The sequence below is a fragment of the Trichocoleus sp. FACHB-90 genome, assembly GCF_014695505.1.
GTDB lineage: Bacteria > Cyanobacteriota > Cyanobacteriia > Cyanobacteriales > FACHB-T130 > Funiculus > Funiculus sociatus.
This window is the reverse complement of sequence record NZ_JACJOK010000029.1, coordinates 1-57671: the sequence shown is the minus strand read 5'-3', so window position 1 is coordinate 57671 and position 57671 is coordinate 1. Positions and strand designations below refer to the sequence as shown.

The 57671-nt window shown below is 43.1% G+C and carries 35 protein-coding genes and 2 pseudogenes (1 of these 37 running past the window's edge); 21 read left to right on the top strand and 16 right to left on the bottom strand.

The genetic code is table 11. The features are described 5' to 3' along the window. Positions 1-1717, bottom strand: partial view of a non-ribosomal peptide synthetase gene (locus tag H6F74_RS08990; RefSeq protein ID WP_190439396.1) — the 5' portion only. 1547 nt of this gene lie to the left of the window's left edge; only the first 1717 of its 3264 coding nucleotides appear in the window; its start codon is at positions 1715-1717; its stop codon lies beyond the left edge, outside the window. A 114-nt stretch (positions 1718-1831) separates the two neighbouring features. Here H6F74_RS08990 and H6F74_RS08985 point away from each other — a divergent pair, with 114 nt between their 5' ends. Continuing rightward, positions 1832-3025, top strand: coding sequence for an MFS transporter (locus H6F74_RS08985; protein WP_190439392.1), 1194 nt, complete (start codon positions 1832-1834; stop codon positions 3023-3025). Between the two features lie 140 nt (positions 3026-3165). On the opposite strand, the gene H6F74_RS08980 is transcribed toward H6F74_RS08985, so the two are convergent. Together H6F74_RS08980 and H6F74_RS08975 are read right to left on the bottom strand one after the other, a co-directional pair. Continuing rightward, on the bottom strand, positions 3166-4656 hold the full coding sequence (locus tag H6F74_RS08980; RefSeq protein WP_190439389.1) for a CoA-acylating methylmalonate-semialdehyde dehydrogenase: 1491 nt from the start codon (positions 4654-4656) through the stop codon (positions 3166-3168). A 108-nt stretch (positions 4657-4764) separates the two neighbouring features. Beyond that, positions 4765-5676 (bottom strand): phosphodiester glycosidase family protein, encoded by a 912-nt coding sequence (locus H6F74_RS08975; RefSeq protein WP_190439384.1) that lies wholly within the window; start codon positions 5674-5676, stop codon positions 4765-4767. 245 nt (positions 5677-5921) lie between these two features. Between H6F74_RS08975 and H6F74_RS08970 the strand changes: the two genes are divergently transcribed. After that, positions 5922-6734 carry a pentapeptide repeat-containing protein gene (locus tag H6F74_RS08970; protein WP_190439380.1) on the top strand — a complete coding sequence of 271 codons (813 nt, stop codon included), beginning with the start codon at positions 5922-5924 and terminating at the stop codon, positions 6732-6734. Positions 6735-6909: 175 nt separating this feature from the next. On the opposite strand, the gene H6F74_RS08965 is transcribed toward H6F74_RS08970, so the two are convergent. The 5 genes from H6F74_RS08965 to H6F74_RS08945 form a co-directional block, all read right to left on the bottom strand. Next, positions 6910-7680, bottom strand: a complete 771-nt coding sequence (locus H6F74_RS08965; protein ID WP_347269491.1) for a thioesterase II family protein — start codon at positions 7678-7680, stop codon at positions 6910-6912. Between the two features lie 145 nt (positions 7681-7825). Continuing rightward, positions 7826-9127, bottom strand: coding sequence for a glycosyltransferase (locus H6F74_RS08960; protein ID WP_190439379.1), 1302 nt, complete (start codon positions 9125-9127; stop codon positions 7826-7828). Between the two features lie 121 nt (positions 9128-9248). Further along, the gene (locus H6F74_RS08955; RefSeq protein WP_190439377.1) at positions 9249-9947 is read right to left on the bottom strand and encodes a DevA family ABC transporter ATP-binding protein; all 699 of its coding nucleotides are present in this window, start codon (positions 9945-9947) and stop codon (positions 9249-9251) included. Between the two features lie 30 nt (positions 9948-9977). Next, entirely contained in the window at positions 9978-11129 is a 1152-nt protein-coding gene (gene devC / locus H6F74_RS08950) for an ABC transporter permease DevC (protein ID WP_190439375.1), read from the bottom strand. Between the two features lie 60 nt (positions 11130-11189). Beyond that, positions 11190-12398 carry an ABC exporter membrane fusion protein gene (locus tag H6F74_RS08945; protein ID WP_190439373.1) on the bottom strand — a complete coding sequence of 403 codons (1209 nt, stop codon included), beginning with the start codon at positions 12396-12398 and terminating at the stop codon, positions 11190-11192. Between the two features lie 1579 nt (positions 12399-13977). On the opposite strand from H6F74_RS08945, the gene H6F74_RS08940 reads away from it, so the two are divergent. The 11 genes and pseudogenes from H6F74_RS08940 (at position 13978) to H6F74_RS08890 (ending at position 31231) form a co-directional block, all read left to right on the top strand. Then, complete coding sequence (locus H6F74_RS08940; protein WP_199301018.1) at positions 13978-15816, top strand: fatty acyl-AMP ligase; 1839 nt, start codon at positions 13978-13980, stop codon at positions 15814-15816. 135 nt (positions 15817-15951) lie between these two features. Beyond that, positions 15952-16764: a DNA-binding response regulator gene (locus H6F74_RS08935; RefSeq protein WP_190439371.1), complete on the top strand. Its 813-nt coding sequence runs from the start codon at positions 15952-15954 to the stop codon at positions 16762-16764. Between the two features lie 459 nt (positions 16765-17223). After that, positions 17224-17538, top strand: a complete 315-nt coding sequence (locus H6F74_RS08930) for an acyl carrier protein (protein ID WP_199301017.1) — start codon at positions 17224-17226, stop codon at positions 17536-17538. 99 nt (positions 17539-17637) lie between these two features. Beyond that, positions 17638-19014 (top strand): hypothetical protein, encoded by a 1377-nt coding sequence (locus H6F74_RS08925; RefSeq protein ID WP_190439369.1) that lies wholly within the window; start codon positions 17638-17640, stop codon positions 19012-19014. A 103-nt stretch (positions 19015-19117) separates the two neighbouring features. Next, complete coding sequence (locus H6F74_RS08920; protein WP_190439365.1) at positions 19118-25078, top strand: type I polyketide synthase; 5961 nt, start codon at positions 19118-19120, stop codon at positions 25076-25078. Positions 25079-25185: 107 nt separating this feature from the next. Next, positions 25186-27480, top strand: coding sequence for an SBBP repeat-containing protein (locus H6F74_RS30920; protein WP_190439353.1), 2295 nt, complete (start codon positions 25186-25188; stop codon positions 27478-27480). A gap of 189 nt (positions 27481-27669) precedes the next feature. Next, positions 27670-28923, top strand: a complete 1254-nt coding sequence (locus H6F74_RS08910) for a glycosyltransferase (protein WP_190439338.1) — start codon at positions 27670-27672, stop codon at positions 28921-28923. A gap of 53 nt (positions 28924-28976) precedes the next feature. Further along, positions 28977-29957, top strand: coding sequence for a class I SAM-dependent methyltransferase (locus H6F74_RS08905; RefSeq protein ID WP_190439335.1), 981 nt, complete (start codon positions 28977-28979; stop codon positions 29955-29957). Between the two features lie 119 nt (positions 29958-30076). Then, positions 30077-30234: pseudogene (locus H6F74_RS29905) on the top strand (beta-ketoacyl-[acyl-carrier-protein] synthase II); the annotation flags it as partial. A gap of 136 nt (positions 30235-30370) precedes the next feature. Continuing rightward, positions 30371-30871 carry a 3-hydroxyacyl-ACP dehydratase FabZ gene (fabZ, locus tag H6F74_RS08895; protein WP_190439332.1) on the top strand — a complete coding sequence of 167 codons (501 nt, stop codon included), beginning with the start codon at positions 30371-30373 and terminating at the stop codon, positions 30869-30871. Between the two features lie 84 nt (positions 30872-30955). Further along, positions 30956-31231: a hypothetical protein gene (locus H6F74_RS08890; protein ID WP_190439329.1), complete on the top strand. Its 276-nt coding sequence runs from the start codon at positions 30956-30958 to the stop codon at positions 31229-31231. A gap of 97 nt (positions 31232-31328) precedes the next feature. On the opposite strand, the gene H6F74_RS30915 is transcribed toward H6F74_RS08890, so the two are convergent. After that, complete coding sequence (locus tag H6F74_RS30915; RefSeq protein WP_190439327.1) at positions 31329-33341, bottom strand: SBBP repeat-containing protein; 2013 nt, start codon at positions 33339-33341, stop codon at positions 31329-31331. A gap of 1177 nt (positions 33342-34518) precedes the next feature. Here H6F74_RS30915 and H6F74_RS08880 point away from each other — a divergent pair. The 3 genes from H6F74_RS08880 to H6F74_RS08870 all read left to right on the top strand — a co-directional run bounded on the left by H6F74_RS08880 (position 34519) and on the right by H6F74_RS08870 (position 43259). Continuing rightward, positions 34519-35796 (top strand): class I SAM-dependent methyltransferase, encoded by a 1278-nt coding sequence (locus tag H6F74_RS08880; RefSeq protein WP_190439325.1) that lies wholly within the window; start codon positions 34519-34521, stop codon positions 35794-35796. A 73-nt stretch (positions 35797-35869) separates the two neighbouring features. Further along, the gene (locus H6F74_RS08875; protein WP_190439309.1) at positions 35870-43084 is read left to right on the top strand and encodes an ATP-binding protein; all 7215 of its coding nucleotides are present in this window, start codon (positions 35870-35872) and stop codon (positions 43082-43084) included. A 4-nt stretch (positions 43085-43088) separates the two neighbouring features. Next, a complete protein-coding gene (locus H6F74_RS08870; RefSeq protein ID WP_190439306.1) occupies positions 43089-43259 on the top strand; it encodes a hypothetical protein in 171 nt (56 codons plus the stop codon). On the opposite strand, the gene H6F74_RS08865 is transcribed toward H6F74_RS08870, so the two are convergent. Both H6F74_RS08865 and H6F74_RS08860 read right to left on the bottom strand, forming a co-directional pair. Next, complete coding sequence (locus tag H6F74_RS08865; protein WP_190439304.1) at positions 43249-45171, bottom strand: AAA-like domain-containing protein; 1923 nt, start codon at positions 45169-45171, stop codon at positions 43249-43251. The two genes, H6F74_RS08870 and H6F74_RS08865, sit on opposite strands and share 11 nt — an antisense overlap. Further along, on the bottom strand, positions 45158-46528 hold the full coding sequence (locus tag H6F74_RS08860; protein WP_190439300.1) for an AAA-like domain-containing protein: 1371 nt from the start codon (positions 46526-46528) through the stop codon (positions 45158-45160). Before H6F74_RS08860 ends, H6F74_RS08865 begins: the two co-directional genes overlap by 14 nt. A 33-nt stretch (positions 46529-46561) precedes the next feature. On the opposite strand from H6F74_RS08860, the gene H6F74_RS30455 reads away from it, so the two are divergent. The 5 genes from H6F74_RS30455 (at position 46562) to H6F74_RS08840 (ending at position 52250) form a co-directional block, all read left to right on the top strand. Further along, entirely contained in the window at positions 46562-46693 is a 132-nt protein-coding gene (locus tag H6F74_RS30455) for a hypothetical protein (protein WP_277875783.1), read from the top strand. Between the two features lie 397 nt (positions 46694-47090). Continuing rightward, positions 47091-47543 carry a hypothetical protein gene (locus tag H6F74_RS08855; protein ID WP_199301014.1) on the top strand — a complete coding sequence of 151 codons (453 nt, stop codon included), beginning with the start codon at positions 47091-47093 and terminating at the stop codon, positions 47541-47543. Positions 47544-47718: 175 nt separating this feature from the next. Then, entirely contained in the window at positions 47719-48156 is a 438-nt protein-coding gene (locus H6F74_RS08850; RefSeq protein ID WP_190439297.1) for a hypothetical protein, read from the top strand. Between the two features lie 99 nt (positions 48157-48255). Then, positions 48256-49971 carry a M23 family metallopeptidase gene (locus tag H6F74_RS08845; protein ID WP_190439295.1) on the top strand — a complete coding sequence of 572 codons (1716 nt, stop codon included), beginning with the start codon at positions 48256-48258 and terminating at the stop codon, positions 49969-49971. A 287-nt stretch (positions 49972-50258) separates the two neighbouring features. Continuing rightward, on the top strand, positions 50259-52250 hold the full coding sequence (locus H6F74_RS08840; protein WP_190439290.1) for an iron uptake porin: 1992 nt from the start codon (positions 50259-50261) through the stop codon (positions 52248-52250). Positions 52251-52337: 87 nt separating this feature from the next. Here H6F74_RS08840 and H6F74_RS08835 read toward each other — a convergent pair whose 3' ends face one another. From H6F74_RS08835 to H6F74_RS29610, 5 genes and pseudogenes are all read right to left on the bottom strand, one after another. Beyond that, entirely contained in the window at positions 52338-53306 is a 969-nt protein-coding gene (locus H6F74_RS08835) for an ABC transporter permease (protein WP_190439287.1), read from the bottom strand. Positions 53307-53347: 41 nt separating this feature from the next. Next, positions 53348-54424, bottom strand: coding sequence for an ABC transporter permease (locus H6F74_RS08830; RefSeq protein WP_347269490.1), 1077 nt, complete (start codon positions 54422-54424; stop codon positions 53348-53350). A 19-nt stretch (positions 54425-54443) separates the two neighbouring features. Continuing rightward, positions 54444-55976 carry an ABC transporter ATP-binding protein gene (locus H6F74_RS08825; protein ID WP_242021940.1) on the bottom strand — a complete coding sequence of 511 codons (1533 nt, stop codon included), beginning with the start codon at positions 55974-55976 and terminating at the stop codon, positions 54444-54446. Positions 55977-56078: 102 nt separating this feature from the next. Further along, the gene (locus H6F74_RS08820; RefSeq protein WP_242021938.1) at positions 56079-57122 is read right to left on the bottom strand and encodes a BMP family protein; all 1044 of its coding nucleotides are present in this window, start codon (positions 57120-57122) and stop codon (positions 56079-56081) included. A gap of 329 nt (positions 57123-57451) precedes the next feature. Continuing rightward, a pseudogene (locus H6F74_RS29610) lies at positions 57452-57671 on the bottom strand (transposase); the annotation flags it as partial.

Here is a 57671-nt window from a genome sequence, read left to right as displayed (position 1 = left end):
AATTTAAGCGATCACGCGGATAATTAGAATCTAAAGGTACATAAGCTCCCCCGGCTTTCAGGATACCCAGCAACCCCACAATCATATCTATAGAACGCTCAACACAGATACCAACTAAAACTTCCGAACCAACCCCCATTTTTTGTAAGTGGTGTGCTAGCTGGTTGCTGCGTATATTTAGCTCTTGGTAGGTGAGTTGCGTGTCTTCAAAGATTACTGCTATAGCATCATGATTCTGCTCTACTTGATTTTTAAACAACTGATGTATACATTTACTATGAGGATAATCTGACGTAGTTTCATTACACTCAATTAATAATTTATGCAGCTCATTTTGGCTCAATAGCGGCAAATTTGAAATTCTTTGTTCTGGATTAGAAACAATGCCTTCCAGCAACATTTTAAAATGTCCTAGCATTCGGGTAATGGTGGCTTCATCAAATAAATCTGTGTTGTACACTACTACGCCTCTAATCCCCTCCGAATCCTCCCATTTCCCGCCCCATAAACTCCGGAAATCCTCCGAACACTTCCACAGGTGCAACTCCAAATCAAAGCGAGTTGTTTTAAAGTCAATATCCATAAAGCTAGGTATTAAACCAGGCAAGTCTAGCGCCGACATTGGTGCATTCTCGAAACCAAATACTACTTGAAAGAGCGGATGACGATTTAAGTTTCGCTCTGGATGCAGTTCCTCAACTAGCTTCTCAAAAGGCAAATCTTGGTGACTGTATGCGCCTAGCGTTACCTGCCGTACTCTGTTTAAAACTTCTCGGAAAGTTGGGTTTCCAGATAAATCGGTGCGTAGCACTAAACTATTGACAAAAAAGCCAATCAATCCTTCAATTTCGCTACGGTTGCGGTTAGCAATTGGCGAACCCACGGCAATATCTTCTTGATGAGTGTAGCGGTAGAGCAACGTTTGAAATGTTGCCAGTAAAGTCATAAATAAGGTGACACCTTCTTGCTGCGAAAGCGTCTGGAGAGCATCGCTTAGCTTTTTCGATAACTCTAAAGTTTGTGTGGCTCCGCGATAGGTTGCAAAAGCTGGCTTCGGTCGGTCAACGGGCAAATTTAGCACGGGAATGCCGTTTAATTGTTGCCGCCAATAAGCTAACTGGGTTTCTAACACTTCTCCTTGCAACCATTCGCGTTGCCATTCGGCAAAGTCGGGGTACTGAAGAGGTAGTTCTGGCAAGGATGTAGAGACGTATGTAACGTTTGTAAAAGCTGTGTATAGCGTCCCCAATTCCCGAATTAGTACGCCGATAGACCAATCATCACAAATAATGTGGTGCATATTTAGTAATAAAATATGCTCTGTCTCAGAAAGCTGAAACAGCATTATTCGCAGCAATGGGCCAGAGGACAAATCGAAAGGACGCTCGAATTCTGCTGCTAACAACTGCTGTCCTTGGAGTTCGCGATCGCATTCTGGGAACTGCCGCAGGTCTACTACGGACAAAGGTATGCTTAAGTTGGGCGCGATCGCTTGCACGGGTTGCCCGTCTAACACCTTAAATGTAGTGCGTAAAGCTTCGTGGCGGCGCACGATTTCCCTAAATGTCTGCTCTAATGCTGCTAAATTCAGTGAACCTGTTAAACGTATTACTGTCGGTACATTATAGATGGCATTGCCAGATATTAACTGGTCAAGGAACCACAACCGCTGTTGGGCAAAAGATGTAGGAAAGACGAAGACTTCTTGTTCAGACATATCGATTTTTTCTGGTAAATTGTAGGACAAGCGGGAGAGCATATCGCAGGTGAGATGCCTCCGCTACAAATGAAAAACATTTTACAACTCGTTTAGAACTACTATATAACTCTTATGAATCGAAAATATTGGATTACTGCTTTAATTGCTTTTATTAACTCACTCAGTTTAACAATTTTACTCCCGATAATTTATCTTTATGGCAAGGAATTCGGACTAAACGATTTTCAAACTAGCTTCTTATTCTCGATTTACTCTTTAGCGCAATTTTTTGCCACTCCTGTAATTGGTAAACTTTCCGATCGCTTTGGACGAAAGCCGTTACTAATTATCAGTTTAGCGGGGACAGTAATCGCCAATTTTATCGCGGGAAACGCTACAACAGCAATCGTTCTATTTTTAGCTCGATTTCTGGATGGAATTACAGGGGGTAATAATTCCGTAGCCCAGGCGATTATTTCTGATATAACTACCCCAGAAAATCGCGCTAAAGGTTTTGGAATTTTGGGGGCAGCTTTTGGTTTAGGTTTTATATTGGGGCCAGCGATTAGTTTACTAGCGCAGGAAATTTCTTTAGGAGCTTCTTTTTTTGTTTCGAGCGCGATCGCGTTCGTGGCTTTGCTAATTACTATCTTTTTTCTACCTGAAACCATCCAAACTAAGGCTGAGAGAGGACACAACATTTTTGACTTGGGCTTGGGCAATTTAATTAAAGGTCTTGCTACTCCCAAAATCGGGATTCTTTTAATTATAAATTTCTTTATTGGCACCACTTTCACAATTTTTACCTATGCTTTTCAGCCCTACTTCATTAATGTACTGGGTCAAAACAGTAAGTCTTTGACGCTGATGTTTCTATTGTTTGGGGTACTAGGTGTCATTATGCAAACATTGGGGATATCGATTTTAACTAGAAGATTTGAGCTAGTTAATATCTTATTTTTAGCTTTATTTGTTCGCAGTTTATCGTTTAGTTTAATGCCAATCGTGCCAAGTATTATTTATTTTGTGTCAGTAACTATACTTTTTTCCATTCTCAATTCTTTAGTTCAGCCGATAATTAATACTTTAATTTCCTTAAATTCTAAGCCAGAGGAGCAAGGAACGGCAATGGGTCTTAATTCCTCTTATTTAAGCATTTCCAACGCCTTTGGCCCTGTAATTGCTGGAATGGTGATTAATCAATCTAATCCAACTACCTATGGTTATCCATTATATTTAGCTGGAACGCTAACATTTTTTGTATTTTTATTAGCAGTATTTACTCGCAAAAGATACGCACCCAAAGTGAAGCCATCAACAGTGTAGCAATTCAAGGGTTGGATTTATAGATCTGTAGGGACATGGCAATGCCATGTCCCTAGCAACAACGTCAGAACTGCGATATATTCCACCCAACTGAGAAACGCTATAGCTTAACTGGAAACTTTACAAATGAGCGCTGAACTTTAAAACTGGCGCGACCAATCTTTAGGCCAGCGTTCAACAACAACTTTAGTTTGCGTGAAAAATTCTACCGCGTGTCTACCTTGACCGTGTAAGTCACCGTAGAAGCTATCTTTCCAACCACTAAAAGGAAAAAATGCCATCGGTGCTGCTACACCAATATTAATGCCAATATTACCTGCTTCGGCTTCATAACGAAACTTCCGCGCTGCTGCACCACTGTTGGTAAATAAACAAGCCATATTTCCCCATTGACCACTGTTAACTAACGCGATCGCATCCTCAATTGTATCCAAGTGCATCAACCCTAATACTGGGCCAAAAACTTCTGTACGCGCCAGTTCACTATTCGGGTTAACATTTTGCAGAATCGTTGGTCGAATAAAATTACCCTGTTCATAACCAGAAATTTTCGGGTTGCGTCCGTCTACTAATACAGTCGCACCTTCATTTGCTCCCTGTTGAATTAACCCTTCAATTCGGTCGCGACTTTGAGACGTAATTACTGGCCCCATTTGCACTTTTTCATCCAAACCATAGCCTACCATTCTGGTTTGTGCAGAGTTAGCGATCGCTTCTGTAAAAGTGTGACGCGCTTCTCCCACCGTCACTGCTAAAGAAGCTGCTAAACAACGTTGTCCCGCACACCCAAACGCGCTATCTGCGGTGATGCGGGTAGTCATTTCCATGTCTGCATCTGGCAAAACAATAATCGGATTTTTCGCCCCTCCCTGACATTGCACCCGCTTACCAAATGCAGCAGCACGACTGTAAACATACTGTGCTACTGGTGAGGAACCAACAAAGCTAATGGCGCGAATAGTTCGATGTTCCAAAATTGCATCCACGGCTTCTTTTGCACCATTTACCAGGTTAATTACACCTTTAGGTAAACCTGTCTTTTCTAACAATTCAAACACCTTTTGCATTGTTAACGGCACCCTTTCTGAGGGTTTGACAATGCAGGTATTGCCGCAAGCGATCGCGTAAGGCAGAAACCAAAATGGAATCATCCCCGGAAAATTAAAAGGTGCAATTATTGCTACAACTCCCACAGGTTGACGAATCATTATTTCATCAATTCCACGGGCAATATCTTCCAAATTGTAACCCTGCATCAGCATGGGAATTCCACAGGCAACTTCTACATTTTCTATCGCCCGTTGCATTTCCCCGCGTGACTCTGCTAAGGTTTTCCCGCATTCCAAAGTAATTGTCCGGGCTAACTCGTCAAGGTGTTCTTCTAATAAAAATTTGAGTTTGAATAAGTATTGCACTCTTTCGGTGGGTGGAGTGCGCCGCCAACTATGATAAGCGGTTGCTGCTGCTGTTGCTGCTGCGTTTACATCACTCTGGGGCGACAAAGGAACCTTCGTCAGCACTTCGGCGGTAGCAGGGTTCACCACATTCAAAAATTCGGTGGCGTGGGAAGCACACCACTCCCCATTAATATAGTTGGGTAAGGGATTGGGTGCGATCGCGGCGGATTCCATAGAAATTTAAGTAAGCGACACTATAAAAACTAATTCTAATTTTCCTCTTTAAAGGACGCGATCGCTTAGATAAAGCATATATATCTCATTGCATCACTGCTTTACCCTCTACCTCTGCAAGGGTAAAGCATAAAATCCTAAGTGATTAGCAATAGGACGCTCGCGCATAGGTAGTTTAGTATGAATCGGAGCATTTAATAAACTTGCTCCCGAAGGAGTTGCCATCACCAGAGTTGTTGAACCGCCACCATCCAGGTTGAGTGCAGCATATGCCCCTAACTCCATAACAATCTTTGTCAGTTCAGCTATTGTCACCCCTTCGCTATAAAGCGGCTGCTTGCCATCTACAGCAATTAGCCAGAGTTTGTCACCTTTTCTATTAGTAGCCACTACAACACGCGGGTATGGCTTATTATTATTGCCATTAAAATTTTTGCTTACACTATTACCCCGTGCAACCAGAACCTCATTCCCCGCAACCGCAGCAAACGTATCTTTAGGGCAAGATCCACTGTCAAAGATTTGGGCAATATTGCTTGACAAAAAGCACACCACAGGCCATTTTGACTCAAATTTAGAATAAATACGTCCATTTGCGATCGCTTGTCCCACTACGTTGACGCGATCGCCACTGTGGGGATAATAATCCCAAGGAGTTTGTTCGCGAAAAAGATAGAAGAAGCTACCATTTATCGCCAATTGCAGTTTAAATTCATTAAGAAATTCTGATGTAGTCCGCGCATTAAGTTCTGTATCGTCTGGTGTTGCCATTCCCGGAGTAACTAACACTTTGACTCCTGGTGTTGTCAAGTCAACAGTGACAATATGGATCATCAGCGGCCTTGGTGTTGAACGGACATCGCGCCTGTAAAATATACCTTGAAACAATGCTTGCCCTTTATTCATCTGGGGCGGGCGTAAAAAATGCAGCCTACCGTAGAGTATCAATGGTAATATCAATAACCCAGTTCCAGCAAATAGCAAAAATCGATTTAGATAAATCTGGCGTTGAGCAGGCATCCCTTTATCCAGAAACGATAATAAAAACCTTATTATAGCAAGCTAATTAGTTTTCACTCTTAAAAATTGTGCTTAAAAATCATTAGTATACCAATTTTTAAGTAAACAAAGCTTTTCTTTTTACTCTTCCTTCCCGCCCTTTGCGCCTTCGGGGTTCATAAGCCTTTCTAAATATAAATAGTATTAATATATAATCTTATATTGAAGAATTCCATATTTATTTCAAACGTTTTTATATACTGAGTATGACCAATCAAAACCCTGCTAATACCAATAAAAATTTACAAAACCGCTCTTTCAAAGGACAAAATCTCAACAATGCAGACTTCAGCGGGTGCGATATTCGCGGTTGTGATTTTAGTAATGCTCTATTACAGGGAGCCAATTTTGAGCGAGTTATAGCTGGTCAATCTCCTAAAAAATTAATCATTTTAATTATAGTTGCAGTAGTAGTAACGACCTGTGTGACGGATGCGATCGCTCGAATGATATTTGGCGTTCTCGGTCGGACTACACAAGAACCTGGTTGGGCTTATATATTAGCTTTATATATTAGCTTAGGTATTCCTACCGCCGCTTCAGGAACGAGAGCGATCGCAGGACGCATCGCAACGACAATCTCAGCAACAGCGTCAGGAGCTTTGCTGGGTTTCTTCTATGCCGGAACTACCACAGGCAATAATCCGCAAATAGCGATTTTCGGTGCAGTGATAGGAGGCGTAGCGATGGCTTATGCTAGTTTCAAAATTAGAAGTTCATTAGTAGCGATCGCGGTTATAATTGCCGAAGCAGTAGCAGGATATGGGTTTGCATTCTTACTGGGAGCAAATGCGATCGCGTCTTTAAGTACACATAATCTTATTTTGGGAGTCATTTGGAGCCTTCTATCACTAATTTCGATTCTGTTAGTAATGAATTCCCTAACTTTAGCTATTAAAAAAATTAAAAGTGCTTCAGAGACATCTTTCAGAGGTGCTGACTTAACAAATGCTAAATTTGATGGTGCCAGACTTTTAAACACAGATTTTTCTGGTGCAATAGGTTATCCAAATAACTAGGTACACATAATTCAACTATAGCAATCCTAATTCATTCATTTAAAAAAAATGTAGGTTGGGTTGAGGTATCGAAACCCAACGCTAATATTCGGTTTGTTGGGTTTTGCTATCGCACAGACCCAACCTACTTGATCTGGCACTTGACAACTCAAATAGGATTACTCTATAAAAGATTTCACACAAACCCTAGTACCATAACTTGCTCTATTTTTTTAGCAACCATTTCTAGAAGTAACTGCCGACTACTGTTAATAAAAAAGTGGTCGCCGGGAAGCATTTCTAGGGAAAATAAAGAACTTGTTTGCACACTCCAGCTTTCAATCATTTCTGGTGTCTCTCCTGAATCTTCTATTCCACCAAAGGCAGAGATAGAACAATCAAGGGGAGGTTCAGTTAGGTAAGTATATGTTCCACAGATTGAAAAATCTGCTCGCAAGATGGGCATTAACAGTTGCATCAATTCATAATGTTCTAGCACCTGTTTGGGTGTACCATTCAATTGACGTAGCTCTGACAAAAATTCAGGCTCTGGTAGCGTATGAATTAAAGGATTTCGATCGGGTATCTGAGGCGCACGGCGACCCGAAATGAAGAGATGATTTGGGGTTGACGCTTGCTCGGAGCGGAGTTTACGAGCCAGTTCAAACCCGATCAGCGCACCCATACTGTGACCGAAAAAAGCGAAGGGAATATCCAAATAGGGATGGATAATTTCTGTTAGTGTCTCGACCAGAGGTGAGATATGAGTAAAGGGTGCTTCCTTAAGCCGATCTTCTCGACCAGGGAGTTGAATAGTACAAACTTCTATGTACGATGGTAAACTGTTCGACCATGTGCGAAAAATGGAAGCACCGCCTCCCGCATACGGGAAACAGAATAAGCGAAAGTATGCTTCTGGATTCGGATTAGGACATCTAACCCAAGAATTAAAGGTTGGTGTAGTCACAATTGGCGGTGTTACAGATACGTCTCCAAGCCATTAGAACGGAGCGATCGCTTTATAGTCGCTGCGACTTAACTGCGGCTATCGCTGGACTGCTGAGCAGGGTTCTGTTGTAAAAACTTGCAAAAATACTATTTGTCGTGGTATTTCAATTTATAGCATCACTACAGATAGTGCTTGAAAAATTTTTGGCAATAGAGTTTTGAAAGCCCTCAACTGCCCGCGCCACACCGTCTTCTGACCGAATCTGCTGGCTCAAGGCAGCCACGCGAGCCTGCATGGTCTTGTCGCTGGTAGCGGTATGGATAGCGTCTGCTAACCGCTCTACAGTCAGCTGTTTTTTCGGAATCGGTGGCGGTCCTACCCCTAAATCAGCAACCCGCTGCCCCCAAAAGAAGGTTTCACCAAAGGAGGGGACGATGATTGAGGGTAAACCAGCACGCAGACCAGCAAACGTTGTACCCGAACCGCCATGATGAACCATAGCCGCCATTTGCGGTAAGAGCCAGTCATGGGGAGCCGAGTCCGATGTGACACACAACACCTGCTCTGACAATTCAGGATTGCTCAGACCCCCCCACCCCGTATCCAAGATTGCCCGCACTCCCGTAAGAGCTATTGCTTCCAGCACCAACTTTGCCAGCGCTTCCGGGTTACGGTCAATTATACTGCCGAAGGTGACATACACCGGGGGTGAACCAGCAGCTAGGAAATCAACGAGATCGGCTGAGGGCTGCCAGTCCGGTGGGCGATCTAGAAACCAGTAGCCGGTGACGTACACCCAATCGGGCCAGTCCGGCGGCTTGGGAAGCACGGCAGGGCTGTAGCAGTAGAAAGTGGGCGACTTATAGAACCAACTAGGGACTGTGAGCGGCATGGGGGGCAAATTCAAGGTTTTTTGCCGCCACTGGTTAACCGAAGACCGAATGGATTGCCAGACAAGTTGCTGAAACAAGATGTAGGTTAGCCAGTTGTAGGTGCCGCCCAAACGCAGCCCGGTCGGGGCCCAAGGGATGGGGAAAGCACGAGTCTGGGTTGCTGGATTAGTCCATGCGCTGTAAAACGGCACGCCCAATTTTTCCGCGATATGGTAGCCCGCGATCGCCAGCGGCATACTGATAATCGCTTCCGCTCCCTGACAGGCACGCCAAGAGTCAGCTAGTAAGTCTTCCATGATCGGGCCGATGAAGTTACCGATAAAGTTGCGTGTGAAGCGAATGGTGTTGCGACCGGATTCTGAAAAAATGACTTGCCCCTCTTCTGTTGCAAACAATTCCTTGAGATTGCCAGCCAAGGGGGCGAAGTCTAGCCCCTGGCTACGCACAAAATTCTCAAAGATGGCATGGGTGGCCAAACAAACTTTATGACCTGCCGCTTGCAACCCCAGCCCTAGAGCTACGTAAGGTTGTACATCACCACGCGAACCAATTGTCAAAATCGTGATGTGCATATTTCCTCCTAGTTATTAGCACGGTTGGGATACTGGGACAATTACGGTTGCTCCTTAAATAAGATTGAGTTAGTCAACACATCTAAAACACCTCCGTCATAATTACTGAGTTTTTATAAAACTAGTGAGCCGTGCTGTTGATCGTAACGAGTTGACCATCTTCCATATGAACAATACGGTCAGCAATATCAAGAATGCGATTATCGTGAGTCACCATGAGAACAGCACACCCCTGTTCCTTAACCAATTGCTGCATGAGTGTCACTACGTCTCGACCCGATTTACTATCCAAAGCGGCAGTAGGTTCATCAGCTAGAACCAGCTTGGGATGACACACTAAAGCGCGTGCGATCGCTACCCGCTGTTTTTGTCCTCCTGATAGATTTTCTGGATAGTAATTAATCCGGTTCCCCAACCCAACAGCCTCAAGTGCAGCTGCTGATTTTCTACGTGCTTCGAGAATAGGAACATTTTCATGTAATTTAATAGACATTTGTACATTTTGTTGAGCTGTTAATGAGCGCAGCAAATTGTGAGATTGGAAAATATAACCAATATGGCGACGGATTTTGATGAGTTGTGCATCACTGGCTCCCCGAATCTCTTGGTCAAGAACTTTAAGGCTTCCTTCATCAACAGAGCGCAACCCCCCAATTAAAGTCAATAAGGTTGTTTTTCCCGAACCAGATGGCCCCGATAAAATAACTATTTCTCCGGTTTTGACTTCTAAATTGATATTAGACAAAACTCGTTTGCGTAATGCTCCATTACCAAAATAATGATTGAGATACTTAATAGAGACAATAGATTTTTGATCCATTAGCTTTCTAGAGTTTGTATGCGTAAATCTTTAAAAAATATCTGCTGGATCGGTACTACGCAGTCTCCGGACAGCAATAAAACCAGAAATAGCACACATCACTATTGTCAATAGCAATACTATTAAAGCTCGGTCATAGGTCATTGCAATAGGTAAAAATGTAGCATTTTTAGTTAAATCATACAGCCCTAGTGAAAGAGCAAATCCAGGGATATAACCTAAAACTGCAAGAATAATTGCTTCTTGGAAAACAACTAATTCTAAATATAAGTTTTTATATCCCATCGCCTTTAAAGTCGCGTATTCTGAAAGGTGATCGGAAACATCTGTATAAAGAATTTGATAAACTATAACTGTACCAACAATGAATCCCATTCCTACACCTAGAGTAAAGATAAAACCAATTGGTGTACTTGTTTTCCAGTAGCTTTTCTCAAAATCTATAAAACCTTGATGGGTTAAAACTCTAACATCTTTAGGTAAAGTAGCTTCTATCTGCTTAAGGATTTTTTGAGCATCAGCATCAGGTTTAAGCTGAATAAGTCCAATATCGATTTCTCCTAATTTACGATCTCTAAATAGATCCAAAAAATTTAAATCATTGACGATTACATTTCCATCAGCTCCAAAAGAAGGCCCTAGTGTAAATAAACCAACAACGTTGACTCTTCTCCCGCCTAATTCGGTAGTAATGAGTTTACCCTGCTCAAATTCTGGAGCAATAGATCCATACTCTTGACGAGAAGCTCGATCAAACAAAATATTTTCACTAAGTTTAAGCTTATCTATATTCTGGGCGACTTCCGGCAATTTAAAAACAGAATCTCCAGGTCGAAAGCCATAGACATATATGGCTCGAAAGGTTCCATCTTCAGGATTTCTCCAATCTCGAAAGCCAACATATATAGGGCTAATAGATTCAACGCCATCAAAGCTCAAAACTTGATATAAACGTCGCCAAGAAAAAGTTCTCGTATAACCCAGAGACTTAGAACGAGTGCTGAGTAAAACCAAGTCGCCTTGCAAACTCTGATGTAGTCGTGTAGCGCTATCATAGAGAGCAGCTTGAAATCCTAATTGCATAAACATGAGAATAACTGCAAAAGCAATGCCTGCTAAAGCAACCAGTAGACGAAGTTTCTCTCTACTTAGTTGCAGCCATGCTAAAGGTATATCAAACATTATTGCTCTAGTTTATTAACGAGAAAAATTTATTAAAAATTTTACTATTTTTAGGGGCATTTACATATCAATTACTACATTAACCTGTAAATTAGTTAAAGCTGAAACTCTTTGGCTATCCACTGGGTTTAGACTAATTTTTACCTCAACAATTCTCCGATTTACGTCGGCTGTGGGGTCGGTACTTAAGACATCTTGTGGATTAACCTGTAGCCCGATTTGAGTGACTGTTCCGGATAAATTGCCTGGAAAGGCATGGCTAGTAATAGTAGCTTTTTGCCCAACTTTTACTTTGCTAACATCTAATTCATAAACCTCTGCAATTACATTCATCTGATCTGTTTGTCCCAAAGCAACAATGCCTTTATTGCCAGCTGTCTCTCCGGGTCTGGTATTGATTTTTAAAATTTTCCCCTCTATAGGCGCTCGAATATAGGCTAGCTCTGAATCTGCTTTAGCTTTCTTCACATTGGCAAGCGCTCTATCAATTTCAGCTTGAGCAGCTTGCACATCTGTAGGACGAATCTCAGCCATTTGATTCAGAGTTGCTTGGGCTGCTTTTATTTGCTGTTGAAAAGTTGCTTGAATCCGGTTTTGATTAACTTTGGCTTCATTTAGCTGCTCTTGTGTCGTTTTCATGAGCAGCTGCTTGCTATCTAATTGTGAAGCTGTAACTGCACCACTTTGGAACAATTTATCATAACGTTGGTACTCGATTCGAGCGTTGTTAAACTGAGCCAAAAGCCGCGCGATCGCTTGGTCTTGAGCGCCTTGTTGTCCAGCCAATTCAGCTTCTAAGCCTTCAATAGTCGCTTTTTGAGCTTCCAATTCTCCTGTTTTGGCTCCAGCCTTTACTTTAGCAAGATTGGCTTGAGCGACTTTGACATCTTCTAAAGCGAGTTTTACAGATGTTTGGAGATTTTCTAGGCTATCCAAAATAGCGATTGCTTGTCCTGTTGTAACTTTATCGCCTTCCTTGACTAAAAGTTTGGCAACTCGACTTGCTCCCAATCCATTAAGAGCAGTAGGCGCAGACAAGTAAACTACTTCCCCTTCTGGTCTTAAATGTCCTAAAGCAGAAACGGCTTTATTTGTGGGAGCGATCGCTACAGGATTTGATAAGGAGGCGGACTCACTGCGCTGGAATCTCAATACATATTGTAAAGCAGCTCCGCTAAGGGCTAAAGCTGTGACAACTGTAGCAATGATAGTCCATCGTCCTGAAGGCTTCAAAAAGGGTTTATTTTTTGAAATAGAATCAGGCTTCATAGTTTATTGACTGCTTCTCCATTGCTCCAATTTCTCAACCCCGGCGCAAAACTCATCTTAAACCGCCAGAAGCTTATTGTCTTAATTGGAATGAGTCAATTCAGGAAATATCCGATGTGTGGTTATCGTTCATAAAGACAGACCTCTAGACGAACAAGAGAACATTGCACAAAACTCAAGGTAAAGGTATCTATATTTTGTGGAAAAGTGCATCCCGCTTTTGTCACCCACACCCTCCAGAGTGAGGAGACACCTATCGTCCGCTGGGGCGGACTTAAGACATAGCCTGATAGTCACGGTGAGAGTTTGTTCGCCCTTGACTTTATTTGTCAGGCGTTTATAAATGCCATATTCAGCTTCATTGACTCATGAGATTTTGCGATTCAAAGATTAATTGATGCAACTCACTCGTTCAATGAGGCTTTTATCCAGCCAAGTAACATACACTACTATGACTTACCGCCTGATTTTACCAGGCTAGTCTTTACAAGATGGAGATTGGACGAATGACCGATATAGTGGCGCTCCAGGTAAGTGAGTTAGCCGCGCAATTGCTTATTCTTGGGGAATTTTGGGGATTTATAGTTCATCATCCCGCTCTATACTAAAATGCCAATTTATTTTTTTCAAGTAGTTTTTGCTACTTTTTTTAGATGAAATTTATAAAAAAGCCGAAAACTTACTTGCCAAATCAATGAAAATATATCAAAAGGATGATGTAAATAATCATTTTTGCTAAAAAGCCCGAACGTTATGCTCTCCTCGAAGCTGGTTTTTAGCTTTTTTCTTTCCCCAGATAGTTAGTTACAAACTTTACTGTTAAACACTTCTATCCTTTCTCTAATACTCTGATGTATCCATAACAACATACTTATTTAACATTGAGTATGCCTTTGGGCTGATTCAGTAGAAACACGTAGTCATTTATGTTGTTTTGATGAAGTTGCGGAAAACGACTAGACATATTTATGAAAAGTATGCTAGGTTTCCGTTAGAAAATCGCCAAAACATCCATTTTCAACAAAGTGTTCCGAGCCTGGGAGAGGGCAAATAAACTTTTCTCTTACCGCCAAAACTTTCAAGTCTACATGAGAAGTTTTTGATTGTAAAAATATCTGAGACCCCTAGTAAAGTGAGGCTTCCAGACTTATAAATAGGCAAAACACACAAAGTGTCTGCCTTCCATATTGGGTATCAAGGGTTACAGATTTGATAAAATTTACAGTATTTTTCTCAAGAAAGTCTATCTAGAAAATGTTTTTTTGAGAATCGTTCAAAGGTCGAAAGCTTTTTAATTTCCACTATTATCTGTCTGTACAGGTAACAGATACAACGTGGAAACATCTAGCTTCAGCGAAGTAAAGAGCTGAATGAATTAGTTTTTATGGAAGCTTGAATAAAGTATATTTATTGAAGAAATAAATATTTACTTAATTTTTGGGATAATCTGACAGAAGAGTAAACAAAGTTACTGTTTTTTCAATAGTAAGTTAGATTAAATCCAGTTAATTGTCCTTAAAGGAAATGAACTGATATCCATAGAGAAGCAGGTATTTGAAGATATTCTCAGGAGTACGGAATGACTACTTGTTTAGATTATTCGGCAGACATCGGGCATGAATTTTCGACTTTGGTAGACCTGCTGGACTACAGAGCGAAAAATCAGCCAGACTCTACAGCTTATACCTTTTTGCAGGACGGAGAAACAGAAGCTGTTAGGCTGACATACAAAGAATTGGATCGACAAGCGCGAGCGATCGCATCTCAACTTCAGAGCCTGGATGCCCCAGGTTCTCGTGCTTTGCTGCTTTATCCACCAGGTTTAGAGTTTATTGCTGCCTTCTTTGGGTGTTTATATGCCTCTGTTGTAGCTGTCCCCGCATATCCACCAAGGCGCAATCAGAATCTGTCCAGATTGCAAGCGATCGCATCTTCTTGCCAAGCAACAATAGCCCTCACAACCACATCCTTGTCTGGCAGCATAGAAGATCGCTTTACCGAAGATGCAGAATTCGGCAGATTGCACTGGCTAGCCACAGATAACATCAACAGCGACCAAGCCCAGACATGGCAGAAACCAGGCTTGAGCCAGAGTACCCTAGCTTTTATCCAATACACATCAGGCTCTACCGGTACGCCCAAAGGAGTCATGATCACTCACGGCAACCTGTGGCACAATTCCGCCTTGATCCATCAGAGTTTCGCTGATACGCCCAACTCTCAGGGCGTAACCTGGCTGCCGTCCTACCACGATATGGGATTGATTGGGGGAGTGCTGCAACCGCTATATGTTGGCGCTCCGATGGTTTTGATGCCAGCAGTAGCGTTTATGCAAAGACCCTTCCGCTGGCTAGAAGCTATTTCCCGCTACAAAGCGACTACTAGCGGCGGGCCTAATTTTGCTTATGACCTTTGTATTCGTAAAATTACCCCAGAACAACGAGCAACTCTTGACCTGAGTAGCTGGGAAGTAGCTTTCACCGGAGCTGAACCCGTCCGCGCCGAAACCCTAGAGCAGTTTGCCAGCACCTTCGCTGATTGTGGTTTCCGCAAAGAAGCATTTCACCCCTGCTACGGAATGGCGGAAACAACCCTGATTGTTTCGGGAGGTTTGAAAAAAGCTCCACCAATTATTCGTCAGGTTGATGGCGCAGCCCTTGAGCGAAACCGCGTAGTGGCATCTGTTGGCAAGTCGGAAAGCACCCGGACAATTGTCGGTTGCGGTCAGACTTGGTTAGACCAGAAAATTCTGATTGTCGATCCTGAGTCTTTAACCCCGTGTCCAGATACCCAAATCGGAGAGATTTGGGTATCCGGGCCGAGTGTAGCTGACGGCTATTGGAACCGACCAGAGGAAACAGAAAAAACTTTCCACGGCTATTTAGCAGATACGAAAGAAGGGCCATTTCTGCGTACAGGGGACTTGGGATTTTTGCAGGATGGCGAATTGTTTGTCACCGGGCGGATTAAAGATGTGATTATCATCCGGGGGCAAAACCATTATCCCCAGGATATTGAACTGACAGTAGAAAAAAGTCATCCAGCACTGCGGCCTGGTTGTGGGGCAGCGTTTGCGGTGGAATTAAAAGGCGAACGACTGGTAATCGTTCAGGAAGTCGAGCGGACTTACCTGCGGAAGCTGGATGTGAATGAGGTAGTCGGGGCTATTCGTCAGGCTGTGGCGGCGGAACACGCTCTACAGATTTATGCAACAGTGCTGGTGAAAACTGGCAGTATCCCCAAGACTTCGAGTGGTAAAATTCAACGCCATGCTTGTCGGTCTGGGTTTCTCAGTGGAAGTTTGAATGTCATCGAGGATTGGAGTGAGAATCCTCAGGGCAAATCTAAGTTTCTCAATCTACAGGCTGAGGTCGAATCTGTGTTACAGAAATTATCCACAAGCAAACAGCTAAGCTGACACGCCTTAGTCAGTCGTCATCTTAAGAGCTGTCAAGTTGAAACGAAGTTCTGTTCTAGCAACTTTCCAACCTTCCAACGGCAACTGACAACAGAGTAGCTATTTTCCTCACTTTCTTTGTGGATAAGGGTGTGCATGGGAGCAGATGTGGTGAAAAAAATTCTGGTAATTGAACAGCAAACACATACCCGGAACCTTTTTCTCAAAGGTCTTAAAGCTAAAGGTTTCTACACTATCAGTGCTGACAACGGTCGAGTTGGGATTCATCTGGCACAGGAGGACTTACCCGATGTGATAATTTCCGGCATTATGATGTCGGAACTCGATGGTTACGATGTCCTGACGGCGGTGCGCTCTAACCCGGTGACAGCGATTATCCCCTTCATTTTTGTCACTGCCAAGCTGACTCGGAACGATCTCCGCAAAGCTATGGAACTAGGAGCGGATGACTATCTCACCAAACCCTGTACTTTAGAAGAATTACACAAAGCGATCGCTGCCCAATTGGAAAAACAGACCGTTCTTCGCCAGTTGTACTCCCAACCATCTCCGCCAGTCCCAGCAGCATCATCCACAGAAACTGCAACTATAACAATAACAACTGCTGCGGACTTAACTTTTCCCTCCAACCCTCCCTTGAGTGAGGTATTTCGTTTCATCGAGGCTAATTATCATCGCGCGATCGCTCTCGGCGATGTCGCTCAAGCAGTTGGTTACTCCCCAGCTTACTTAACTAACCTGACCCGACGACAGACCGGACAAACCGTGCAACGCTGGATAATCCAGCGCCGGATGGCAGCAGCCCGTTCCTTACTTCTAGAGACTGACCAGGCAGTAGAGCATATTGCTCCTAAAGTGGGCTATCACAATGCGGTTCATTTCTTCCGCCAGTTTCGCCAATTCCACGGCACAACTCCCCAAGCTTGGAGAAACACCAATCGCAGCTAGATCGACACAAACAAGATCGAAAGAATTGTTAGTCAGATCGACAAATTAATCATTGTAATAGCATCAAACATTTTCTAAGATTCTTCTAGCAGCCTCTTTAATATTCTTGGGGAAGAGTAACCAAAGAGGAGATTAGAACAATGAGAACTTTTTAGCTCTCAGGCACCATTTCGCACGATAAGCGAGAACAAATCGTCGATATCAGGTTGTCTTTAAAAAATATCTTTTTGTCATAATGGCAACCTGAAGCCAATTTTTGTCAGCTTGGTCATTAGTTCAACCGCAAATAAAGCTAATACGGCTTGAACCAAAGGCACGGGAAATCTTGAGAATTTATATCAGTTGTGCTGGAGTCTAAACAGCAGCTAAATTACCTACATTTATGGCACTCATTCCTTAGCCATCAGTACAACTGACAGTCAGCAAAAAATAGCACTTGAAACCCTGAAGGTTAAAACAATGCAAATCGAGAATCTTCAAGCCACAAATATGTCTACGGCTTCGGGAGTGATTATCAAAGAAGCGCCGACGGCACCAGAAATTCAAGCGTGGATTGTCTCCTATCTAGCTGAACTACTAGAAATCGATCCGGATGAAGTTAATGTCACGATTCCCTTTGACCAATACGGTCTAGACTCCTCAGCAGCAGTTGGTATGACCGGAGACATGGAAGATTGGATGGGAAGAAAACTCGATCCAACCCTACTGTACGATTACCCTACTATTCAGGGTTTGGCTAGGCATTTGGCTGAGGAATTAAAAATCAAAGTGTAAGGCTGGGGACTGGGGGCTGGAAACTGGGAACTGGAAATAAGAAATTCCTAGTGGAAGAATCAACATTTGCACTCTTACGCTTTTAGGAAAAGGTTAATTATGGTAGATACAGCAACACCAGCTTTAAAATTTGAATCTTCGACTCTATCGGAGGAAAAGGTAAAGAAGCATATCAAAATCACCGAAATCAACTATCGTCGCAACACTGATTCCGACTACACTGAGAAAATCGAGGAATTAGACAAAAACTTCAACTACAGCAGCAACAGCGATTATTATTGGAGTCAGCCGGAGCTTTCAATGCTTTACGGCACCCCACTTTATGAACAAGCCTCCGACTCCCAAAAGAAAGCTCTAAATCACGTTTATTGGGCAACGCAGTATAACCAAACTGCTGCTACCGAAGCTAATGCCGTACTTTACAATCAGGTGACTGCTGGCGTTTTTTCTCAGATGAGTGATTACAAAACACTCTGCCAAGAACTAGACCTAGAAACAGAACAGGAACGTCATCACATTCATGCCTTTCACACAATTGGTTATAAAACGAAAAAAGCCCTGCTAGGGAAGACAGCATTTAGTGCGCCTAAGCAAGGGAAGTCAAACCAATTGAACAAAAATCAACCACAACTTTTCAGCTTTAACTTGCAAAGTTCGCCGATGTCGGCGTTTCAGGATACCGCCTTTCGCTTTATCACCAATAAGGTGATGCTGAAGAACCAAGCACAGTATTATTCCCACTATTTGAGAGAATTGGAGCAAAAAGGCGAGTTTATTCCAGCACAAACGACTGGCTTGTTGGGGCAAATAGCGCCAAAACCGATGTTACAGTTTTTTACCTTAAACTGTGGCAGTTCGCCCTTCTTGGCTTGCGTGTTCTACGTCACGCGGTTTTTAGCCAATATGTTGCTTAAGAACTATGAATACCGCTATGTCCAATACTACAGGGACTTAGAGAGGCAAGGCGAGTTTATCCCAGCCCCGACAGCTGTCTCCTATAACCATCTGATGGATGAATCTTTCCACACTACAACGAGCGAGCTAATCGCTCAAGATTTGTATAAGGATTTCTCGAAGCCAACAGCATATGAGAAATTCATCGCTAATGTAACCATCTATCGGGCGCAAAGCGTCGGTTTGAGCGGTCTTTCTGGTGGACTACCGGGGATATTTAGAACTGATGCTTCTTTCATGCTCTCGTTTTACAAGCTGCTTCAGTCTCCTGTATTTAATATGTCCTCCCAAGAAGCACTCCAGTGGGTTGAGAAGTGTTTGTGTCAAGAACACGAGGGTTTCTATATAAATCTCAAGTATCACCAACGCCTGCTGATAGATTTGCGTAGGTTTTTTGAGGAGATGGATTACCTTTGGCCTGTCAACCGTGAAATGCGCCTGATGGCTACAGGAGGCTCGATTGAGCGGGCTATCAAAACTAATATTAAGGCTTTTGACGAGTTATCCCGATCTGTCGCCTAAGAAAGTGCTGTGTAGGTTGGGTGTTCGGTACTCAACCCAAGTGTCCTGTCAACTGGATAAATGGTTGGGTTTCCCGACAGTAATCCCAACCTAAAAATTGACCATGAGAGGCTTTGCAGTGGAACCTATAGCAATTATTGGTCTTGGTTGTCGTTTTCCGGGAGCTAACGATCCGGAAGCCTTCTGGCAACTATTGAGTAACGGTGTGGATGCGATCGCGCAAGTGCCAAAAGAGCGATGGGATATTGACGCATTCTATGACCCAGAACCAGGTAAGCCGGGAAAAATGAGTACCCGCTGGGGTGGCTTCCTGGAACAAGTGGATCAATTTGAACCCAGCTTCTTCGGGATTGCTCCCCGCGAGGTGGAGCGAATGGACCCCCAGCAAAGGCTGGCGTTGGAAGTAGCTTGGGAAGCCCTGGAAAATGCCGCAATCGTGCCATCAAAGCTTAGTGGCACTCAAACAGGGGTTTTCATGGCAATCGGCAACTATGACTATTGCCGATTGCTAACCAAAGATTTAAACCTGGTAAACGCTTACGATGGCACTGGCAACACCCTCTCTATTACCGCCAATCGCCTATCGTACATTCTGAATCTGCGCGGGCCAAGTGTGGTAATTGAAACTGCCTGTTCTTCTTCTCTGGTTGCATTGCATTATGCTTGCCGAAGTTTGGAGAGTGGAGAGTCTAATTTGTGCTTGGTAGGTGGAGTTAGTTTGATGCTGTCTCCAGAGCCATTTATTACCTACTCTCATGCGCGGATGATGGCGGCGGACGGTCGCTGTAAGACTTTTGATGCCAGTGCGGATGGTTATGTCCGGGGAGAAGGATGCGGTGTTGTAGTCCTTAAGCGTCTTTCGGATGCTCTCCGAGATGGAGACAACATTAAAGCAGTGATTAAAGGTTCGGCTGTTAACCAAGATGGTCTAAGCAATGGACTCACAGCACCGAATGGCCCTTCTCAGCAAGCGGTGATCCGTCAAGCTTTGGAAAATGCTGATGTGCAAGCAACGCAGATTAGCTATGTTGAAGCTCATGGTACTGGCACATCTTTGGGAGATCCCATCGAAGTTAAATCTCTAAAAGCTGTGCTGATGCAGAATCGCGAGCCAGATCAACCTTGTTGGATTGGCTCGGTTAAAACTAATATTGGCCATTTGGAAGCTGCTTCTGGGATGGCTAGTGTCATCAAGGTGGTACTTTCGCTGCAACATAAAGAAATTCCACCGCACTTGCATCTCAAGCAGCTGAATCCTTATATTTCTTTGGAAGGGACGACCTTTGCTATTCCTGCTGAGTCTCAAGCTTGGGATGTTGGTACACAGAGACGCTTAGCTGGGATTAGTGCGTTTGGTTTCGGTGGGACGAATTGCCATGCAATTTTGGAGGAAGCACCGCAGAACCTTACCCCGCCTCCTGCTACGGCTCCCATCTGGGTAAGTTTAGAGGGGTTGGGTGTGACGTGCGATCAGCCAACGGATGATATCACAACTCTCGAACGTCCTCTGCATCTTCTTACCCTTTCGGCAAAGACTGAGAATGCTTTGAGGGAATTGGCACAACGTTATGCAAATTTCTTCGCGACGCATCCTGAAGCATCCCTGGAGGATGTTTGCTTTACTGCAAATACAGCGCGATCGCATTTTGACCATCGTTTTGCTGTAACAGCTGAATCTACTGTGCAGTTGCAAGAGCAGTTAACGGCTTTTGCTGCTGGTAAAGAAACTGTCGGACTGGTCAGCAATCCGGGAAAAAGCAATAAGCGCCCGAAAATAGCATTTTTATTTACTGGTCAAGGTTCGCAGTATGTGGGGATGGGACGCGAACTCTACGCAACGCAACCTATTTTCCGCCAAGCACTTGATTGTTGCGATCGCATTCTGCGTCCTTATTTAGAACAACCCTTACTATCAGTTCTATATCCCGAATCAGGGATCAATTCCCCTCTAAATGAAACCGCATACACGCAACCTGCATTATTTGCACTGGAATACGCACTCTTCCAGTTATGGAAATCTTGGGGTCTAACTCCGGATGTTGTCATGGGTCATAGTGTAGGGGAATATGTCGCCGCCTGTGTTGCCGGGGTATTCAGCCTGGAAGATGGTCTAAAATTGATTGCCGAACGCGCCCGTTTGATGCAGGCTTTGCCCGCAGGTGGTGAGATGGTGGCGGTGTTTGCTTCGGAAAGCAAAGTGCAAGCAGTCATTCAACCATATATCCAAGAGGTTGCGATCGCAGCCATTAATGGCCCAAAGAGTATTGTTATTTCTGGTCAGGCTGAGGCTGTCGGACAAGCGATCGCATCTTTGCAAGCTGAAGGCATCAAGACGAAAAAGTTGACCGTTTCCCATGCCTTCCACTCTCCCTTAATGTCGCCCATGCTGGCAGATTTTGAGAGAGTCGCCGCAGAAATCGCATATTCTTCGCCAAAAGTCAAGTTAGTTTCCAATGTTACTGGGGAACTAGCAACAGATGCGATCGCCACCCCTGAGTATTGGTGTCGTCATGTGCTTGAGCCAGTCAGATTTGCCAAGAGCATGGAAACCCTTTATCAGAAGGGTTATAAGGTATTTGTCGAGATCGGGCCGAAGCCGATTTTGTTGGGGATGGGACGCTACTGCTTGCCAGATGCAGAGACATTCGCATCTTTACCAAGTTTGCGTCCAGAGCGTTCCGATTGGCAGCAAATCCTCCAGAGTTTAGCAGAACTATATGTGCGTGGAGTGGCTGTAGACTGGTCTGGCTTTGACCAAGATTACCCCCGTCGCCGTCTGCAACTACCAACTTATCCATTCCAGCGACAGCGGTATTGGGTAGAGTTCTCTGAAAATGGTCACTCAAACGAAAAGCCTCTCACCCCAATGGTTAAGCTTCTGAACCAGGGGGATACTCAACAGCTAATTCAGCAGTTAGAAACCATAGGGAAACTTTCAGAAGATGAGTTGAAATTATTGCCGAAGCTGCTGGAATTATTAGTTAAGCAAAATAAACAGCCGCTAACAGCAGCATCTATCAAAGATTGGCTTTATGAGATAGAGTGGCAACTTAAACCGCGTCAGTTGACGGAAAACCAAACGATTCAGCCCGCTGAGTTCAGCTCCCCTCCCCTCGCAGGGGAGAGGTCTGGTCGTTGGCTGATTTTTGCAGACTTGGAGGGTGTAGGGGAAAATTTAGCGATTTTGCGCGATCGCTGCAACTGTATTCTGGTCTATCCGGGAGACACCTATCAAACCACAGAACCCGGAACCTACACGATCAACCCTTCCAATCCAGCCGACTTTGAGAGATTATTCCAAGAAATAGGAAATCTACCTTTACAGGGAATCCTCCACCTGTGGAGTTTAGAGGCGGGATTGGCAGATAAGTTAACAATTCCCTCTCTAGAAAATGCACAAACTCTAGGCGTTGCTAGTGTACTAAATTTAGTGCAAACTCTGACTGGGAAAGAAAATCAATTCTCAATTTCCAATTCCCAACCCAAGTTGTGGTTAGTAACGCGGGGTGCAGTACCAGTTGGTGGTTCGCTTCCGGGAGTTGCTCAAGCACCCTTATGGGGACTGGGCAAAGTCGTGGCTCTGGAACACCGGGAATTGTGGGGTGGAATGCTCGATTTAGCCCCTGAAGCAACTGAAGATGAAGCCGCGAAGCTGTTAGCAGAAATTGAAAATGCACAAGGGGAAGACCATCTCGCCTTCCGGGATGGACAGCGTTATGTCGCCCGTTTGGTGCAAAAGGAACTACCAGAATCTCAAGGCGTGGCGTTAAATGCTGATAGCACTTACCTGATTACTGGGGGTTTGGGAGCCTTGGGGCTGAAAGTTGCCCAGTGGATGCTGGAACAGGGCGCTAAACACTTGGTACTAACTGGACGCAGTGCAGTTTCCAGCCAGGCGCGGGAAGTTATTACCCAGATGGAGGAAGCAGGAGCCGAGATTTTAGTTGCTCAGGCAGATGTCTGCAATGGGGGGGATATGCTCAGAGTGCTTGAGGAAGTTGAAGCCTCAATGCCACCCCTACGAGGGGTTATTCATGCTGCTGGGGTTTCTCGATATGAAGCGATCGCAGACATGGATTTAAACGCCCTTAACTCTGTGTTGCGTCCGAAGTTAGTAGGAACTTGGATTCTGCATCAACTTACCCAAAAAATCAAGCTGGACTTTTTCGTTAGCTTCTCCTCAATATCTGCGGTGTGGGGTTCTAAAGGACAAGCCCACTATGCGGCGGCGAACCATTTCCTAGATATGTTGGCACATTATCGTCTTGGACTTGGGCTACCAGCTTTAAGTGTAAATTGGGGCCCTTGGGCTGGCGGCGGTATGGCGCTAGAAGAATTCCAGACATTCTTGACGCGGATGGGAGTGGAAGCATTGCAACCACAGCAAGCACTTTCCGCCTTGGGATATCTTCTAGGAGCAGGTTGCGTTCAGACAACAGTGGCGAATGTCGATTGGACTTTATTCAAAGACCTTTATGAAGCCAGAGGGAAGCGATCGCTATTAGAACTGCTTGAGGTGCGATCGCCCGAAACGCCACAACAGTCGGTGCAACGATCGGAGATTCTACAACGATTGGAGACAACTCCTGTAAGCGATCGCCACTCTCTGTTAATAACTCACCTGCAAAGTGAAGTTGCAAAAGTGCTGCGCCTACCTCAATTGCCAGATCCGCAGCAAGGTCTATTTGATCTAGGAATGGACTCTCTCATGGCAGTTGAGGTTGTCAGTTTGATTCGCTCTCAATTACAAATCGAATTACCTGTCAGGGAGTTTCTAGAAGCATCAAATATTACCCTGCTGGCAGCGCTATTACTTAAGCAACTGACACCAGATATTTCTACAGTAGATGTGACAGTAAATGTCTTAAATCTCTACGATGAAGCTGTGTTAGATGAGGCAATTAATCCCAACACAGCAAATGCTCAACAGACGGAAGCAGCTTCGATTCTCTTAACTGGTGCCAGTGGATTTTTAGGAGCCTTTTTGCTTAAAGAACTCCTCGAACAGACTAACGCAAACATCTATTGCTTAGTACGGGCTGCTGATGCTGAAGTAGGCAAGCTGAAAATCCGAAACAATCTGAAATCTTACGACCTATGGAAGGAGAAGTACAATTCGAGAATTATTTCAATCGCCGGAAATTTATCTCAGCCACGGTTGGGTCTTTCAACAGAACAATTTGAAAATCTTGCCCGCACAATTGATATTATTTATCACAATGCGGCAACTTTGAATTTTGTTTATCCTTATTCAGCATTAAAGCCGACTAATGTTTTGGGTACGCAAGAAATCCTCAGGTTAGCCTGTCAATTTAAAGTCAAGCCACTGCATTATGTTTCGACTGATGCCGTTTTTGATTCATCTGGTTATTACGGAAAGGAGGTGAAAGAATCAGAGCCAACTATTCATATTGACGGAATAGACCTTGGTTATACCCAAACAAAATGGGTAGCGGAAAAGTTAGTTACTATAGCACGCGATCGCGGACTTCCAGTTTCTATCTACAGACCGCCTTTAATTGCCGGAGACAGCAAAACAGGAATTTGGAATACAGATGATTTTACCTGCCGATTTCTTAAAGGCTGTATCCAAATGGGTAGTATGCCAAATATGAACTGTGGCATAACCATTGTGCCTGTGGATTATGTCAGCCAAGCGGTTGTCTATCTATCAAGGCAGAAAGAATCACTCGGAAAAGCTTTTCACTTAAACAATCCTAACTTTTCAAGTTGGGATGAAGTAGCAAATTGGATCGATGATTTGGGCTATCCAGTGCGACAGATTTCCTATGAAGAATGGGAAGCAGAGTTAATAGAAACAGTTGGTTCTAAAGACAATGCTTTAAGCGGTCTTTTACCTTTCTTTCTGCGGAGATGGTCTGATGAACAACTGACCTTTGCCGGACTAGGACAACGAAGAGTCAAACTCAACTGTCAAGATACAGTAAACAAGCTTGCAGATTCTGCTATCGCTTGTCCTCGCGTAGACTCTAAACTGCTGAAAACCTATTTCTCATACTTCAGTCGTAGTGGATTCCTAAATGCACCGAAAGTGCGGGCATGAGTGCCAGTTGATTGATAAGCTGTTGATTTAGTTTGAATGTTTGCTGTGAGGGGAATTACTAATCATTAGCAATTAATGGTTAGGAACTAATATCGGAGGAGTAACTTGTGGACAAGCAGAAGTTTTACGATCAGATTTTAGCTGAAGGAATCAAACCAGGCGGGAGTATTAGCAAAAAGGTTAAAGACCTGTTTTCGGGTAAGTCTGGAGTGGATATCCCGGAGTCTAAGAAGAACCCTAAAAAGAACCTTCCCGAAGGATTTCGAGAAAGTGAAATCTCCAGGGTTAGCAATGAAGTCACTATCCCAGAATTTACAATTCAAGTTTACACTCCCGGCAGCGACCTTGCCGCAGCGACCGCAAAAAATCAAGTCATTTATGCTCGCGATGGCAACGATACCCTGATTGGGCTTGACCCTTTTAATAATAAATCTGGCCAAGTCCAAATTGATATTTTAATCGGCGACTTGCCAATAATACAGCCGCCCAATCCGCGTGATTGGACAGACAGATTTGTTCTTGGTGATTCAAAACAGCCCTACTACGTAGATGGCGGTTTCAAGGACTTTGCTCTAATTTTAGACTTCAACCCCAGCCAGGATATCATTCAACTACACGGTTCTCGACAAGACTACCTACTGGCAGAATCGGGTCTGGGAACAGAGATATACTATCAGCCGAAAAAAGGTACATCTGAATTTATTGGCTTTTTGCCTTTTGTTTACGATCTGAGTTTAAAGGGTGGCTATTTCCGGTATGAGGGAAAAGGGAACACCCCACCTAATAAGCCAGTAGTAAAAGAGGCTGAGCAATTGGGAACCTCCCGTTTTGACATCACTGCTAGTGTAGTTGCGGATGCCTTTGGTAATGTGTACACCGCAGGAGGAACCAGTGGTTCTTTGGGAGGAGCCAATGCTGGGGAGCGCGATGCCTTATTGGTCAAGTATGACAGCGATGGCAACCAGACGTTTATTAAACAGTTTGGTTCTTCCCGTGCTGACACTGTTTATGGTATGGCTACTGATAGCCAAGGCAACGTTTACTTAACAGGAATTACCGCAGGCAATTTGGCGGAACCCAAGCAAGGAACGTCTACTGATGCCTGGGTAGCCAAGTATGACCGCAGTGGCAAACGGTTATGGATTGACCAGTTCGGAACTGACATTATTAATCAGTCCTTTGATGTCGATGTTGACGACGATGGCAATGTCTATGTAACGGGAATAACTGTTAAGTCAGGCGAACCAGGAGGAACGCTTCCGGCTACGGACGATTACTGGGTAACAAAGTATGACACCAATGGCAAGCGCCAGTGGTTTAAGGAGTTTGATAGTACTAGCGCTAATCCCAACGATCTTGATTTTGACGAAGCTTACGGCGTTGCAGTCACTGGCGATGGCAATGTCTACGCTTCAGGATGGACTCTCGGCAACTTGGGGGGAAAGAATGCTGGGCTTTATGATGGCTGGGTAGGCAAATATGACACCAATGGGAACCAAGAGTGGGTTAAACAGTTTGGGACTTCGACTTATGAATTCTCCTGGGATGTGGATGCCGATACTCAGGGCAATGCCTACGCTGTAGGATGGACTCTGGGAGACTTGGGGGGAAAGAATGCTGGGCTTTATGATGCTTGGTTAGTCAAGTATGACAGCGATGGAAACCAGAAGTGGCTTAAGCAGTTTGGTACGAGTGGTGATGATGAAGCCTTTGGCGTGGAGACCGATTTAGCTGGCAATATCTACGTTGTAGGATATACCGATAAGAGCTTGAAAGGAACCAATGCCGGGTCTTTTGATGCCTGGGTGGTCAAGTACGACACCAATGGAAACCGGAAGTGGACTCAACAGTTTGGCACTCCTAATCTCGATCAGGCTCTCGGTGTTAGCATTGACGACATTACTGGTAGCCTCTACGTTACAGGCGCTACTGAGAGTTCTTTTGGGGATAGCCCTGCTGGAAGTGTCGATAGCTGGGTAGCCAAACTAGATGCAAACTCCGGAAGCCTGCAAAGCTTTACAGGTACTGCTGACAATAAACCAAGTGGAAAGAATGTGACTGGCACTAATGGCGACGATCGGATTATTAGTGCTAAAGGTCGCGATATTATCACTGGTCTTGATGGCAGCGATATTTTTGTCTACAAAAGCTACAAAGACGGGGGCGACACTATAACTGATTTTTCAGCCAATGAGGATTTCATCGACCTTAGTCCCATCTTCGCCAGCCCAAATTACAGAAGCACAGAGCCATTCGATGACTACGTGCAACTGGTTCAACTGGGTTCGAGTACTGCGGTTCAAATCAACCCAGTCGGCGATGCTCGCGATACTTTCCGGACGCTAGTCACCCTGGAGAACTTTACTGCCAGTAACTTAAGCGCCGACAATTTTATTGTGTGACATACGCCAGTGGTTTTTGTGCGATCGCACGAAAACCACTGGCTCCTCTAAGAGGTTTACTTCTTGAATGTGTGACTAAAAACAATTATTGTACAAACGGATTTGATATAAGCTGTCTTCTCTGAATACAAAATTAATTCTCTTTTATAAATTTCTGCTTGTTTTGAATAAATATGAGGATTGAATTTAATGGACTCCTCTAAAATGTACACCCTAGCTTTTCTTGTAACAGGCTTTCCTCCTGACGTGAGTGGTGTTTCTCACTTCAACTGGGAACGCGCTTTATGGTTTGCCAAGCAAGAGATGTATCGTGTGGTTGTATTTGCACCCGATTGGCAAAATGCGCCAGATACCCCATTAGTGCCATTAAATTTAAAAGGAAAGTTGATTATTGAACGTTATCCGTCAAAGCCTTGGCTACCTTATAAATTGACCCATGTTCCCAAGTTTAGCGCAGCACAGGAAATCAGAAAAAAACTAGCTTACTACCAACCTGATTTGATTATAATAACGGATGTAGAACGCTTTTTCTTATTAAGCACATGGCAGTTACCCGGTAGACGCTATGCCAGGAAGTATCATATTCCGTACATAGCCGAATATCATACCGACCTGTACAATTTTTCAGCAGCTTATCCGGGTTGGCAATGGTTGCGAAAGGCTGCGCGTAGTTCTCAGTTAGCAAGTTATTTATATCGTCAACTCGATATGACAGTATGCGCTAGTACATCTGCAAGCCAAAGCTGTCAAGAATTGGGAATTCCCAAGGTTAATACAATTCCCTTTCTAGGAATTGATGTTTCCACATATAGCCCCAGTCGTCGGAACCGGAAATGGTTAGAACCGTGGTTAAGTGCTAAAGAGAAAGACAACAAAGTTTTGCTATTTCTGGGCCGTCTTGGCTTCGAGAAACGAGCCGATTTACTAATCGAAGCTTTTGCAAAATTAAAACGCCAATGCCCTCATTATTCTCTGATAATTGCTGGTGATGGGCCTGATAATGTCGTTAACCAATTAAAACGTCTTGCCCAACAAGTTCCCGATATCCACTTTACAGGGTTTCTACTGGGAGAAACAAAGGCTAATGTATTAGCTTCATGTGATGTATTTTGCAGCCCTTCACCTTACGAAACTTTTGGGCGAACAATCGTGGAAGCAATGGCTTCAGGTATTCCCGTTGTCACTGTTAATAGCGGCGCAGTGTCAGAGTACATATTCGATGGTGTCAATGGGTATCTCGTCCCAGCTAATGATGTTGAAGGATTAGCTAATGGCATTCACCGAGTATTATCCATCAATAACACAGAAGTTATTCAACACGCCTCGCGAGATGCGAAGCAGTTTTCTCTCGACCAAGGATGTCAAAATCTTAGCAATTACTATCAGAAACTATTAGGGGTAAGTAAGGATTATAAAAATTTGAAAAGTCTAAGTAGGATGTGAGGGAACTTAGAGACTTTTTCAACTTTTAAGAACATTTGTTAGGTGAAACTGACATGATTGAGTTTAACTCAAATCCTAACTATCTTGAAAATTCTGCCTTGTCCGTATTTTATAAGCCAAGAAAAAACAAACAGCGCCTTGACTGTTTGATCTGCAATCATCGCATCGATCCGAATGACGAATCTGTGTTTGTAACATTTTCTTGTAACGTCAAAGCTTTTGGAGATGAGATATTCAAGGTTTGGCGATGCCCAGGTTGCATGACGATTCATTGTTTAGATGTCGTTGATCTCGGACACTACTATGCAAAATACCCTTTTGCCCAAACCGTACTTAAATTACCATTGCGCTTATCCTATAGAAATCTATGCCGACAACTGACAAAGCAAGGGTTTTCTAAAGCTCACTCGCTGCTCGATTATGGCTGCGCCAACGGTATGTTTGTACAGTATCTGCGACAAAACGGCTTTGCAAATTGCCACGGATATGACCCTTATGCCCCAAAGGAAGGATTTGGCGATCGCGCAACTCTCCAGCGAGGCCCTTTCGATTACATTTTGCTCCAAGATGTAATCGAACACGTTGAAGATCCCAAAGCACTATTGTGTGAGTTGGATGCCCTTCTCGCCCCTGGCGGTCATATTCTGATTGGCACGCCAAACGCAGCAAATATCGACCTAACCCAGCCCAATGTTTCCGATTACTATAACCCGGTTCATGTTCCCTATCACCTTCATCTCTATACTCGCAAATCTATTGAATCCTTGGGGTGTCGCCAAGGGTGGGAGCCTGTAGATTTCTTTGACCAACCTTATCACGATACACGCTGGTTCGGCACAAACTCTCGTGCTTGGAATGAGTATCAACGCCTTTTTGACGGCACGATCAACGTTATTTTTGAACCAATAAAACTATGGAAAGCGCTGACTTCCTACAAATTCATGTTCTACGCGATTTTTGGCTATTGGCTTAGTTTCAAAACTGAGATGGCGATCGCGTTCCGCAAAACAGGAGGTGATACTAATGTCACTTGAATTAAAAACAAGTAGTAGTCACAGGACTGGGAGCAATTACTGTTGTGGGAAACTCAGTAAAAGAATACTGGAAAAAACTGCTTGGGGATTACAGCGGCATTGGTTTGATTACTTTGACAGATGCAATTCCTCCCACAATAAATCTAAAGAATCCCGATTCAGCTTGCGATATTGATTATGTTCCGCAGCTTTGCCCAACTCAACGGGTAGAAGTTCTCTTTCTAATTCCTTTAGTTTCGCCGTTCACAATGTCACCTTGGCACTTTATATTTTTTAATGCTAACAAGCATTAAAAAATATAAAAAAGTTTTGTGAGCATCTTGCTGATTACATTTTTACAAATTAAATCCGTTACTCAGCTTATCGACTGATTTATAACTCATTCCAATCAAATCCCCAATCAAAATTTACTCATGACAACTGTACTCGACGTTAATTTAACCAATTCTTCTGCCCCTGCTCCAGTTGCTTTAACGACTAACCCAATTCTCACAGTCGAAGAACTTCAGAAAATATTGCCCCACCGCTACCCCTTTTTACTTGTAGACAAAATTATTGAATATGTTCCAGGGGAACGAATTGTGGGAATTAAAAACGTTACCTTCAACGAACCTCATTTTCAAGGACATTTTCCAGGTAAACCGATTATGCCTGGGGTACTGATTGTAGAAGCGATGGCCCAAGTTGGCGGCGTGGTGCTGACCCAGATGCTAGAGTCGAAAAGCGGACTATTTGTATTTGCTGGTATTGATAAAGTCCGGTTCCGCCGTCAAGTGATACCAGGCGATCAGCTGGTAATGACAGTCGAATTGTTGTGGATAAAACAGCGACGTTTCGGTAAGATGCAAGCGCGTGCTGAAGTTGATGGCAAGTTGGCTACTGAAGGCGAGCTGACATTTTCTCTAGTGGATTAACAACAGTGGAAACAAAACCCCTCGGAGTTTTCCTAAGCAGTATTAAGTTACTAGCAATCTCGTCTCCATCTTTAGGAGTTGTGGATGGAAGACCAGACAATTAACGAACAAACTAACATCCTTCCTGAGTCTTCATTATGGGAGGCAATTCCCGATGAAACTGCCGCCACCTATACCGGAGCTGTACTGAGTGGCTCGCTGGATATGGTATTTCCATTGCTTATAAAAGCTGTGGTTAATACTATGATGGATTATTTCACTACTGGTGTGATGGCTAACTTTTTTGGGAGCCTGGTTGATAATTTGTTTGGTATTGGGAATTCAGAACGCGATCGCGCTCCTACCCCTCCTGTCGAGTAACAAATTGTTTGCCGTCATTCCCAAATTAATGTCGCTTTTACGGAACCATGATATATGGGGAGACGACAAGTATGTTACTCGACAACCTTGCTGGTAATTACTCAATCGATATTCTAGACTTGCTCGGACTTATTTTACGCCCTCGCAGCATAGCACCGACACATGAGACAGCAGCAAACATCAATAAACCAATTCCAGAAGATGCTTCAGGCACAGGGGTAGGTTCGATAACGTAAGGGTTACGAATAAGATTTGCTAACCCCGATCCATCCGTCCCGATACCTGTAGAAGAAAGAAACTCCTCAAAAAAGTTTGTCAGATAGTCTATCTGCTGGCCAGTGATTTGGGGTGAACCTACGTTACTAGCAAACAAGTTTAGCGATGAAAAGGGATTAACAGACTGTGGAGTACCGTTAAAGTTTTGCAAGTTTCCCGACGTTTTGTCGATCTTAGCCACCCAACCATCAAAAGATCCAGCATTAGTACCCCCAAAAGAACCCTGAGTAATACCTGTAGCGTAGAGGTTCCCGGCGTTATCAGTGCTGATACCGTAGCCTTGATCAAATTCGGGGGTTCCATACTGTTGAATCCACACTTGATTACCATCAGTGTCAAACCGAGACACCCAGGCATCAAAAGACCCAGCATTGGTTCCTCCCAAGTTGCCGTTGGTATATCCTGTCAGGAAGATATTGTCGTCATTGTCGATGTTTAGGCGGAAAGTTTGATCGTCACCAGCAGAGCCAAATTGTTTAATCCACAGCTGGTTTCCGTCGCTGTCATACTTAGCTAAGAAGGGATCGTAAGACCCGGCACTCTCTGCTGCTAAGTCACCCAGAGTCCATCCTCCAGCGTAAACATTGCCCTGAGTGTCGGTGTCTACACCCCAAATCCAGTCAAAATCAGCAGTCCCAAACTGTTTAGTCCACTCAACGTTACCATCATTGTCTAGCTTGGCTAAGGCAGCATCATAAAGTCCGGCATTGGTTCCCCCAAAATCGCCTAGAGTCCATCCACCAGCATAAACACTGCCATCGTTGCTGACAGCAACGGCGTAAGGTTCGTCAAAAGCGGGACTTCCAAACTCTGTAAACCACTGGCGGCTGCCATTAGTGTCATACTTAGTCACCCAGAAATCATCTGTAACAAAATCTGGAGATGACCTAACAGTTATTCCCGATAGGTAGACATTGCTATCTTCGTCAATATCGAGGCTAAAGGCGGAATTAATTAGCTCACGTCCAAACTGCTGAATCCACTGCTGGTTTCCATTGCTGTCAAACTTAGCTACGAAGGCATCAGCACCTTCTGCTTGCTTGGGTCCCCCCAAATTACCTTCAGTCGTTCCGCCTACGTATATGTTGCCTTGAACGTCAACTTTGATACCATAAATTGTATCAAAATTGGCAGAGCCAAACTGTATAGTCTGCAATTGATTGCCATTGCTGTCATACTTCACTATTACCGGATCGCGAGAATCTCCGTTATTGGCTCCTCCTAGAGAACCAGTGGTTCCTCCTGCTACATACACATTGCCGGAAGTATCGGTGGCGGTGACAGGAGTTACATCAAAACCCGGAGTCCCCAATTGCTTAGCCTGTGGTAGGACTGGTCCTGGTGGTGGGGTGGAACCTCGGAATTGGAAATAGTTACCTCCTAGATTCAAATTAGAACTACCAAGCAAAAAGCCGACGACATCAAGTCCAGTTTGCTGTTGCTTGAGTAGCGCCGACCCAATCCCCAGGTCTACCAGCTGGTAATCGTTTGCGGTGCCGAATAACTGAACGAAATCCTGCCCAGAGTTGAAGTCAATAACTAAACCAAAGTCGTTTACACCTAAGGGGACATCTGGGTCGCCGTTGGCATAGTAGGGCCGGCTCCAATCCCCAAGAATAAATGTGTCGCTCCACGAACGAAAAGTGGGATCTTCTATTGCTAGATCGCCAATAAAAAAATCAATCTGTGGTTGATTGAGATTAGGTGTAAGAGGTTGATAACCAAGTAGAGTATCGTTTCCAGCGCGGCTATAGATGAGTTGGTTTAGTTTAAAACCTACGGCAACGTCGCTGTTAGGTGTGTATGTTTGAAGGGTAAAGAACGATTCAGCCACTTTATTTGATCTCCTCAAAGGCAATTGAATAGGACTTCAACGAATCGAAACACGCGCTTTTGTGCTGAAGTTGAGGTTTACTAGCAACTGCAAGAGTCTTCGTAAAAAAAAACTCCAACTGCCTGCTAATTGACACTAAAAGCTGCTGCAAGTCGGTTTTGGCTTGCATCACTCTGCTTTCAGGGCGCATGGAGATGTCAGGAACGCACAGTACCCCCAACTCCAGCGCAGCTGAAAGAGAATTGTAATTTTGTAAATAAAATACCAAGCAACCTAGTAGGATTACTTAGGTGCTTAATCTCGTAAGCCGCTGTAACTCTTTGTCTCAGCGCATCTTGGCATTACCACGATGAATATGTCCATAGTTCCCCGGTATCTTTACCGAAAAAACATATTCAGAACTTCCGTGCCATTAGTGTAAATATCTATCCTAATCGGCTGTAAACCAGATCACATCTAATAACTTTTACGAATAATACTTAAGATAGAGGTAATTTTCCATTTACAAAAACTTTATCGAAATGGCAGGCAATGGGGGACTAGGGGCTGGGGAGTGCCTACGGATCGATCCTCATGGTTGAAATAAGGAAAAAATCTGTTGGCTTTAGAGGAATTTTGGGAAAATATTTGCCAGCGAATTTGTTAAATGCTTGCTGGGATTGACTTTCAGCGTTTGAGGCTCTAAACATCCCTTCCGGTAGGCTAAAGCGTTCTAGCGTCAATACTTCTGGGATAAGGCAAACCTAACCCAATACGGTTCCCGAAGAAGTTAAAAATCCAAAACCTACAATTGTCAATTGGGGTGGCCAGGATATCTAGCCTGATGTCACCCCAATTTCCCAGTTTGTCTTCACGATAATCGCGATAATATGCGGAACTTGAGGGAGCAGAAACCAGGCGGGAAATTTTGGATTTGTATCACCCGCGCCAGAATCTCTAACAAGTTGGGGTTATGAAAACGGTTAAAGCAAGCTGAACAGGGGACACCACGTTATGCGATCGCTTTGACAAGCTCACTCAACCACTAACACCTTGCTCTCGTAACCTGGATCTGGAAGACACAGGGTATCCGCGCCCGATAAATTATATACAAGTGTGCATTGTAAGTAATACCATTCCTAAATCATGGCTATAATCGCTCAATAGCTGCAATATAATTACGAATTACTCAATATCAATGCCTTACCCTACTCTTCCTTCCAGTATCCGCGAAATCTTGCTTGAAGTGTTGTCTACACTACCTCTGCAATTGTGCATTGATTGCTGGGGTACAGAGCAACTATCATCCACAAGCACTAATAACCATCTTTCTAAATTCACATTGCAGATTCATCATCCCGGAGTAATCAGGATTCTCATTCTCACTCAAGATATTTTGGTGTTAGGTGAAGCCTATCTTCAGGGCTTTGTGGACTTTTCAGGTGACATCAACGACCTACTACGATTAGAGAATATTTCCTACTCCCACATCAAACGCAGCAAATTAATCAAGTCTTGGACTGAAGCCCTGACTTTACCCCAGTTACCTGTATCGCTTCAAGAAAATTCACCTTGGCAAAAACTTAAATTTGGCACTAAAGAACGTGACCAAGCAGTTATTCAACATCACTATGATGTCGGCAATGATTTTTACCGCCTTTGGCTCGATCCTTTGCTTATTTACTCATGTGCTTATTTTGAAAGTGAACAGATGAGCCTCAAAGAAGCTCAGGAAGCTAAACTTGATAGAATTTGTCGTAAGCTGCGGCTGAAATCAGGAGAGTATTTACTAGACATTGGCTGTGGCTGGGGTGCTTTGCTACGCTGGGCTATAAGCCATTACGGAGTGAAAGGTTATGGCATTACTCTGAGCAAAGAACAACTGGATTTTAATCAGAGAATAATTGAAAAAGAAGGTTTGGGCGAACAGATGCAAGTTGAGCTTTTAGACTATCGAGACTTACCCAAGCAGCCAACTTTCGACAAAATTGTTTCTATTGGTATGGTTGAACACGTAGGAGTTAATAACTATCCAATATATTTTCAGAATACTTTATCTGCTTTGAAGCCTGGAGGTTTGTTCCTTAACCACGGCATGACTGCGATGGAACAATCGGATGGTTCTAGTCTTAACGATCGTTTTATTGAGCGTTACATTTTTCCGGATGGAAAATTGTCCAATCTGTCTACCAATTTAGCTGCCGCAGAGGAAAGGGGATGGGAAATTGTCGATGTTGAAACTTGGCGATCGCACTACGGCAAAACTTTCAGATGTTGGGCTGCTAACCTAGAGGTAGCGATGGAGCAAGCGATCGCTTTAATCGGAGAACCGAAAGCGCGATTATGGCGGCTTTATCTGACTGGTTTTGCCCAATCCTTTGAACAGAACTATCTGGCAGTCTATCAAATGTTACTGCGACGGCAGGCTGATAAAGAATGGAATTTGCCTCTTACTCGTAAGGATTGGTTATGTTGAGTGCTTTGATAAAGCTACGGGGTTGCATCTATCCTAAATATTGATTAATTTAAGTTTCTATAAATTTAAGATTATGCTTACCATTCCTGGCTACAAAAATTTAATAAAAATTCACGAAAGTTCAAAAACAGTTGTATACCGGGGATATAGCGATCGCGATCGGCAACCGATTATCGCTAAATTTCTTCGGAAAGAGTATCCCGATTTAACGGATGTTGCCAAATTCACACATCAATATGAAATTACAAAAAATCTGAATTTACCAGGAATAGTTAAACCAATAAAATTACAAAAGCACAAAAACTTTTTGGTTTTAATATTTGAAGATTTTGGCGGAGAAAGCCTAAAAGATAATATTACATCTCAAAGGATAGAACTACTGGATTTCCTGCAAATAGCTATTCAACTTTCAGAAACAATTGGTCAAATCCATAAATATAAAATTATACACAAAGATATTAAACCTCAAAATATTATCATTAACCCTGAAACTGGTCTAGTAAAAATTACTGACTTTAGCATTTCATCCCTATTGTCTGTCGAGAACCAAACAATTAGTAATCCCAATTTGCTCGAAGGCACTCTTGCCTATATGTCACCAGAGCAAACTGGGAGAATGAATCGCTCAATTGATTACCGCACAGACTTCTATTCTTTAGGTGTCACCTTTTATGAAATGCTGACGGGTCAGTTACCTTTCCAATCTAGCGACCCGATGGAATTGATCCACTGCCACATTGCTAAACAACCAGAAATACCCCATGCTCTGAATAAAGACATTCCGCAAGCACTATCAGCGCTGGTAATGAAGCTATTATCTAAAACTGCTGAAGACCGCTATCAAAGCGCTTTTGGAATAAAAGCTGACCTGGAATGTTGTTTAAATCAGCTAAACAATACTGGAAGAATCGAATATTTTTCACTAAGTAAATATGATATTTCAGATAAATTTCAAATTTCCCAAAAACTCTACGGACGGGAAGCTGAAATTGCGGTGCTAATGAACGCTTTTGAAAGGGTTAGTCTAGGCACAACTGAAATCGTGCTAGTTTCCGGCTTTTCTGGTATTGGTAAATCCGCATTGGTAAATGAAATTCATAAGCCAATTGTGCGGCAAAGAGGTTACTTTATTAGTGGTAAGTTTGACCAGTTTAAGCGAAACGTTCCTTATGATTCTTTAATTCAAGCTTTTCAGAAATTAATGAGGCAGTTGTTAACAGAAACTGAGGAACAGATATTTGTCTGGAGAAGGAAACTTTTAAAATCTCTCAGCTCCAACGGTCAGGTAATCATTGAAGTCATTCCTGAGGTAGAACTTATTATTGGCAAACAGCCTCCTGTTCCTGAACTAGAACCCGCAGAATCACGAAATCGCTTTAACTTAGTTTTTCAAAAATTTATTAGTGTCTTTACTACTAAAGAACATCCGCTAGTTCTATTTCTGGATGATCTACAATGGGCTGATTCTCCTTCTTTAAAGTTGCTTCAGCTACTGATGACTACTCCGAATAGCCAATATTTATTAATGATTGGTGCTTATCGAGATAATGAAGTCAATGCAACTCATCCTTTGATGCTGGCTTTGAATGAAATTGAGGCTTATAGAACTGTTATAAATAATATTGCCCTTCAACCTTTAAGTATAAAATATGTCAATCAATTAGTTGCTGATACTCTTCATTGCTCAATAGAAAAAACAACCTTTTTAGCAGAATTAATATTTCATAAAACCCACGGCAATCCCTTTTTTTTAACCCAGTTTTTAAAGTCGCTTTATGAAGAAAATTTAGTAACTTTTAACTTAGATAGTAGTTACTGGCAGTGGAATCTAGAGCAGATTCAGACAATGGAGATCACAGATAATGTGGTCGAATTAATGGTTAAGAAAATTCAAAAACTTGGCCAGACTACACAAAATGTGATGAAGCTGGCAGCTTGTATCGGTAATGAGTTTAATTTAAAAATACTTTCTATTGTCAATGAAAAGCCACAGATAGAAACCTCCGATACTCTCCAAGAAGCGGTAAAAGAAGGACTAATTTTACCAATAGGTGATGCCTATAAATATATTCAATCTTATGTAGATGATGCTGATGGGACTAATACTAATCAGGAGATAGAAGTTTCCTACAGATTTTTACACGATCGCGTACAGCAAGCCGTTTATTCTTTAATACCAGAAGCAGATAAACAACAGGTTCATCTCAAAGTTGGACAGTTGATTATTATAAATGCTAGTGCTTCAGAGCTAGAAGACAAAATTTTTGATATTGTTAATCAATTAAATCTAGGTAAAAACTTAATTGCTTCTCAAGAAGAAAAATATTTCTTAGCAAAATTAAATCTCACCGCTGGCAGTAAAGCAAAATTATCTAGTGCATTTGAACCAGCTTTGAAATACATTACTGCTGGTATGGAGCTGCTAGTAGAACATAGCTGGGAAACCCAATATGATCTGACTCTATCTCTTCACATGGAGCGTGCCGACTGTGAATATCTGAATGGAAATATTGAAGAATCTGAAAAGTTTTTTGAAGTAATTCTAAATAAAGCAACTTCAAAAATAGAAAAAGCTAACGTATATATTAGTAAAGTTATTATTAAAACTGCGCTGGTCAAGCCGCAAGAAGCTGTTAAAATTAGCAAGGAAGGTTTGAGGCTGTTTGGCATTGACATTCCCGATAATGAAACAAAATTAAAAAGTCTAATAGATCGGGAAAACGAAATTTTAAAACTAAATATTAAAAACAAGAAAGTTACAGAATTAATTAACGCCCCTGAGATGACTGATCCAGAGCAAATCATTTTAACAAAATTGCTCACAAACACGATTATGCCTGCTCGCTTTGTAAATAAAGATTTAGCGTATGTAGTAATCTTAAAAACCGTAAATATATCTTTAACCTATGGCAATTCAAATGTAACATCTTTTGCCTATATGTCTTATGGATTAGCGCTGGCAGGGATTGATGAATTTGAAACTGCTTATGAATTTGGCTCTCTAGCTTTAAAGCTTAACGATAAGTTTAATAACTTAGCTTTGAAGCCACGGCTTTATTCAGTATTTAGTAACTATATTAATCATTGGAAAAATCATTTAAAAACTGATTATAAATATCTGAAGCATGGGTTTGAGACTGCAATTGAAGTAGGTGATTTTCAATGGGCTACTTACCTGGTTTTTTACTTGGTAGTAAAGCTTTTCATGAAAGGAGAGGCTTTAGATAGTTTATATCAAGAATATCAAAAATATAATGAATTCTTAAGGCAGAAGTCTGGAGCTTTTTATGATTTTTTAAAGTTGACGCAAGAAATTATCTGTATATTACAGGGTGAGACGATAAAGGATGAGAGTTTTGAACGAGAGAAGCATATAAACGAAATAAAAAAGCTTGCCGGAATTCAGATTACTTATTGTATTTTTGAGTCTCAGAGACTCTATCTATATGAAAATTATGCCGATGCCGTGGTAATGGCAAGAGAAGCTGAAAAATTGGTGTCGGCTGTATTTGCATCAATTTTAGTGCCAGAACATTATTTTTACTACACTTTAATTCAAGCAAATCTCTATCCGGGTTTGTCGGATATGGAGAAAGAGCCAGCAATGGAAAATATGTTGGCTAATACAGAAACGATGAGAAAGTGGGCTGAGTCGTGTCCGCAAAACTTTCTTCATAAATACTTACTGATGTCAGCTGAGTTGGCTCGAATTACTGACAAACCTCAAGAGGCTATGAATTTATATGAAAGGGCAATCAAATCAGCACAAGAAAATGATTACATTCAAAATGAAGCTATTGCTAATGAATTAGCGGCGAAGTTCTATTTGGCGAAAGGATTTGATTTGATTGCCAAAGCCTACTTTACAGAAGCACGTTATAGCTATCTAAAATGGGGCGCGATCGCTAAAGCAAAAGCTTTAGAAGAAAAATATTCCCAGTTCTATTCTGCCACTTCCATAACAAACACTAAAGAAGCTAAAGCTGGCAGTGTAGCCTCTACTAGCGGGGAAGCGGGAGCGTTAGATTTGACAACGATTGTTAAAGCTTCTCAAGCCTTGGCTGGTGAAATTGTTCTGAGCAAGCTGCTAGAAAAATTAATGAAAATTGTCATAGAAAATGCAGGAGCGCAGAAAGGCTTTCTCATTTTAGAAGAATCTGGCAATTTAGTTATTGCTGCTGAAGGGGCAGTTGATCAAAGTGAGATAAGTGTTCTGCAATATACTCCCATAGAATCTAGCCAAAAAGTTTCAATAGCGATTGCTAATTATGTCAAGAGAACAAAAGAAAATTTGGTTTTAAACGATGCCGTTAACGAAGGTTTATTTAAGTCAGATATTTATGTATTACAACATCAACCTAAATCTATATTATGTACACCGATTATTAAACAAACGCAACTGCTCGGTCTGCTTTATCTAGAAAACAATTTAACGACAAATGCCTTTACTCCAAAACGGCTGGAAGTTTTAGAAATTTTGTCTTCTCAAATTGCGATTTCTCTGGAAAATGCCAAATTATATGATGAGATGACTGCCTTAAATGCGGATCTCAAGCAAGAAATCAGTGAACGCAAGCAAGCAGAAGCGCAGTTAAGCGATAGCGAAGAAAGGTTCCGGATTATTGCCGAAACAACTCCAATCCCGTTAATCATCACCCGCATAACCGATGGTTTAGTTCTTTACGCAAACGATGTTTGTAGTTCCAGTTTGGGTGTATCAACTAAAGAGTTAATTGGTCGCAAGGCTCCCGACTTTCAATACTACCCCACCGAGCGGCAAAAAATTGTAAAAATACTTGCTCAGAATGGCTACGTTCACAACTACGAATTACTGGCAAAGAAGCTAGACGGAACGCTATTTTGGATTAATCTATCTATTCAACCAATTACATTTAATGGCGAACGAGCGATGCTCAGTGCGTTCTTTGACATTAACGATCGCAAGCGGATGGAAGAACTTAAAGACGAATTTTTAGCTAACACTTCTCATGAACTCCGCACCCCACTTAATGGCATTATTGGTATTGCCGAATCTCTAATTGATGGTGCAACTGGAAAACTACCTGAAAAAACCATTTCTAACCTAGCAATGGTGGTATCAAGTGGTAGAAGATTGTCTAACTTAGTCAACGACATCCTCGATTTTGCCAAACTGAAACACCGGAATTTAGCGCTGCAAATCAAGCCAGTAGCAATGGACGCGATCGCTAACGTCGTGCTTACCCTCAGCCAACCTCTCATCGGCACAAAACCTTTGCAACTGCGAAACTCAATTGATTCCTTAACTCCCCCCGTTGATGCTGATGAAGATCGCTTGCAACAGATACTCTCCAACTTGGTTGGAAATGCGATTAAATTTACAGATACTGGTGTAGTCCAAGTGTCGGCTAAGTTAATAGAATCTAGCATAGAAAGTGAAGAGTTAAATCTAAACTCTTCAACTGAAAAATCTCTTACCCCTTGCTTAGAGATTTCAGTGTCTGATACTGGCATTGGTATCCCCGCAGATTCATTAGACAGAATTTTTGAATCTTTTGAACAAGCTGATGGCACAACCGCCAGAGTTTACGGAGGAACTGGCCTTGGTCTTGCCATCACTAAACAACTGGTAGAATTGCATGGCAGTAAAATTTGCGTTGAGTCCACCGTTGGTAAAGGCTCCCGGTTTAGCTTTACTCTGCCACTTTCACAAAATGTAGAGATACCAACAACATCCTTACATAAAACTCCCTCACTCACAAAATTTAAAGAGTTACCGGAGATATCTAAGTCGAAACTTAGTATTCAAGACGATAGTACCCAGCAAGATTTAACAGAAATCAAGACTAATGAAGGAGATTTTAAAATATTAATAGTAGATGATGAGCCTATAAATATACAAGTTTTAGTTAACTACCTTTCCGAGCAAAACTACACAATTAGCCAAGCCTCAAACGGCATCGAAGCCTTGTCAATAATTGAAAACGGCTTAAGACCCGACATGATATTACTAGATGTAATGATGCCGCGAATGACAGGGTATGAAGTTTGTCAAAAAATCCGCGAACAGTTTTCACCATCAGAACTGCCTATATTAATGTTGACCGCAAAAAATCAAGTATCAGATTTAGTGGAAGGATTCAACTCAGGGGCTAATGATTATTTAACTAAACCTATCTCAAAAAATGAACTTTTAGCGCGAATTAACATTCATCTTCAACTGGCTAATTTGGAGGCACTGCAACAATCTGAAGAGAGAGAGCGGGAGAAAGCGCAACAGTTAGAACTTACTTTACGGGAATTACAACGTACTCAATCTCAACTAATTCAAGCAGAAAAAATGTCTGCTCTTGGGCAACTGGTAGCAGGAGTAGCTCACGAAATTAACAATCCTGTAAACTTCATTTACGGTAATCTCAGCCATGCAAATAGCTATGCTCAAGACTTACTTAAACTCTTGGAACTCTATCAGCAACATTATCCCAATCCTGTGCCAGAAATTGTTTCCCAGGTGGAGGAAATTGAGCTGGAATATTTGAAAGAAGATTTGCCAAAAATTATCAACTCAATGGAGATGGGAGCTGAGCGCATTAATCAGATTGTGCTATCTTTGCGAAATTTCTCCAGGCTAGATCAAGCCGAAATGAAGGCAGTTGATATTCATTCTGGGATTGATAGTAGTTTGGTTATTTTGCAAAGTCGCCTGAAAGAAAGACCCGGACAGCCTGAGATTCAAATTATCAAAGAGTATGGTGATTTGCCCCTTGTGTATTGCTACGCTGGACAATTAAACCAGGTATTTATGAATCTGCTTACTAATGCGATTGATGCTTTGGAAATGGTGGGTGAGGACTGGAAAATGAGCAATGGGGAATTTCCAATCCAAAATCAGGCGATGTTTTGGGAAAAACCGGAGGTTGGAGGAAGAACCAGTCATCCCCCGAATCCCTCATCAATCTCCCCTAAAATTGCTTCAAAATCAGGCGATGTTTTGGTAAGAATTAATTTCCCCCAAAATCGAGCCGAAATTCAAAATCGGGAGATTCGGATTTGTACCGAAGTTTTAGAAGGCGACCAAATAGCGATCCGTATTGCCGACAATGGGTTAGGAATTCCGCCGGAAGTACAGCAGCGAATATTTGACCCCTTCTTTACGACTAAACCTGTAGGGAAAGGTACAGGACTAGGCTTGTCTATCAGTTATCAAATTGTGGTGGACAAGCATGGCGGTCAAATAGAGTGTCTGTCCACACCAGGGAGAGGAACAGAGTTTATCATTATCGTTCCTATTCGACAAAACTGCCTCTAATAAAATGAATTCCTCGCATTGGTGTAAAGGTTGGAAACTACTAATTTGTTTCTTGTTTTTGAATGCTTGTACTGCCAGCAATGCTAATGCGGCAATACTAGCGATCGCTTGTTTAGCCAGTTCAATTTTATCTTGTTACAAAGAAGCTACAGCATCCGGCAGGCTTACAGACTAAAACCCTTTCTCATTTTGGCAGAATCTCTAAGTTGCCGCTGCATCAATTCAATGATGCCTTCATCTAAATCTTCAGCTAAATCGAAAACAACAATATTACAATCATCGCCTTTAGCATCTTTATATCTCCGCGTATCGAGATTATCAAAATATTTGACATTAACGCCTTTACCTAACCCAATAATTAGGATTTTTATAATGCGGTGATCCTCAACTTTCAGAGTGCTTTCGGTTATAAACTGCTCAAAAGCAAGAGGATCGTCAAATTGTCCATCGGTGTAGATGATAAAGAAAGCTCCTTTTTCATTGCCGTCTTTAATGTCTTTAAGGGTAACTTTCTCCCGTCCATTGAGCCACATATCAAAGCAGTGCCGGAGAGTAGGCACTACAAAGCTATTGGCATCCGGGCGATTTTCCAAGAATATATCTTCCACATTGTCTGCATCTGAAATCATATAGAAATTGCCTCTATATTTATTCAGATTAAACGTAGTTGCATAAACTTGTTCGCAGATTTTAACCTGCGCGTCGCTGCCATCATCTCTTTCTAAAATCGTTGCCACATGGCCTGTGATTAACTCTTCCAAAAGCTTCCAACGTGTCTTTTCACCTCCATCTTTTTTTAGAGTCGATGCACTCTGGTCAATTAACAGAAATACATCTCTGTTATAAATTCGACTTAGTGGATCTGCCATCATGCCCTCCTGTAAAGCTTCTTCTTTTTCGTTAACCCAATTTAAAGTAAATACTTGCTCGTAAATCCGATTACTAACTTTCAGAAAATCATCATTATTTCTAGCCACTAATCCTGATATTAGCAAATCCCAATGCTTAGGATCGTTTTGTTCAAACTCAATTTTGTCTTTATTTAGAATTTTTCTATAAAGACTTAAAGCTGCCAGCTTTTCTAACTTCTGGCTAGAATCAACTCGGATAAACCAATTTTCAATTTCTTCTAGGTGCGATAACCTATAGAGTCTATCTTGCCGCCTCCAATCTTTGATAACATTACTTATTACTAGCTTTTCAATGTACTCTTCTATATCAGTGCTGTCTTGTATTTTACGTCCCACGGCAACTAAGTGACAAAGAGCCTGAGTAAGAAATGGTTGCCCTCCCGTCCAATCTAAGATGTAGGAAAGGACTGTTTGCGGGTCGTCGGTAACGTCTTCGAGTCCTTGCCAAAGCGGGTTACAATTGCTTTCTAGCAGTCCTCCTAGTTCAATGCGCTCTCCCAAATTCAAAGCAACCTTATAATCAGTTACCAGGTCTGTAGGTCTGGCAACGCCAAGCAGAACAAACGCCAGTCTCCGGAGAGCAACTGGGCGATCGCTTTGGGAAAGAGACTTAATAAACCCGATAAAACTGTTCTGCTGTTTGTAACCAATTATGTTTTGAATTTCGTCAATAAAAATAATTAGCTTTTTGTCATCTTTCTTTTTAAGGATATGTTCAATTAGAAAATTTTTAAATCTTAGTTTTGGATCGAGGTCTGGGGTTTCATTCCAAGTAGCATTGAGTAATTTAACCCAATAGTTATCTGCGTCTATATCAGATATTTGGCGGCAGATTTGATTAAGAAGGCTGTAATAAAGGGTTTCGTCAGATTCAGCACTACTACTGAACTCTTGAAAGTCAAGTTGAATACAGATAAATTCCTCATCAGGCAGCTGTCCAATTGTCTTTACCATCAAGCTAGTCTTCCCGGTTTGGCGGGGAGCTAGGATAAAACACATTCGACTGCTTACGCGATTTAGTTGGGTAAATTGACGCAGTTTCTCATCTGCATCTCTCTCCACATAAGTCTGTTCTGTTAGCGGGATACCACCTGCCTCAATCCGATAAAAGCTGTCTATTCCATTAATGCCCATTAGCCACCTAAAGATTGTTGGTAAAGTTTCAAATATGTCCATTATTAAAGTATTTTTGATATAGTTCAATAACCTTTACAGCATCCTCATCAATTTTAAGCAATCCTGCTTTGGTTAGTTGATATTTAGCGAGGTCGTCATTACAGTTATCGCCCTTGAGAATCTTTTGAAAGCAATGGAAGAGGTTTTTATTATTTTCCAAAAGTTCTGAGGCTCTAGATAAGTAATCCCAAAAAGGGCCATCTGTTTGAGTTGCTTTGTTTTCTAGTTGTGGAAAAGTCATTCCTTGACTAATTTGATAAAGTGCCTGATTGACTAAAGCCGGATGTCCTCCGGTCAGCTTCATCAGGAACTCAACTTCCGGTTTTGTTAAAGGCGTGGGTAAGTTGTATTTTGTAGAAAGGTCTACTATTTGCTCTTGGCTAAATTCTTTTAACTCTACTACTGTGCCTACATTTTGAAGAACTGAGCCTCTGATTCCCAGGATAGAGTATGGTTCTGTGGAGTAGGCAATCACAATACTAGGCCAAATAATCGGAGCTTGGCTTACGACTTTCATCCGTTTTTCATTCCAAGAGCGCAGAAATTTTAGGAATGGGTCTTGAGTAGGTTTACCTAAAACTTCATCTATGCCATCTATTAGTAAAGTTTTCGGATGTTTTATGGGTGTAAAAATATGGTCGTGCAAATAGTTGGCACAGTTTAGTTGTGGGGTTAAATTTGGGTTCCAATGCTCTTTTAAATCAGGCAATTTTTTTAAATCATTGAGTCCGCGTCTTTGCAGTGCATCGCTAAAGGTTTTGATGAGCGCACTTGTGAACTGATACAAGAGTGTATCTAGGTCGTTAAATACATCTGTATAAAAATATTCGTCTCCTCCTAAATCAACAAAGCCAACTATATGATTTTGTTGCTTTTCTAAAAAGTATTGGATTCGCCGCAATAGGGAGGATTTACCCATCTGCTTAGGCGCTCTTATTCTGATAAAGGGTCTAGAGCCTTCTCTACTTGCGCCGAGTTTCAAATTTTGGATACAAATTTCATCTGCTTCTCGTTTCAAATATAGTGGGGAATCAAGAGGGACAATTCCTGTCAGGGGAGTAATTTGCTTTGGTTCATCAACTTTTTTGTAATGACTGTATTCTAACCAAGTAATTTTATAGGGATTGTTACCTTTACCTTGACGCTCCATAAAAATGCGCCCAGCTTCCTGAAGTCTTAGGAGTTTTCTTCGAGCTGTGGCAGTGGAACAATTAAGGGCATTTTTCTGACAAAGTTTGGCAAAGTCATTTTGACTTAGATAGGCGCTTCCTTTGCCATCTATTAATTCATTTTTCAAAATTTTCCAATATTCTTCTTCTTCAACGGTTAAGGGTTTTATCACTTTCGGGGTGGACATAAGCTTTGAGCGGATTCACTTAAACTATTGTAAATGGTTGAAATTCAAAATTTTTATGCTAATGCTTCAGGTAATGCTTCAGGTTTTGAAAAATATGCTTTATTAATGCCTATGATTGCTTCAATAATTGCTTTAATGCGTCGCCAAAATGAAGTAATGAACTAAGGTAATTTTCCGGGATTTTGTTTATGAATAGAGTTATCAACTCCACGATAGTTTCACAAAGGAAACGATGGTTTTTTTCTTCTGCACTATGAAAGCGTCTTGTAGGTATGGTTGGGTTCGGAATGCCGAAAGCAACACTCTGCAAGGGGGAACTATTAAACAGTCTAACGAGATTGAAGGGGTGCCGTTGGGAAAGCCAATCTCTATGTTTAGGGGGATTGGAAGGGGTTTGGTTCCCGAAACTGGAGGTGCGTAAGTTTTATATTTTGCAGCATTGGGAAGAATGGGAGGCTCCTCTCAGCTTTCATTCCCAGTCCCAGCTTGGGAACGAGGATAAATGGTTGGTCTTTAAAAGCTTAGTTTGCTGTGTTTTGGGCGTGATTTTCGCGTTTTTGGAATGAAAACCTTCCCTAATATGCCACTTCAAGGCGCGTCGGGTCGCCAGCCGCTTCAAGCGCCATCATTCAAACCAATATATGTGGTGGTTGGTGGTGGTCTGCTGGCCGGTGGTTATCTGTTAGCTGCTTTCGGTTTGCCGTTCAATTTACCGTCTTCTGTGCCAAAGCCTAGCACCAAGGAGCGCAGCCTCTTATGTTCTGAGATGGTACAGCCGAAGGCGGTGCTGTCGCGGGAGCAGTTGGCGCAATTGATGACTGTGCCTGAACGCAGTCAACGCAGCAAGGTGCAGGAGATTGTCAAGCAGCCTTATTGCAGGTTGCCGGGTTTGAGTATTCGTGTGGGGGCGACGACTGAACGGGAGCTTTATCCGTTGTCGTTTGACCCGCAGACATCGCTACTTGTTCTCTATGAGAGACAAACTTACGTAGGCTATGGATTTAAACGTTTTTAGGGTGGCGATTCAATACTTCTGGGCTAGTAATGTTCAGTCTCAGGAGATCCCCCCAACCCCGTCTCAGGAGATCCCCCCAACCCCCCTTAAAAAGGGGGGCTTTTCTCTCGCCTTTTTAAGGGGGGCCAGGGGAGATAAAGCTTTAACCCAGAGGTGTTGGGTAGCGATACTGCTAATGCAGTCGCTTCGCTACGCATCAATATTACTTTTGATTGTTGGTTGCACGAAAAAACCTCCTACGGAAGCGCCTAGGGAGATCAAGCTTTACCAAAATTGGGAACTGCAACCGGGTCAAGTTGTGGGGGGCCATGCGGTGGTTAGCGGTTTGGGTGATTTATCCATTGCTTTGAAGGGGGATGCGGTGTATGCGCCGTTTGATGGTCGGGTGCAACCCCACAACTCAAGTTGCGTGATTTTTTCCAGTGAGGAAATTCCAGTTTATTTGTTTCGCTTGTGTGGGTTGCGATCGCTTAATTTTGGTTTCCTCAGTGCAGGTGACACTATCGGTAGCGGTAAAGAGTTGCAGATTGCGGTGCTAACACGGCAACCGGATGGTCGCTGGGCTTTGGTTGAGCCTTCTAAGAAGATTATCGAGCAAATGTTGTTGCGGTAAGTCAATGTCAGTAACGTTTGATTCCCCGAACTCCCCATAAATTGGGGGCTTTGTTCAAGTTGCATATTGACTAATTTCGCTAATTAATTACACAGGGCTATGAAATTTCATTTTGCTAAATTGATCGGCAGTTTCTTAATGTTGCTGCTGGGAAGTCAAGCTGCTGTAAGCTTAAAGGTGCTATCTGAGGAGACAGAAAGTGTTGCTTTTAACCCAACGCCTGTCACCCTAGATTTTGGGGTTGAGGCTACTGAACCTACAGCTAAGACTGATACGACGAGTGATGATGCAGAGAAATTAAATGCGATCGCTTCCAAAACTGCATCAAAGCTATTTGCTACTAAAAAATCTCCTGGTAGCATCGCTATAGGAGCCGCAGAGGGCAACTTCACTCTGACTGGCGAAACCACATCCTTGTATTTTGGTCATACAGATCCGGGCAACCATGTTGTAAATAGGGGATTTTGCAGCTGGAATCGCGCCAAAAATCTAACTTTGCAAGAGGCAAATCGGCGTTGTCTTAGGGCGCTGCAACGTCAAGGAGCATCCACAGAAAGAAGACTCAAAGCACTCTCAATTGACGCATCAGCCCACGCTGAAGCTTTGGTAAATGGAACTGATTTGTGGAACCAATCTAACTCTGCTGGCCCCAAGTTTGCTTCAGCATACCAGAAAGCTTTGAAGAAAGGACTCAAGGGAAGGCGTGCTTATACATATGCACGAGTTGAAGCATTCCGCAGGCGAAATGGACTTCTTGATGCTAGTGGACTATTTGGTATTTGCACTAGAGAACCTTACTATCGAAGCCGACTTATCGGCTATCCTCCCTACTCAGAATCTTGGCGATGGAATTGCATTGCTCTGGATCAAGAACGGCGAGTCAAAATAGTTAGCAAAGCTTTAAGGCAGAATATTCAGAAGGCTACAATACCCTCAGCCAAACCTTCTTTAAAAAGGGAGGCGGTAAAAGACAAAAGTGAAGAAAAACAGGAAAGTGATGTAGCGGCGATTTCTTCCGATAATACAAGTCGCCAAAAAATATCTTCAGTAAACCCGCCATCTTTACAACAGTCTAGCGATCCAAATTCTGTAGCGTTAAGCTTTGAACCTGCGGTGGAAGCGGTTCCCATTGCATCGGCGATGGTATCTAGTGAAGATGCGATCGCTACCGATGAACACCAGATAGATTTAAACGTCACAGAGCAAAACGCAGCAAATAACTCGCCTGTACTTCTATTTGACCCTTTCGTAGAACAAATTCCCATCTCGTCCGCCCAACAATCGAACGCCCAAAAAGTTACGGATGCAACTTTTTCCAGCATTGATGACTGGACACCCAACCTGAAAAAGACACCAAAAAGGGGCGATTATCTTGCAGGTTATGGAGTAACATCTTCTTATGGCAGACGGGTGCATCCGGTCACTGGAAAAGTACATTTTCATGGCGGAGTAGACTTGGGAACTCCCATGAATACCCCCATCTACGCCATTGGTAGACCTGGAACAAAAACAGGTTTGTGGTGTTGGATAGATGCTAATGGTGGGGGGCTGGTGGCAACGATGACCTCTCCATCTTTCCCGTCTTTGAAGTTTGATGCTCTCCATCTATCTTGGTGTAAATCTATTACCAATGGCCCCAAGATTAAGGTAGATGCTGGATCAATTATCGGCGGTACTGGTAACTCAGGACGCAGCACTGGCCCGCATCTCCATTTCCAGGTGCGCGACTTGAAGACGGGCAGAAAAATATCTCCCAACAAAGGACAATTATCGTCGGTGTTAACTGGAAAGTCGGCTAAACCATCTAATAAATAAGTTGAGAATAATTGTAGGTTGAATTGAGGTAAATTAACTCAACCTACGCTCTTAATTAAAATAATTTACTATAGATAGCCATCCTATTTAAGTAATGAGATGTCAGCCTTTCAGATACCCGACTTCTTAGAGAAGTCGGGTATCTCGCCTTCACGAATCATTTAGGGGTGTTATATTTTCTGGACTATATGCGATCGCTTATTTTTTTACGCATTGTTACTTAGGTTACATAATTAAGTTTGTAAAATTGATAACAGTATATTGAGGTTGAACTGGTGTGAGGAACTATGGTTAAGCCTGCAACTACCAGCGACTACGTGCGATCGCTTGCAAGTAATTTCTGGTTGGGTTTGTTACTTTCTAGCGCTGTAATGCCTTTTCTGCCATCGTCAGCGATCGCAAGTGAAGTTCAACAGGCTGGCGTGTCACCGGAAGCATCAACAACTGATGAAGTTACCCCGGTTGCCGAACTTACGATAAATGAAGTAAAAATTGATACGGACATTCCAGACGGTTTAATATCGCAGTCTGCATTAGAAGAGGTTACTCCTGCTGGTAATGTAGCCCAACCATTGCCAATTGATGATGTAAATTCCCCTACCGATTTTAATTTGGAATCGGAAGAAAACATCGATGCAGCGATGGAACAAGTTACCAATGTTTCGCAATTGCGAGATGTGCAACCGACAGATTGGGCGTATGAAGCATTGCGAAGTCTTGTAGAACGTTACGGTTGTATAGCAGGATATCCTTATGGCACCTTTCGCGGCAATAGAGCTTTAAGTCGTTATGAATTTGCTGCTGGTGTAAATGCTTGTTTGCAGCAAATTGAGAAATTAATTGCCGTTAGTACGGCTGATTTTGTCACCAAAGAAGATTTAGCGACACTGCAACGATTAATTAGTGAATTTGGCACAGAATTAGCAACGCTACGCACTCGCGTGGATAATTTGGAAGGTCGCACCAACTTCTTAGAAGAAAATCAGTTTTCTACTACTACTAAACTCAGCGGTCTTGCCTGGTTTAATGTTACTGGAGCCTCTGCTAGTGATGATATTACAGTTGAAGCCGCAGGTTCTCTTACGCCACTCGTACTGAGAAGTCCCGGACGCGATGCGAATTTCAGACCGATTCAGCAAAAAATAAAAGATGATCCTAATATCACTCTGAGCAATTTGGTGTGGCTAACGCTGGAAACGTCTTTTACTGGTAGAGATAGCTTGGTTACTCAGTTAGCTGCGGGTAATGGAGATTCACCAGCTAACGCCTTTGCTTCTGCGGGACTTTACAACACATTTGGAACACCATTTCTTGACCAGACGGCGGGTGTCCAAGGAGACAACAATGATGTCATTGTGCGGGAATTGTTTTACAGCTTCCCTCTCCGGGAAAATATTCAGGTAGTGGTAGGGCCTCGGATTAACTGGTATCGCTACTTTGACAACAATGCTTTCAGCTTTTTCTTGACGGGTGCAACTAGCTTTAACTCTAACGGCAGCACTTTATTAAATACCATTGACCGGGGTGCAGGTGCAGCTGTTTTGTGGGATATTAATCAGCAGTTCAAGCTGCGCGTTGCTTATTTAGGTGAGAGTAATGAATTTTTACCCAGTGGGATATTTAACACCGCATCCGACCCGCGCAAAGGTGTATTTAGCCCCACTAACACCGCTACGGCTGAGTTAACTTTCTCGCCTATTGACAGAATTAATCTCAGATTGATTTACAACTATTCCAATATCGACCCGTCTTTCCCGATTTTCGACCAAAACGGCAACATCACTGGGTTTGGAATTGGCGGTGCGCCGGGAGAACCAATTTATGGGGTAGCTGATGATGGTTTTGGTGGTTCGATTAATAATGCGATCGCGCACACCTTTGGACTAAACTTTGATTGGTTAATTACCCGTGGTGTTGGTGTCTTTGGACGCTATAGCTACGGGAGTACCAACATTGACCCCAAAACCCCAGGTCGTGGCGGTGGAGATATTAACGCCCAATCGTTGCAATTAGGGCTTGCTTTCCCCGATTTAGGTAGAAGAGGTGCGTTGGCAACAATATCTTACCTGATACCGTTCTCCGTATTGGATGGTCGTAGATTCTTGGCTGCTGGTGGCGGTGATGGTGGCGTTCAGTATGAGGTTGAAGCCGCATATTTCTTCCCCATAACTCAGAATATAGCGATTGTTCCCGCCTTTTATTTCATTGGCAACCCGAACAACTTCAGCGACAACCCCAATATCTATGTGGGTAACTTGCGAACGCAATTTAGCTTCTAGTTTTGTTTACTTTTTATTCGCTTTGACAAAAGTACCCCGCAAGCAAGTTGGGTTTCGCGCGAAACCCAACTTACAATTTTTCTAGTGTCAACGTTTCCCCTTAAAATACGGCACACCCAAAGCAGCGGGAACATCACTGCGAGGGGTACGTTGCAACAACACCACTAATGTAAGAACATAAGGCAGCATCAGCAGAAACTCATAAGGCAACTCCTTTGAACCTAATGCTTGTATGCGAAACTGTAAGGCATCGGCAATGCCAAAAAGCAATGCCCCCCAAAGCGCCCGCGCAGGTCGCCAACGGGCAAAGAATACTAAAGCAACAGCTATCCAACCGCGTCCGGCGGTAATTCCCTCCCGGAATATGTGCAGCTGGGCGACTGTCAGGACTGCGCCACCCAAACCTGTTAGCGCTGAACCCAGCAATAAGCTTGCATAGCGGGTGCGTTCCACATTAATTCCGGAGGTGTCGGCGGCGGCGGGATTTTCCCCTACGGCGCGAATTTGTAAGCCCCAGCGAGTCCGAAATAGGAGAAACCAGCAACAGAAAACCAATGCCACGCTGATATAAACCATGACATTGTGGGTAAACAGCAACTCACCGATGATGGGAATCTGCGATAAAACTGGCAAGGGCAAATCTACTAAACCTGTAACTCGCGCCGTCAGGGAACCAAACTGCTGTCGGTAGAGATAGGTTGTTAATCCCTGACCAAACAGTACCATTGTGACTCCTGCTACTACTTGGTCGGCTTTGAATGTCACCGTCATTACTGCCATTAGCATCCCCATCAACATTCCCGCTAGTAGTCCCGCACCCAAACCCGCCCAAGCGCCGATAAGCGGTAGTTTTGCAGTGTTCTCTAGTTCGTAGGCAACTGTAAAGCCTGCCAGTCCTCCGACTAGCATCACGCCTTCGAGTCCCAGGTTTAACACTCCCGCACGTTCGGTAATAATTTCTCCCAATACGGCGAGTAATATGGGGACAGCGAGGCGAATACCTGCTGCTATTAAGGCAATTAGGAAACTCCAGGTGAGAATTTGTTCCCAAGGCATAAAGGTAAAAAATGAAAGAATTCTCTGTTTCTTGGGCCTTTTTACTTGTTGCGAGCGATCGCATCCCCGACAATTACAAATAGCACCACTAGCGCTTGTATCACTTGGGAAACGGCAGCTGGCACTTGCAAGGAAACTTGCAACCCTTCTGCGCCAATTGTTAAGGCAGAAAATAACACAGCTGCGATTAACACGCCCACTGGATGCAACTGTCCCAGTAAGGCTACCAGAATCCCGCTAAACCCATAACCTCCAGAAATGTTCCCCTTCAGGCGCGTGTAGGTGTAACTTACCTCGATAATCCCAGCAACGCCAGCCAGTGCGCCACTCAGCATCAAGGCGGTGAAAATGCTCCTCGTAACGTTCATTCCAGCTGTGCGGGCGACGCTGGCGCGAGAACCAACTGCCCGCAACTTAAATCCCAGAGGTGTGCGCCAAAGCAAAATATATATTACCAATACCAGTACCAGCGCCAGCACTACGCCCAGATGCAGCCGTCCGCCAAACACGGTTGGAATTTGTGCTGCTGCACTAAATTGCGTTGACTCTGGCAAAAAACCATTCGGATCTCTTAAGGGACTGCGGGCGACATACTGAACTAGCAAGATGGCAATATAATTCAACATCAGGGTGCAGATGATCACATTCATGCCCCGCTTGATGTGCAGCAATCCGGCGATTCCACTCCACAGCATTCCGCCAATTCCGCCTGCAATTAGCATTAGGGGAATTAGTAACCAAGGAGATAAGTTGGGCAGTGTCAGGGCGACAATGCTGCCACATAATGCGCCGATATAATACTGTCCTTCTGCGCCGATATTCCAAACTTTACTGCGGAAGGCAACTGTTAGCCCTAAGCCAATAATTAATAAGGGTGTGGCTTTGAGAATTGTTTCTGTAAGTTGGCGAGTTCCCCCAAATGCCTCAAACACCATCACCTGATAAGCTTTTAAGGGATTAACTCCAGCTAGGGCAATTAATATTCCTCCCAAGGCGAGGGCGAGGATTGCGCCGAAGAAAGGCTTCATGCGATTTCCCCAACCAGCAAGAGGTAAAAAAGAAAATGGTTTTTGTTTGTGTTTCTTTTTAGTGTTTTCTTTTAATTTTTCAATTACCACTCTCCCTCCTGTTTAATTTTTAATGTTTTCCTGCCATCATTAATCCTAAGTAGCGGACATCAGCATTAGCATCAACAATACCCGCGATCGCGCCTTCGTAAAGTACAGCGATGCGATCGCTTAAATTTAATATCTCTTCGAGTTCTGTGGAAATCAGTAATACTGCTGCACCTGCATCTCTTTGGGCAATTAGTTGTTGATGTACGTACTCAATGGCGCTAATGTCTAATCCCCGTGTTGGTTGGGCGGCTAAGACAATTTGAGGACTGCGCGAAAGTTCTCTAGCGATCGCTACTTTCTGGGCGTTTCCACCGGAGAGTTTCCCGACGTAGGTGTGGGGGCTGGGGGTGCGAATCAGGTAGCGTTCCACTAGCTGGGTGCAGTGGCGGACAATTGCAGCTGGACGCAATAAGCCTTTTTTGTTGAATGGTGGCTTTTGAATATCCCGTAAAACTAAGTTATCAGCAACGCTAAAATCTGGAATTAACCCCATTGTGTAGCGGTCTGAGGGAATGTGGGCGAGGGTGCCATTTAGATTTATTTCGCCGCGTATTGGACGTAAAGATGCGATCGCTTCCTCTAATTCTCGCTGTCCGTTACCATCGACTCCAGCAATTCCCACAATTTCTCCGGCATTAACTGCGAGATTTATTCCCCGTAATGCTGGCAACCCTCGGTCATTTTCTACCCACAAATCACGAATAATTAATGGGGGATTGGGGATTGGGGATTGGGGATTGGGGACTGGGGATTGGGAATTGGGGGTTGGGAATTGGGGACTGGGGATTGGGGATTGGGACTGTCTCTCAACTCTGATAACTTTATTAACTTCACGTCCTACCATCATTTGAGCTAATTCCCGCTCATTTGATGCAGATGTTAACACTGTGGTAATTGTGCGTCCATCTCGCAGTACAGTTACGCGATCGCATATTGCCAAAACTTCTTTTAATTTATGACTAATAAAAATGATTGATGTACCCCCAGCAGCCAAATTTCTCAATGTCTGTAAAAATCCCTCTACTTCCTGGGGAGCCAAAACTGCTGTAGGTTCATCTAATATTAATACTTTCGCGCCTCGATAGATGGCTTTGAGAATTTCCACCCGTTGCTGTTCTCCCACGGATAGCTGCCAAACTTCTGCTGCTGGATCAATTTGTAAGCTATACTGTTCTGCTAAGTTTCGCAGACGCTGATGGAGTTTTTTCGGGTTTTCTCGGATTAGCGGTTGTCCAGATTGTCCCAAAACTAAGTTGTCTGCAACCGTGAGACTTTCTACCAGCATAAAGTGTTGATGTACCATGCCGATACCGGATGCGATCGCTTCCCCTGGAAAGCGAAATTGCACCGATTTCCCCTCCAAAAAAATCTCCCCTTCATCTGGTTCATACAAGCCGCAGAGAATATTCATCAGCGTCGTTTTCCCCGCCCCATTCTCTCCTAAAAGAGCATGAATTTCCCCTAATTGCAACTCAAAGTTTACCCTATCATTGGCAACGATTCCAGGGAATTTTTTAGTAATGCCCCGCATTTCTACTACAGGAGTTTGCATAATTGCTAATGGTTATAGCAGTCCTATTTTCTCCGTGAATGTTGTTAAGGCAATTAACTACCCTAAACGCGACCGGGTGCAGAGGAAAGCGGGTGCATATCGCTATTTTGGCACAAACGGAACTTTGAGTTTACCTGAAGAAATTTCCTGGCGCGCCTCTTCTATTTTTTTCAAAGTTTCGTCTCCCAACTTATCTTTGACGGTGGAATTAGTATTCACCTGAACCACATCTTCAGCAACGGAAAGCCGATAATACTTGTTAGCAAATTTTCCAGATGTTGTGTCATCTAACATCTGCTTAAAGATAGGTTCCATATTCCACAGCACATTAGCAGCAACCACATTTTGACCCAAGGCAGTCATATCTCCCACATAACCTGTAGCATAGCCTCCCTTTGCTTTGGCGGCTTCAATTGTTCCCAAAGTTGGCGCTTGACCGCAACCAATCCAGTAATCTACTCCCGTTTCTGCTTGTGCGGTTCCTGCCTCTTTCGCCTTAGCAATATCGTACCAGTCTCCCACAGCTGTAGCTGTCAGCGTAGCATCGGGACGGACTGTTTTGGCACCTGCTAACATCGCTTGTCCCATTGCATGACAAGCTGGAATATCAAAGCCGTAAAGCGCGCCTAATTTACCAGTTTTACTGAGTTTTCCTGCTACTAAACCAACCATATAAGCACCTTGATAAAAAGGTTGGTCGTAGTCTGCGACATTTTCCGATGTTTTGCCTACAGCGCCTGCCCATGCAAAATTAGTTTTAGGAAATTCTTTGGCTACTTGAAATACTGCATCTCCGTGATTGTAGGAATGCCCAATAATCACGTTGTAACCTTTTTCAGCGTACTGGCGCAAAACTCGCGCTATATCAGCATCAGCAACAGACTCAGAGATAGCGACATCATAGCCTTGAGTTTTGAGTTTTTTAGCAGCATTGTCGGCTGCTTCATTCCAAGAATCATCGTTAGCGGGGCCACCCAAAACAATTGCTAACCGAGGTTTTGTGCTGTCAGCGGTAGGACTCGCCTGTGTTTCTGTTGTGGGCGCTGGGGATTGAGAGACTTGCTGTTGAGTACAACTAGCTATCAGAGTCAGGGGAATTATTAAAGATAAACTGCCAAGAATTTGTCTAATTTGTTTTAGTTGCATTAAAGGTATCATTGATTGCCCGATTGTACTGCCCAAATCCACTGGTGTTAGCTTGACAAAGTGCAGCAGTTATAATTGTATGCCAGGTTACAAAAATTGCGATTGCCAGCATCTATAGCAATTCAAGGGTTGGGTGCAATACATCTGTAGGGAAATGGTAATGCAGGTGCCAACCCTTCAGATCCCCGACTTCTTAAAGAAGTCGGGGATCTCGCCTTCACGAATCATTTAGGACTGCTAAATATCGCGTCTCTACAACTAACTTTTCACAGGACTTACGCAACTGTCACAAGCAATGGCGCTTGCACTCTCGCCAAGTACCCAAAAACTTAAACGATAAACATGGGAATGTCCGGACGTTTTAGTTGTTGAACTAAATAATTTGACAACAATCCATGCTTAAGAAGGTAAATGGTTTGTCCACTTTTATAAGCTAAATTTTTCAGCCTAAGCCAGACTAACATAGCACAGGCAATGTGGTTTCTTTGAATCCGTCCTTTGCGACATTGGCATGATTCAATACCTGTCAATTGTTTTAATTCTCTATGA

Excerpts from the sequence above, each read along its gene's own strand:
- H6F74_RS08975 (WP_190439384.1), bottom strand. The coding sequence starts at position 5,676 with ATGCCTGCTCAACGCCAGATTTATCTAAATCGATTTTTGCTATTTGCT.
- H6F74_RS08850 (WP_190439297.1), top strand. The coding sequence starts at position 47,719 with ATGCAGTCGCTTCGCTACGCATCAATATTACTTTTGATTGTTGGTTGC.
- H6F74_RS08870 (WP_190439306.1), top strand. The coding sequence starts at position 43,089 with ATGAATTCCTCGCATTGGTGTAAAGGTTGGAAACTACTAATTTGTTTC.
- H6F74_RS08840 (WP_190439290.1), top strand. The coding sequence starts at position 50,259 with ATGGTTAAGCCTGCAACTACCAGCGACTACGTGCGATCGCTTGCAAGT.
- H6F74_RS30455 (WP_277875783.1), top strand. The coding sequence starts at position 46,562 with ATGGTTGAAATTCAAAATTTTTATGCTAATGCTTCAGGTAATGCTTCA.
- H6F74_RS08920 (WP_190439365.1), top strand. The coding sequence starts at position 19,118 with ATGAGAGGCTTTGCAGTGGAACCTATAGCAATTATTGGTCTTGGTTGT.
- H6F74_RS08905 (WP_190439335.1), top strand. The coding sequence starts at position 28,977 with ATGATTGAGTTTAACTCAAATCCTAACTATCTTGAAAATTCTGCCTTG.
- H6F74_RS08910 (WP_190439338.1), top strand. The coding sequence starts at position 27,670 with ATGGACTCCTCTAAAATGTACACCCTAGCTTTTCTTGTAACAGGCTTT.
- H6F74_RS08980 (WP_190439389.1), bottom strand. The coding sequence starts at position 4,656 with ATGGAATCCGCCGCGATCGCACCCAATCCCTTACCCAACTATATTAAT.
- H6F74_RS08955 (WP_190439377.1), bottom strand. The coding sequence starts at position 9,947 with ATGGATCAAAAATCTATTGTCTCTATTAAGTATCTCAATCATTATTTT.
- H6F74_RS08890 (WP_190439329.1), top strand. The coding sequence starts at position 30,956 with ATGGAAGACCAGACAATTAACGAACAAACTAACATCCTTCCTGAGTCT.
- H6F74_RS08930 (WP_199301017.1), top strand. The coding sequence starts at position 17,224 with ATGCAAATCGAGAATCTTCAAGCCACAAATATGTCTACGGCTTCGGGA.
- H6F74_RS08985 (WP_190439392.1), top strand. The coding sequence starts at position 1,832 with ATGAATCGAAAATATTGGATTACTGCTTTAATTGCTTTTATTAACTCA.
- H6F74_RS08970 (WP_190439380.1), top strand. The coding sequence starts at position 5,922 with ATGACCAATCAAAACCCTGCTAATACCAATAAAAATTTACAAAACCGC.
- H6F74_RS08940 (WP_199301018.1), top strand. The coding sequence starts at position 13,978 with ATGACTACTTGTTTAGATTATTCGGCAGACATCGGGCATGAATTTTCG.
- H6F74_RS08820 (WP_242021938.1), bottom strand. The coding sequence starts at position 57,122 with ATGCAACTAAAACAAATTAGACAAATTCTTGGCAGTTTATCTTTAATA.
- H6F74_RS08865 (WP_190439304.1), bottom strand. The coding sequence starts at position 45,171 with ATGGACATATTTGAAACTTTACCAACAATCTTTAGGTGGCTAATGGGC.
- fabZ (WP_190439332.1), top strand. The coding sequence starts at position 30,371 with ATGACAACTGTACTCGACGTTAATTTAACCAATTCTTCTGCCCCTGCT.
- H6F74_RS08945 (WP_190439373.1), bottom strand. The coding sequence starts at position 12,398 with ATGAAGCCTGATTCTATTTCAAAAAATAAACCCTTTTTGAAGCCTTCA.
- H6F74_RS08860 (WP_190439300.1), bottom strand. The coding sequence starts at position 46,528 with ATGTCCACCCCGAAAGTGATAAAACCCTTAACCGTTGAAGAAGAAGAA.
- devC (WP_190439375.1), bottom strand. The coding sequence starts at position 11,129 with ATGTTTGATATACCTTTAGCATGGCTGCAACTAAGTAGAGAGAAACTT.
- H6F74_RS08835 (WP_190439287.1), bottom strand. The coding sequence starts at position 53,306 with ATGCCTTGGGAACAAATTCTCACCTGGAGTTTCCTAATTGCCTTAATA.
- H6F74_RS08825 (WP_242021940.1), bottom strand. The coding sequence starts at position 55,976 with ATGCAAACTCCTGTAGTAGAAATGCGGGGCATTACTAAAAAATTCCCT.
- H6F74_RS08880 (WP_190439325.1), top strand. The coding sequence starts at position 34,519 with ATGCCTTACCCTACTCTTCCTTCCAGTATCCGCGAAATCTTGCTTGAA.
- H6F74_RS08875 (WP_190439309.1), top strand. The coding sequence starts at position 35,870 with ATGCTTACCATTCCTGGCTACAAAAATTTAATAAAAATTCACGAAAGT.
- H6F74_RS08925 (WP_190439369.1), top strand. The coding sequence starts at position 17,638 with ATGGTAGATACAGCAACACCAGCTTTAAAATTTGAATCTTCGACTCTA.
- H6F74_RS08935 (WP_190439371.1), top strand. The coding sequence starts at position 15,952 with ATGGGAGCAGATGTGGTGAAAAAAATTCTGGTAATTGAACAGCAAACA.
- H6F74_RS08855 (WP_199301014.1), top strand. The coding sequence starts at position 47,091 with ATGAAAACCTTCCCTAATATGCCACTTCAAGGCGCGTCGGGTCGCCAG.
- H6F74_RS08845 (WP_190439295.1), top strand. The coding sequence starts at position 48,256 with ATGAAATTTCATTTTGCTAAATTGATCGGCAGTTTCTTAATGTTGCTG.
- H6F74_RS08960 (WP_190439379.1), bottom strand. The coding sequence starts at position 9,127 with ATGCACATCACGATTTTGACAATTGGTTCGCGTGGTGATGTACAACCT.